Below are 54,974 nucleotides of genomic sequence, written 5' to 3'. Positions count from 1 at the left end.
TGCAGGCGCCCACCGCCGACATTGTGGAAATGCAGATGCAGCAGCAAGCCGGGCGCATGCGTTTCATGGTCGGACAGATCGCTGCTTTTGAGGCCGATGCCGACCGCTTGACCGCCCTGCAGATCAGCGACGTGGATGGTGTGCTACACCGCTTCTCGGCAGACGCCATCAGCGTGTTCCAGGGCTTATCGCCCAAGCTCGGCCCGGTCACCGATTGGGGTCTGGCCATGGAGCGCAAGCAATTGACCGTGGATACAGCGCGCTTTGAAACCAGCGAGCCGGGCATCTTCGCCGTGGGCGACATCAACACCTACCCCGGCAAACAAAAACTCATCGTCTGCGGCTTCCACGAAGCCACGCTGGCGGCCTACGCCGCTGCACCGCTGGTCTTCCCCGGCAAGAAAATCCCGTTCCAGTACACAACAACCTCGCCACGGCTACACCAGTTGTTGGGCGTAGCTACGCCAACAGCAGAATAAAGCGCCCGGGACTCAGAAGCACTCGCGTTAAAACTTCGCGCGGTAATACACCATGGGTTTGCCACGGCTGACGCGCAGCACCAGCTTCTCGTTGTTGTTGAGCTGCATGCCCAAGGCACCTCCCAACTCGAATTGGATGCCACGCGCGGTGGCCGAGCTGAATTGCATCTCCAGCCGCGTGTCGTAGCTGGGCTCTCCGTTCGCCCGCTGGATCAACTCCATCGCATCCGGCGCCGGCGCCGGCGCCACATGCTGCCAGATACCGATATTCACGCGGCCCCGGCTGTCCTCTGAAGAACGCCAGCGCAGGCCCAGATCCAACCCAGGAGAAACGCTGCGGCCATTCAGTGCCGGGCTAGCGGCAGGGGGGGTTACGGCAGCGCTCAGGCCTAGCGCCGATTGAGGGGAGGAGCCGGACCAGCCGGTCAAAGACATACGGGAATTTGCAGTGCGGTCCAGACTGGGAACGGGGGCCAACTCCAGCTGCAAACTGGGCTGGGGGACCACCACATCTTGCTGCGCATGGACCCAGGACACCACACACAATGCCACCAGCGGAGACAGCCCGCACGGCCGCACAGACGGTAAGAATGCGTACAGACCGGCAGATTGCATGGCGCACATCCTGGGGTAGTTAACCCCATTGTGGCGCAAAGAAAAAAGTCTGTGTGTGAGAAAAAGACCTGTTTTGTGACAGGACTTCACGCTGTCACCGGCTTCAGAACTCCTTGACCACCGAATACGTCAAGCCAGCCGTACCCAGCATGTCGATCTGCGCATGCCAGCCGGAATCAAACTTCCAGCCCACGGCCGGCACGATGGCGGGCGAAAAGCCGTTGTGATTCAGTGGCACCTTGTTTTCATATGGCGGCTTGTAGCCGTACAAGATGCCCGCCGACCATTTCAAGTAGATCTTGGGATAGCTGTCAAACACACCGTAATAGCTTTTGCCCAGGTACAGGTAGCCACTGTCCTGGCCAAAGGAGTTGCTGAACAGCGCCAGTCCGTAAAAGCTGTTGTCGGCGGTGGATTCACGCTCCAGGCCCAGCAAATGCACCGGGCGATGCTCGGGGTTGTAGCTGTAGTGGGTCGTGTGCGGGCTGAACTCGATACGCCAGCGGTAGGGCTGGTCAGCACTGTCGGTGGCGGTCTGGGCCATCGCGCTGCCGGTCAGACCGAGCAATGCGCAGAAAACAAACTGCCAGGGGCGGATGAAAGCGTCCATAGTATTCAGGGATGTGGGGGTAAGAATGCTCGGGCCGGCGCAGCGCGCACCGGCCCAAAAACAGCCGCCGATTGTATCGCTATAAAATTAATAGCACTTTAAACAGCTAACGCCTACGCCAGACGCCCTATGCACCACAAGGTGGCGCCACGATAAAATCTTGCGTCCCTGCGCCAGCACTGGCCCGCGAGCTACAGGCCCACTGATCGGCATCATTTGTATGGAGCGAACACATGGCTCAGCCATCCTTTTTCAATAACGAGGCCTTGACGCCGATACCGCAGGCGCAGCGCGTCTTCGGCTGGTCGGCCCATGCCGCACTCTGGTTCAGCCTGGGGGTGGGCCTGCTGGTGATGCAGATCGGCGCCTACCTGGTGCCCGCCGTAGGCACGCGCGATGCAGTGCTGGCGATTGTGCTGGGCTCTCTCGTTGGCTCCGGTCTGCTGGCCTGGACGGCGCGCATTGGCTGCGACAGCGGCCTGTCCAGCGCCGGCCTGATGCACGCCACCTATGGCAGCGGCTTTGCGCGCCTGCCGGTAGTGCTGAACATTGTGCAACTGCTGGGCTGGACCGCATTTGAGCTGGTAGTGATGCGCGACGGCACCCTGGCAATTGCCCAGGAACATTTCGGCTGGATACCGCAAGGCAGCCAAGGTACGCTGCTGGTGACCCTGCTATGGGGCGCACTGCTGACTGCGCTGATGGCCGGCTCCATGCTGACCCTGGTGCGCAAATTCATCAGCCGATACGGCCTGCCCCTGGTGGTGCTGTCGCTGCTGTGGCTGAGCTGGCAATTCGGCCACAAGCTGATGGAATCTGACCTGCACGCCTTTTGGACCCGGCCGGGCGACGGCAGCATGGGCTTGCTGTCGGCCATGGACCTGGTGATCGCCATGCCCGTGTCCTGGCTGCCGCTGGTGGCCGACTATGCGCGCCACGGCCGCCAAGGCCGCAGCGCCATGAGCGGCACCTGGCTGGGCTATGCGCTGGCAAATATGTGGTGCTATGCACTGGGCGTGATGGTGGTGACCGTGGCCGGCCCGGATACCGGCCTAGTCACCGCATTGCTGCTAGCCCAGGGAGGCCTGCTGGCGCTGGGGCTGATCCTGGTGGACGAGATCGACAACGCCTACGGCGACGTGTATTCGGGTGCGGTATCCGCCCACAGCCTCGCCCCCTGGTGGAGTGTGCGGCGTTGGGGCCTCCTGCTGGCCGTGGCCTGCACCGGCCTGGCGCTGATGCTGCCCATGCACAGCCTGGAGCCATTTCTGACACTGCTGAGCTCGGTGTTCGTGCCCCTGTACGGTGTGATCCTGGGCCGCCTGTCACAGGGCACGGCCACCGCATCACAACGCCTGGTGGAGCCCAGCGCTGCCCTGTTATGGGTGGCCGGCATTGTGGCCTACCACCTGCTGACCAACTACGTGCCACAGTTCGGCGCCGCCCTGCCGACGCTGGCCCTGGTGTTCTTCGTAGCTTGGTTGACGCGGCCTTTACGCATCACCTACGCGCTATAGAAAAAATAGCTGCTTGCGCAGGTAATACCTGCGCTACAGGCCTGTTTCTTATAAATCCTCAAGCACCCAGCACCTGCATGGGCAGGGGGGCGAATCCATGGTTCAACGGCCCATGGCCATGCCCTGTATGCACGCTGGCGCCGGCTTGTATGGCGCCACGGATATAAGCCCGGGCCTGACCCACCGCCTCCGTCAGCTCAAAGCCCTTTGCCAGGTACACCGCAATGGCAGACGACAGCGTGCAGCCCGTGCCGTGGCCGTTGTGCGTAGCAATGCGGGCCGAATGCCAGGGCTGGCGGCTGCCATCGCACTGGCCCAGCAGGTCTACCACCGCATCCCCCGGCAGGTGCCCACCCTTGAGTAGCACGGCCGGCGCACCTAGCGCCAGCAAATCCGCCACCGCAGGCTCCAGCGTTTCCACGCTATCCACGCTGCGCCCCAGCAGCAAAGCCGCTTCATCCAGATTGGGTGTGACCACGGTGGCGCGGGGAAACAGCTGGTCTACCAGTACCTGCACGGTTTCAACCGCCATCAAGCGGTCGCCGCTGGTGGCCACCATGACCGGGTCCAGCACCACGCGTTGTAGTTGGTACTGGTCAATGGCCCAGGCCACCACCTCCACCATCTCGGGCGAATGCAGCATGCCGATCTTCACCGCGTCGGCGCCAATATCATCCAGCACAGCCTGCAACTGGGCTTTCAGAAAGGACGCTGGCACGGGGTGGATGGCTGTCACGCCACGCGTGTTCTGCGCGGTCAACGCGGCCAGCGCCGTCATGCCGTAGCAGCCCAGCGCGGCAAAGGTTTTCAAGTCGGCCTGTATGCCCGCGCCGCCGCCGCTATCAGAGCCAGCAATCGACAACAGGCGCAGATAGCGGGGAGAAGAGTCAGAAATAGTCATGCTGAAATTATCGGGCCAGCGATGTGATGTAATCCGGGTTTGCGGATGAAACAGGGGTGTCTGGTACGCAAACCAGACTGAGAAAAACCCTCATACCCGATCCAGATCATGCTGGCGTGGGAAGTTTCTATCAACGACAGCGCCTCGTTTCGTCCCAATTGAGCTTTCGCAAATGGACGATACCTTGGCTACCCCACTCTCCACCACCATTCTTGGCGCAGGCCTGATGGGCCGCTTGCTGGCCCTGGCGCTGGCACGCTCGGGCCACACCGTGCAGGTCTTTGAGGCCGGCGGACCCGAGGCCGAGGGCGCCGCCGCCCGTGTAGCCGCCGCCATGCTGGCGCCACTGGCTGAATCGGCCATCACCGAGACCGGCGTGGTGCAGATGGGCCAGCATGGACTCACGCGCTGGCCGGAACTGATCGCCGAACTGGACACACCGGTGTTCTTCCAGCGCAACGGCACTTTGATTCTCTGGCACCGGCAAGACGCCCCCGAGGCCAGCCGCTTTGGCCAGCAGCTCACCGCCACCTGCCAGCAACTGCCCAACCTACCCATACCGCAGCACCTGGACTCCGCCGCCATCGCAGCGCTGGAGCCCGCCATCGGCAATCGCTTCAGCCAGGGCCTGCTGCTACCCGGCGAGGGACAACTGAACAACCGTGGCTTGCTCAACGCTCTGCTGGTGCAGTTGCAGCAGGTGGGCGTCACCATGCACTGGCACAGTCCGCGCCAGCCAGAAGATGTCCACAGCGACTGGGTGTTTGACTGCCGCGGCCTGGGCGCACGCGAACAATGGCCGGCCCTGCGCGCGGTGCGTGGTGAGGTGCTGCGCCTGCACGCGCCCGGCGTGGAGCTGCAACGCCCAGTGCGCCTGGTGCACCCCCGCTACCCGCTATACATTGCCCCCAAACCCGGCAACATCTTTGTCGTGGGTGCCACCGAGATCGAATCCGACGATATGTCGCCCATGAGCGTGCGCTCCAGTCTGGAGCTACTGAGCGCGGCTTACAGCGTGCACAGCGGCTTTGGCGAAGCGCGCATCCTGGAAAGCGCCACCCAGTGCCGCCCCACCCTGCCCAACAACCTACCCGCGATCCGGCGGATTACCCCCAATACGCTGCAAATCAACGGCCTGTACCGCCACGGCTTCATGATCGCCCCGGCCATGCTGGACGTGGTGCTGGAACTGGTGCAGCACGGTACGTCCGCGCTGGCCGCTCAATTCGACCTGACGGTAGAAGAAGCGTGAACGTCACCATCAACAACACCCCCCAGACCCTGCCTGACGGCGCCACGCTGGCCGACGCACTGGCGCAGATGCAGGCACAGCCGCCATTTGCCACCGCGGTGAACAAGACCTTTGTGCCACGCGCGCAGTACCCGCACACCGTGCTAGCCGAGGCCGACAGCATAGAAATCATCCACCCCGTGACCGGAGGCTGACACCATGTCCCACGACCCTCTCATCCTGTACGGCGAAAGCTTCACCAGCCGCCTGCTGCTGGGCACTTCCCGCTACCCCTCGCCCAGCACCATGGCCGACGCCATCACGCGCGCCCGTCCGGCCATGCTCACGGCCTCGCTGCGCCGACAGAACCTGAGCGGTCAAGACAAAAGCCCCAATGGTTTCTGGGAACTGCTGCGCCAAACCGGCGTGCCGGTGTTGCCCAACACCGCCGGCTGCCACGGCCTGCAGGAAGCCATCACCACCTCCCACATGGCGCGCGAGGTGTTTGACACGCCCTGGATCAAGCTGGAGCTCATAGGCGACGACTACACCTTGCAGCCCGATACCTTGAACCTGGTGGAGGCCGCCAGCCGCCTCATCAAGGACGGCTTCAAAGTGCTGCCCTATTGCACCGAGGACCTAGTCCTGTGCCAACGCCTGGTGGACGTGGGCTGCGAGGCCGTCATGCCCTGGGCTGCGCCCATCGGCACCGGCAAGGGCCCGATCAACCCCTATGCCATGCAGGTGCTGCGCGAACGCCTGAGCGTGCCGCTGCTGGTCGATGCCGGCCTGGGCCGCCCCTCGCATGCCTGCCAGGTGATGGAATGGGGCTATGACGGCGTGCTACTGAACACCGCCGTGGCACTAGCCCAAGACCCCGTCACCATGGCCGGTGCCTTTGCCGATGCGGTTGCCGCCGGGCGCAGCGCCTTCCTGGCCGGTGCCATGCTGGAACAGCAGGCCGCCCACCCCAGCACGCCAGTGCTGGGCACGCCGTTCTGGCACCACGCACAGGAGTAGTTCTGTATGCAATCTGCCCTGACCCAGGCCATCCTGGACCAACACAGCGCGATGGTGTTGCCCACCCGCGATGCGATATTCGACGCCAGTCTGAGTGCGGCTTTGCAGCTGGGCTTTATCCCCACCGACGCCCATTGCATCGCCCAAGCCTGGCAAGCCCAGGCTGCGCGCACCGACAACACCCGGGACTGGCCCACAGCACCAGAAGATTTCGGCTTGGCTCCCTGGCCGCGCGAACAGACTTTTGCGCCATGCCCACGCCAGCTGGGCCTGTACGCAGTCCTGCCCGACGCCGCCTGGGTTGGCCGCATGGCCCGCGCAGACGTACCCACGGTGCAGCTACGCTTCAAATCCGAAGATGCCGACGACATCCAACGCGAAGTCCAGGCCGCTGTAGATGCCGTACGGGGCACGCGCGCCCTGCTGTTCATCAACGATCACTGGCAGCAAGCCATCCAGGCCGGAGCCTATGGTGTACACCTGGGCCAGGAGGACCTGGACCTGCTGAGCGAAGACGATTTGCATGCCATTCGCAGCGCCGGCCTGCGCCTGGGCATCAGCACCCATGGCTATGCCGAAATGCTGCGCGCAGACCGCGTCAGCCCCAGCTACATCGCCCTGGGTGCGGTGTTCCCCACTACCTTGAAGAAGATGGCCACCGCCCCCCAGGGCACGGCCCGCCTGGCCGCCTATGCCAAACTGCTGCGCGACTACCCATTGGTCGCCATTGGTGGCATAGACAATGAGCGCCTGCCCGCCGTGCTGGCCAGCGGCGTCGGCTCAGTGGCCGTAGTGCGCGCAATCACCGCAGCCCCCGATCCGGAGAGTGCCGCCGCAGCCCTGCGCCAGGCCATACACGGCCCGCTGGGCCTAGAGTGAACTTTTTACGGTAAAAAATCGCTAACTTGCAAAATCCAAAAAACTGACGCTATAATTTAAGTCTGTCATATTTCCTCAATAGCTCAGTTGGTAGAGCGCCGGACTGTTAATCCGTAGGTCCCTGGTTCGAGCCCAGGTTGAGGAGCCAGAATTTTGAAAAAAAGGGCTTACGCCAACCCGTAAGCCCTTTTTATTTCAGCCACCAAGGCTGATGCACCCGATATTCCTCAATAGCTCAGTTGGTAGAGCGCCGGACTGTTAATCCGTAGGTCCCTGGTTCGAGCCCAGGTTGAGGAGCCAGCTAAAAGCCCCGCGCGCAAGTCCGGGGCTTTTTTACTTTAGCGCCTACATATGTAAACCATACACAGCGCTGATTGCCGCTATGCACAAGCATGCCAGAATGCCAAAGCTGAAAGCTCCAGATATCAATCCCCCCCCCGCGCCACCGATGAAAAATCTAACCTCCACCCTCTGGCTATCCCTGGCCCTGGCTTGCGCCTCGTTCGGCACTGCATCCGCGCAGGATACGCCGCAAACCGACCTGCCCCGCGTCAATCTAACCGCAGGCATTTACCAGATCGATACCCAGCTGGCACTGACCCCGCAGCAGCGCGAAATCGGCCTGATGTTTCGCAAGGAAATGCCACAGCAGGAAGGCATGCTGTTTGTATTCGAGCAGCCCGCCACGCAGTGTTTCTGGATGAAAAACACGATCCTGCCGCTGACTGCCGCATTCATCGACGACCACGGCACCATCGTGAACCTGGCCGATATGAAGCCGCAAACCACGGACTCCCACTGTTCCGAAAAACCGGTGCGCTATGTGCTGGAAATGAATGTGGGCTGGTTCGCCAAAAAAGGCATCAAGGCCGGCAGCAAACTGGGCGGCAAGCCCTTCGAGCTGGCCAAATAAAAAAGCCCGTCAGCGACGGGCTTTTTCTTGAGCGCTAGAAAGCTCAGGCGAAATTCTTTTCCGCGAATTCCCAGTTCACCAGCTTGTCGAGGAAGGTTTCGACAAACTTGGGACGCATATTGCGGTAGTCAATGTAGTACGCGTGTTCCCACACGTCCACGGTCAGCAGCGCCTTGTCGGCGGTGGTCAGGGGGGTGCCGGCTGCACCGGTATTGACGATGTCGACCGAGCCGTCAGGCTTCTTCACCAGCCAGGTCCAGCCGGAACCGAAGTTGCCGACGGCGGACTTGACGAAGGCTTCCTTGAAAGCTGCGTAGGAGCCGAACTTAGCGTTGATGGCCGCAGCCAGCGCGCCGCTGGGTTCGCCACCGCCTTGGGGCTTCATGCAGTTCCAGAAGAAGGTGTGGTTCCAGATTTGCGCGGAATTGTTGTAGATGCCGCCGCTGGACTTCTTGATGATTTCTTCCAGGGTCAACGATTCAAACTCGGTGCCCTTTTGCAGGTTGTTCAGGTTGACCACGTAGGCGTTGTGGTGCTTACCGTGGTGAAACTCCAGGGTTTCCTGGGAATAGGCAGGCGCCAGAGCGTCGATCGCGTAAGGCAATGGGGGCAGGGTATGTTCCATGTTTTTCCTCGTGGGTTGGTGGTTGACGGAATGATTGTAGAAACTAATTTGCGCGCGTCTGTAGGACTTGGAGAGCAACCTCACCGTCGGCCAGGGTTGCCACCAGCGACTCGCCGGCTATGGCCTGCACCGTGCTGGTGATGGGCATCCCTTGAGGCGTTCGCAGCAAAGCGTAACCGCGCTGCAGAACCAATAGAGGGTCCAGCAGAGCCAGGCTGCGATCGGCACGGTCCAGGCGCTCGCCACGCAGGCGCAGAGCGGTCTGCACACTGGCGGGAAAATCCATCTTTTGCGCCTGTAAATAGGTCTTTTCTTGCTGCAATCTTGATAGTGCGGCATAGCGCAGCCGCTGCGCCTGCTGGCCCAGCTTCCACTGCTGACGCGCAACCAGCCCCGAGGGCCGCCCCAGGCGCTGGGCCGCGCTATCCAGGCGCTGGCCCTGTGCATCCAATTGACGCAGCGCGGCATCCTGCAGGCGCTGGCCCGCCAAAGCCAAGGCCCCTAGCCAGACATCGCGCGGCTGGGCCACCAGCTCGGCCGCCGCCGTGGGTGTGGGCGCGCGCAAGTCAGCGACAAAGTCGGCAATGGTGAAGTCGGTTTCATGGCCCACACCACTGACCACCGGCACCGGGCTCTGGCAAATGGTGCGCGCCAGTTGCTCGTCGTTAAAGGCCCACAGGTCTTCCAGCGAGCCGCCACCACGCACCAGCAGGATGACATCGATATGTACAAAATCACCCGCTGACGCAGATTCCGCCTGCGCAAAGCGATATAAATTTGATAGTGCCTTGACCAGCTCAGCCGGTGCCGCCGCTCCTTGCACCAACGCCGGCACCAGCACCACGGGAATATGCGGCACCCGCCGCTGCAAGGCCGCCACCACATCGTGCAACGCAGCGGCACCTAAAGATGTGACCACACCAATGCCACGCGGCAGCAGTGGCAAGGAGCGCTTGCGTGCGGGGTCAAACAGCCCTTCGGACTCCAGCTGCGCCTTGAGCCGCAAAAACTGCTCGAACAAGGCACCCTGCCCAGCGCGGCCCATGCTCTCCACAATCAGCTGCAAATCACCACGCGGCTCGTACACGCCCAGGCGGCCGCGCACTTCCACCAGTTCACCATCGCGTGGCGCAAAGTCCAGCAGACTTGCCGCGCGCCGGAACATCGCACAGCGGATCTGCCCCTGCCCATCCTTGAGGTTGAAGTAACAATGCCCGCTGGATGCGCGCGAGAAGCCCGAAATCTCGCCGCGCACCGCGACAGGATTGAAGCGCGCCTCTAGCGCATCAGCAATGGCGCGGCATAGCGCGCCAACCGGCCAGATACGCGGCGCCAATGCTGGGTTTAGGGTGCCCACCATCAGATTTGGCGCGCTGCGGCACGGGGTTGGCTGGGCAAGTGCTCCACAGGCGCAGCAAGGGCCAAGCAAACCCATCGAATTTCAAAAAAACCCGCGGGAAACGCTGAATTTGTGTGGTAAGTGATTGATTTCACTGAATTTTTTTCTGCTTAAATTTTCATCGAAGTGTCACGGACCCGCATGGATGCTGGATTTCGGCGCGGTGACTACAAGTTCTTCACAAAGTTATCCACAGGAAATGTGGGTGGCTCGGGGGTTTAAACAGATACTGAACAAATCGCGGATGTCGCAAGCGGCTAAGCCATAATCGCAAAGAATCTATCAGCGCGGAGAGCCATATTGTTTTCGATCATACAAGCCGCAGGCTGGCCCATCTGGCCCCTCGTAGCCTGCTCCATCCTGGCGCTGGCCCTGGTTATTGAACGCTTTCTCAGCCTCAAGACCGCCAAAATCGTCCCTCCAAAACTTCTTGACGAGGTGCTGGCCGTATCCCAGGTCACGCTGCCTGCACCGGGCGTGGTGAACCAACTGGCGCAAAACTCGCTGCTGGGCGAAGTGCTGGCCAGCGGTATGCGCGTACTGCACACCCACCCACGCTGCAGCGATGAAGACATCCGCACAGCTATGGAAAGCTCTGGCCGCTCGGTCGCCCACAAGCTGGAGAAATACCTCAGCGCCCTGGCCACCATCGCTTCGGCAGCGCCGCTGCTGGGCCTGCTGGGCACGGTAATCGGCATGATCGACATCTTTGGTTCGCAAACCGGCGGCGGCAGCTCGGGCGGCAACCCGGCCCAGCTGGCGCACGGCATCTCGGTGGCGCTGTACAACACGGCATTCGGCCTGATGGTGGCGATCCCCTCGCTGATCTTCTGGCGCTATTTCCGCGCCCGCGTGGACGAGTACCTGCTGGCGCTGGAAATGGCCGCCGACCAGTTTGCCCGCCACCTGAGCTCGGTACGCAAGCGGAGCTGACAGGCTATGAACTTCCGCCACCGCCACCGGGAAGAGCCCGAAATCAACCTGATCCCGTTCATCGACGTTCTGCTGGTGGTGCTGATCTTCTTGATGCTGTCCACCACCTACAGCAAATTCACCGAGCTGCAGGTCAAGCTGCCGGTAGCCAATGCCGATGCGCAGCGCGACTACCCCAAGGAAATCATCGTCGCCGTCAGCAGCGACGGGCGTTACGCGGTGAACAAGAGCGCAGTGGAAGGCCGCAGCATCGACGTGATCTCGCAAGCCCTGGCCAATGCGGCCCGGGGCGGCAAAGACATGGTGGTCATCATCAGCGCCGATGCCAGCGCCACCCACCAGTCGGTCATCACCGTGATGGAGGCCGCGCGCCGCGCAGGCCTGAACCAGATCACGTTTGCCACCCAATCCACGCCCAAATAAGCCCATGGCCGAGGGCATGGAGGGCTGGCTGCTGCGCACCTGGCGCACGCGCGGGCCCCTGGCCTGGCTGCTCTGGCCGCTGTCACTGCTGTATGGCCTGCTGCACGCCTTGCGCAAGCTGCTGTACCGCACGGGCTGGCTTACCTCCGGCAGCCTGCAGGTACCGGTCGTCGTGGTCGGCAACGTGGTCGCTGGCGGCTCGGGCAAAACCCCGGTGGTAATGGCCCTGGCCCAGCATTGGACAGCGCGTGGCATTGCGGTCGGCGTGGTGTCCCGTGGCTATGGTCGCAACATCCAGGACGGCCAGGACTGCCGCGAGGTGCACGCCGACAGCCTGCCCAGCGAAGTGGGCGACGAGCCCGCCCTGGTGCGCCGCAGCTGCCAGGTGCCGGTGTTCGTGGCGCGCAAACGCCTGGATGCGGCCCAGGCCCTGCTGGCGGCCTATCCACACACCCAGTTGATACTCTGCGACGACGGCCTGCAGCATTACGCGCTGCGGCGCGATCTGGAAATCTGCATTTTTGACGACCGGGGCGTGGGCAATGGCTTTCTGCTGCCTGCGGGCCCGCTGCGCGAACCCTGGCCGCGCCCCGTGGACCTGGTACTGCACACCGGCCAGCACCCGGCATTCGCCGGCTTTCGGGCGCAACGCCGGCTGGCCGACTATGCGCTGCAGGCCGACGGCACGCGGCGCCCGCTGTCCAGCCTGCAGGCCACGCCCCTGCACGCCGTGGCAGCCATCGCCCAGCCAGACCATTTTTTCACCATGCTGCGGGCGGCCGGCCTGCAGCTCGCACAGACCCAGGCCTTGCCGGATCACTACAATTTTGATAGCTGGCGGCGCACGAATTACCTGCGCGAGACCGTGATTTGCACAGAGAAAGATGCCGTCAAGCTATGGCGGCACCAGCCGGATGCATGGGCCGTCCCCCTCGTGCTGGAGCTGGACGCCGGCTTTCTGGCCGCGCTCGACCAGCGCGTCGATCCCTGGCTATCATCGCCCCCTGGCCGCATTTCTGCGGCAACCTAATACCGACTGAGATTTCCCCATGGATAGCAAACTTCTGGAGCTGCTCGTCTGCCCCGTCACCAAGGGCCCGCTGCAATACGACCGCGAAAAGCAAGAGCTGGTCTCGCGCAGCGCCCGCCTGGCCTACCCGGTGCGCGACGGCATTCCTATCCTGCTGGAAAACGAAGCCCGCACCCTGAGCGACGAGGAGCTGGGCCTGTGAGCTTCACCGTATTGATCCCGGCCCGCATGGCCTCCACCCGCCTGCCCAACAAGCCCCTGGCGGCTCTGGGCGACGCACCCATGGTGGTGCGGGTTGCCCAGCGCGCCATGCAGTCCCAGGCCCAACGCACCGTGGTGGCCTGCGACAGCCCGGCCATCCTGGCCGCCTGCCAGGCCCATGGCGTGGAAGCCATCCTGACCCGCGACGACCACCCTTCCGGCAGCGACCGCCTGGCCGAAGCCTGCGAGCTGCTCGGCCTGGCTGACGACGCCATCGTGGTCAATGTGCAGGGCGACGAGCCGCTGATCGACCCGGCCCTGATCAACGAAGTCGGCGCCTTGTTGCAGCAACGCCCGCAGGCCAGCATGGGCACTGCCGCCCACGCCATCGCCAGCCTGGCCGACTTCTGCAACCCGAATGTAGTCAAGGTGGTGCTGGACGCCCAGCAGCACGCGCTGTACTTCAGCCGCGCACCCATCGCCTGGTGGCGCGACGGCACCACGGCAGAGCGCAGCTTCACAGCCCTGCCCGACCCGGCGCCGCTGCGCCACATCGGCATCTACGCCTACCGGGTCGGCTTCTTGCGGTTGTTTCCGACCCTGCCGCAGGCGCCGATCGAGGTCACTGAAGCCCTGGAACAGCTGCGCGCCATGTGGCACGGCCACCGTATTGCGGTCCATGTCACGGCCCATGCGCCCGGCGCAGGCGTGGACACGCCTGACGACCTGGAACGCGTAAGCAAACTGTACTGAAGCCTCTGGTATCCTCCAGCGCAATGAAGCGTTGCGGCCAACTCGTGTGGCCAGCAACGCCACGTGGTTTTAAATACTCCGAGGAACTTCCATGAGACTAATTTTGTTGGGTGCACCCGGTGCCGGCAAAGGCACGCAAGCAACTTTTATCTGCCAAAAATACGGCATCCCACAAATCTCTACCGGTGACATGCTGCGCGCTGCCGTCAAGGCAGGCACCCCCTTGGGCCAGCAAGCCGATGCAGTCATGAAGTCCGGCGGACTGGTCAGCGACGACCTCATCATCAACCTGGTGAAAGAACGCCTGACGCAGCCCGATTGCGCCAACGGCTGCCTGTTCGACGGCTTCCCCCGCACCCTGCCCCAGGCAGACGCCATGAAGGCCGCTGGCGTGAAGCTGGACTACGTGCTGGAAATCGATGTGCCGTTCGACGCCATCATCGAACGCATGAGCGGTCGCCGCTCGCACCCCGCATCAGGTCGCACCTACCACGTCAAGTTCAACCCGCCCAAGGTCGAAGGCCTGGACGACGTCACCGGCGAACCACTGATCCAGCGCGATGACGACAAGGAAGAAACCGTGCGCAAGCGCCTGGAGGTGTACAGCGCCCAAACGCGCCCGCTAGTGGACTACTACTCCAGCTGGGCCCGCAACGAACCCAGCCTGGCCCCCAAGTACCGCGCCATCAGCGGCACCGGCAGCGTGGACGAAATCACCGCACGGGCTTTTGCCGCATTGGCCAGTTAAGCCCTGATACAGCTTTGTTAAAGGCCGCCAGGCATGCCTGGCGGCCTTTTTTCATGCAGCGGCCAGCAGCGCCAGCATCAGCGCAATACGCGCCTTCACTGGCGACAGACCTTGCGCGTCGGCAATGGCATCGGCCGACGTGGCCAACACCCGGCCAAACACGCAGCGCGTGGCGCGCAGTACCGCCACACCCGCCGCCATGGCCCGCAGCAGGGCCGCTTGCAGATCCACATGCAAAGTACCGTTACCGGTACCAGCCACCACGACGCCGGAAACCCCCTGGGCCACCAGAGCATCCACCACCATGCCGCCGGCACCGGCATAGTTCAAGACGATTTCCACGCGCGGCCAATCCCCAGCAGCCGACTCCGTCAACACTCTATTTTTGATAGCTACTTGCGCAGATTCCGCCTGCGCTACAGGCCTGTTTTTCATATGGAATTCAGGTACCGTAGGCCAAGGCCGCAACAGGCGTACCCGCCCCTCTTCCACCAGACCGACCAGGCCCGCTTCGCCAGACGAAAACGCATCCACCTTGTAGCTGTGCACCTTCTGCACATCCAGCGCGCTGTGGATGTTGCCGGCGCACACGGCCACTACCCCCTGGGCTCCCGGCGTTGACGCCACCACGACGGCATCCAGCAGGTTCTGCGGCCCATCTGGCACCAGTGCTGTGGACGGGCGCATGGCGCAGGTCAGCACCACCGGCTTGGTGGGCTGCAGCACAGCCTGCAGGAAATACGCCGTCTCTTCCAGCGTATCGGTACCGTGGGTGATGATGATGCCAGCCACGTCGGCTTGCTCCAGCCAGTAGGCGCAGCGCCGTGCCAGCTGCTGCCACAGGACAAAGCCCATGTCCTTGCTGTCCACCTGCGCAACCTGTTCGGCCACGAACTCCACACCTGTACCCTGAAAGGCCGCCACCGGCCCCAGCAATTGCTCCACACCCACCTCGCCAGCGGTGTAGCCAATGTTGTCACCGGCGCTGGTAGCACGTCCGGCAATCGTACCGCCGGTGCCCAACACCACGATCTTGGCAGGGCTGGAGCCCGCCGCATTTGTATTTACCGCCATGGCTTGCAAACTTTCAAAAACTGGTTAAAAATACAGCTACTGGATATTAAAACAGCCATCTAAACCGCTATCCACACCGCCACGTACCGGAGTCACCCATGGATCTGCCCACGTTTTCCGCCAAACTCACCGCCCGCCAGCAGCAGATTCTGGACCTGATCCAGTCCGCCATCGCCCGCACCGGCGCCCCCCCCACCCGGGCCGAAATCGCCAGCACCCTGGGCTTCAAGTCGGCCAACGCCGCTGAAGAACATTTGCAGGCCCTGGCCCGCAAAGGCGCCATCGAATTGGTCAGCGGCACCTCGCGCGGCATCCGCCTCAAGACCGACACCCTGCGCTCCATCAATGAATCACGCTTCCAGCACACGCTCAGCCAGTTGGCCCTGCCCCTGATTGGCCGTGTTGCTGCCGGCTCCCCGATTTTGGCGCAGGAACACATCGACCAAACCTACCATGTGGAAAGCAGCATGTTCCGCTACAAGCCCGATTACCTGCTCAAGGTGCGCGGCATGTCTATGCGCGACATCGGCATCCTGGACGGTGACCTGCTCGCCGTCCAGTCGGCCAACGACGCCAAAAACGGCCAAATCGTCGTCGCCCGCATTGGCGATGAAGTCACCGTCAAGCGCTTCCGCCGCAACCAGGAACTGATTGAGCTGCTGCCCGAAAACCCCGACTACTCCACCATCGTGGTCGCGCCGGGTGAAAACTTCGCCATCGAAGGCCTGGCCGTGGGGCTGATACGCAATACCTTGCTGAACTGATACAGCCACATAGTCTGCTGAGTTGGCCCCGTGCCGCGCGCCAACCTGTTCCGTGTCCATCGCCAAACAAGCTGAGGGAGTTTCATATGGGAATCGCATCGTTTTCGTCTATTGACCTGCTGGGTTCTTTCCAGGGCTTGGTCGGCTGGCTCATTGCAGGCAGCAGCTCCCGGCGTATGCCGCGCGCCGGGGTGACATCACGCACCAATGTCTGCGCCCCTTACACCGCCACGGGCGCCTTGCGTCCTGCCGCCTACCCACAAGCCACACCACAGCGGCCGCTGCGCGTACTCCGCGTCATGGACGCGCAGCCGTCCGGTGTGGGCCGCATGCGCATCTCGGGCCGCATGGCCGATGTTTGCGCCGAGCTGGACCGCTTGGCCGCCCTGGAAGCGGCCCCTCGGGCGAACGCCTTGCTGCAGTAAAACCTCTGTATTTGGGGCCTCACCGGCCCGGCGCAGGCAGACAGCAAATGCTGGGTGGTCTTTGCGCCAAGGCACAATGCGGGGATGAACATCGTGATCCTCGACGACTACCAAGATGCGGTGCGCAAACTCGATTGCGCCACCAAGCTGGAACCCTATGCAGCCAAGGTCTACACCAACACCGTCAAAGGCTTGGGCCAGCTCTCCGTCCGGCTCAAAGACGCTGACATCATTGTGTTGATCCGCGAGCGCACGCAACTCAACCGCCAGCTGATCGAAAAGCTCCCCCGCCTGAAGATGATTGCCCAAACCGGGCGTATCGGCGCCCACGTGGATATAGCCGCCTGTACCGAACGCGGCATTGCTGTGGCCGAAGGCGTGGGCTCACCCACGGCGCCGGCCGAGTTGACCTGGGCGCTGATCATGGCTGCCACCCGCCGTCTGCCGCACTACATCAGCAACCTGAAGCATGGCGTCTGGCAGCAGTCGGGCCTGAAAACCGCCTCTATGCCACCTAATTTCGGCATGGGCACCCTGCTCAAGGGCAAGACCATGGGTATCTGGGGCTATGGCCGCATAGGCCAGATCGTCACCGGGTACGCACGCGCATTTGGCATGCGGGTTCTGGTCTGGGGTCGTGACACCTCGCGTGCACGGGCGCTGACCGATGGCGTGGAGGTAACGTCAAGTAAAGACGACCTGTTCATGCAATCAGACGTGCTGTCCCTGCACCTGCGTTTGAACGACGAAACCCGGGGCATCGTCACACTGGAAGACCTATCCCACATGAAGCCCACATCCCTGCTGGTAAATACCTCGCGCGCCGAACTGATCGAGCCCGACGCCCTGCTGGCCGGCCTGAACCGGGGCCACCCCGGCATGGCCGCCGTGGACGTATTTGAAAGCGAGCCGATTCTGCAAGGCCACGCGCTGCTGCGGCTGGAGAACTGCATCTGCACACCACATATCGGCTATGTGGAACAAAACAGCTACGAGATGTACTTCAATGCCGCGTTTGACAATGTGCTGAATTTCATCAAGGGCACGCCGACCAATATCGTCAACCCCGGGGCTTTGCAAGTGCGCCGCTAAGTCACAGCTTGCCAATCCATCAAAAAAGGCCTGCCGCTATTTGATTCATAGCGTCAGGCCTTTTTATATGCAAGAGCACTGCAACTCTTGCCTGCGAACCGATGGACTTACTTGTTCTTCGGCGCAATCTTGGCTTCTACCTGTGGATCAAAAAGATCAAACTCCAGTAAATGGCTGTTTGGTGCAGGAGTGGGTGCCGACGAAGGCGGTGGCACCGTGGGAGCGGGCTCGTCGTCAACTTCAAAGTCCAAGCTGGGCGGTACCGACTCTCGGGGTTCCTGCGTATCGGGGGCAACCGGCCGTTGCTCCATGGCCGCAAGTTCGGAATTGGAGAAATCCAGATCCAGGTCAAGATCCAGATCCACCGGGGTTTTCTCGACCGCAGCTTCTTCCACATCGTCCGGCACATCGTCCAGGGTCGCCACAGCCGACTCCGGCATCAACAACATGGGTTGGGTAAACGTGGTTTCACGCGGCCCAGCCTCCTCACCCATGGCCGAGGATTTCAGGCCTGACTCCAGCGGCTGGCGCCCGCTGATACGGCCACCACGCTCCGAAGAAACACCGTCCACCGCCGCCAGCGGTGCCACGCCCCTGCGAACCACGCTCTTGGCCATGGCATACAATAACAGCAACTCGCGGTAGGCCGCGAGATCGAAAGGCTTGATGGGAGCCGCAGCCGGGTCGCGAAACAGGCAGGACTCAATGAAATCCAAAACCTTGGGGCTTTCCCAAAGGGTTTCGATGCTGCTCAGGACTGCAGGGTAGGCCTCCAACGTGCGCCCCTCGTCCGCGTAGGATTCGAAAGCCGGTACATGGCCGTTGAAAATGCGGTTGAATGCATCACGCTGGTGGTTGAACTCGCTCTTGCGGCCCAGGGCGTGGAATATCTTCAGCAGCTCCAAGTAGGCCAGTGGGTTGACTTCGATGTTTTCATCAACGTTCTTGCGCAGAACCTCAATCGCCTGGTCGTACTGGCCCAGCGACACGAAGAACTCGGCATGCTGCTGCACATCCAGAAAATCGTCAGGATACTGGCCCCGCACGGGCTCGGACGTTACACGCGGGCGCAGCGTCGGCGCCTGCGCCGGGGGCACAGGCGATGCCGTCATGGCATTCAGCCGCTGCAAATCGGCTACCAAGGACTCATCCACCTCGGTGTCCTGGTTTGCGCCCGGCAAAGTATTGGGCGGCGGCTGTACCGTCAAGGGGGCAGCCCGGCTGGGGGTTGCCAGGTGCTCTTCCTCTTCGGCGCTGAGTTCGCCATGGTGGGCCCAATCAGTTCCGCCGCCTGCCGTGGTCGACTTGCGCCCGCGGTTCCAGAAAAAGCCTGCAGCAGCCACAGCGGCCGCCAGCAGGCCGGCCAGGGTGTAAATCAGCCCGTCGTCGGAACGGCTGTTTTCCAGCCGGTCCAGGCGCAGCTTGAAGTCCGCTTCATTCTTGGCCAACAAGGCCTTGAGTGCCTTGGATTCGGCCTCCAGGCTGAGCAGCCGTTGCTTTTCCTCCGGGTTTTCCGTCGGCAAATGGTTCAGCTCACGCCATGCGGCGGCGGCTTCTGCGCGTTTCTGCGCGTTTTCTTCGGGGGTCACCACCATATCGGTGGCCGGCTTCAGCTGAACTAGGCGCTCGTCGGGGGTCTCGGCGGCCTCCAGCTTCAAATGCGGCTTGTTGTCTGGTGTTTCTGCCTTGACCACCGGTTTGGACGCAGGCGGTGTTTCTTTGGCAATGACGGGCTTGGGGGCCACCGCTACTTTCGGGGCCGCCTTGGCCGGCGGCACGTTGACGGGGTTCTGTGTGGAGCGTACAGGCGCCGAGCGTGGCGCGGGTGCCGGCGAACGGGCCTGTGCGGGTGCAGGGGCCACGGGTGCCGGCGATGGGCTTGCAGCCGTTGGGCTGGCGACCGTTGCCGCAATGATGGTGGGCACAGCCGCCGAACGCGTCTCTACCGGGAAATCTGTCAAAAAATCGTAGCGACGGGAGGTCTTTTGGCTGCACAGCGAGCGCAACACCACGCCCACGACGGGCTCGTCCACCACCACGGATGAACGCACACGTACCACGGCGTCCTGCGCTTGGGAACCGGCAACCAAAATCACACGTACCCGGTTGGGGTCCACCCGGGTCTCGGCGTGGAACACCTCGGCCTCGAAGCAATTGCTGGCGCTGTCATCCGCAGAGTCCAAACGTACGTCTATCGCCAAATCCAGTGGCTGGCCCAATACGACGGCGCCTCTTGCACGTCCCAGCGACAAGGCGGAACTACCAAAAGCGGCGACGAGAAGGGTCGAACCTAGGAGGGTGTTACGTAATTTCACTGCGATTTGATGACGTTTTTTTAATACAGATAGACCATACCATTACAGGGCGCCACTGGTAACAATTTTAAGCATTGAAATTATGGCCTTAACAACCCCCATTTAAGCCCTATGCGGCGCCCTGCGGGGCCGCAAAACCGTGCCAGCCAGATTTTTCAAACCCCAGGTAACAACCCGTAAACGCGGCAGATAGGTGGGGCGCGACAATCCAGGGTTCAGCGCCAAGCCAATAAGAGACCATGGACGAACCCATACTAACCATTGAAGAACGTGCAGCGATCAATACCGGCCGCTGGTTTTCCACGCTCTCGCCCTCGTTACGACACGATATTCTTCGTTGCGCCTACGTCAAACGCTACCAGGACAATGGACTGATCGCGGCCCGTGGCGACCCGCCAGAAGAATGGATTGCCTGCGCCAAAGGCGCAGTGCGGGTCAGCTCGACCTCGATCTCGGGCAAGCAGATCACGCTAACCTATATGGAGCCAGGCACCTGGTTCGGTGACGTAGCCATCTTCGACGGCGACCGCCGCACCCATGACGCCTATGCACACGGCGACACCACCCTGCTGTGCGTGGCCAAGGCCGACTTCCAAAAAATACTCAGCCAGCACACCGAGCTGTATGAAGCGCTGCTGCGCCTGCACTCGCGGCGTATCCGCCAGCTGTTTGGCCTGGTGGAGGACCTCAACACCCTGCCCTTGCGCGCCCGACTGGCCAAACAGCTGCTGCACCTGGTGCGTAGCTACGGCATTCCCAATCTGGCCAATGCAAACGAGGTGCGCATCAGCCTGCAACTGGCGCAAGAGGAGCTGGCGCAACTGCTGGGTGCGTCGCGCCAGCGCGTGAACCAGGAACTCAAGGCCATGGAGCGCGACGAAGTGATACGCATCGAACCCTCGGGCCTGATGGTGCGGGACCGCGCGGCGCTGCTGCGCATCATCGAGTCCGACGCCTGAGTTAACCGCAGAACCGATTCAGCGGTACTACCTACGCCCCATCCGCCACCAGCATCTGCGCCGACGCGCAGGCTTGCTGGAACAGCTTGCAGACATGTTCCAGCGTAGCCAGGTCAGCGTGACCGTACTCCATGCGCAGCTCCACCCGTCCGTGATGCAAGCGCAGGACAAAGGGCGTCATCTGCTGCACGACCGCCGTGGGCCAGTCCATCAACAGAGGGAGCAAGGACCCCTCCAGCCACTGCTGGGCCTGGGACCGGGTTTCCGCCACGATGGCGTAACGGTCCCAGAAATCCATGGGGGCGCTGCTCCAGCCCACCTGGTCGTACAACGCCAGCCAGCGCGCCTCCTCGGGCAGATCGGTATCCAGCATGGTCTGCACACCATGCGTCACCTGCTCGAAGGCGCGCTGTTCCAGCGCTTCTTTCAAGGGCCGGTTGATCAGCATGATGGCGATCCCGGGGTCCACAGCAAGGTCTGCAAGTACACGCAACTCCGCACCAACGATAAAGTCTCGGTCAGTTTGCATGCGCTGCAAGCGCCAGTCATAGCCATCAACTTTGCCAGCCAGGGCAAAATCGTCGGCAATCTCCGAGCGCTCAAAAACAAAGCCCTGCGCAGCGGCCCAGGCCTCGATCTGGTCCAACTCGTCGCCGCCCTGTACGGCTTCCTGCGCCAGGGCGATCCATTTTTTTATGCGGCCAAACATGCGCTTGCGCCTTCGCCTAAAGTTGAACGCCCCATCGCTTCGCGCAGCGAAGCAATGTACGGATACGAGCCAGTGGGTGCACATCGCCAAAGGGCGAGGAAGAGCGCGACATCTTGTTCGACAAGATCCAATATCCCCAACAATGCACGAAGAAAGCTATGATTTATATAGCTACCAGCGCAAATATTACCTGCACCACAGGTAGTTTTTATCAGAATCTGGAAAATATGGGGATGCGGTGCGTAGTGGTCTACCCGACAGGGATCGAACCTGTGACCCTCAGCTTAGAAGGCTGATGCTCTATCCAACTGAGCTACGGGTAGGAGCTTAAGATTCTAACCTTACGCCTTTGCGACACTCCACCGGCCAGCCCCGTTTGAAAAGACTTCTATGCAATCCATCCACGGACATATCCTGACCCCTGAAGGTTTCGTCAGCGGCCACATCCACTTCGGCGCAGACGGCCGCATTGCCCAGCTGACAGGTACGCCGGTGGACGCGGCACAGGTACGCGATGCCAGCCTGCCGCTGGTGCTACCCGGCTTCATCGACCTGCATGTGCACGGCGGCGCGGGCCACGACATCATGGAAGGCGGCGACGCGGCGCTGCACGTGGCCACGCTGCATGCGCGCCACGGCACCACCAGCCTGCTGGCCACCACCATGACCGCACCGCAGAGCGATCTGGACATGGCGTTTGCCGCCATGGGCCCGCTGTGCGCCCAGCGCGCACCCAACGCCGCGCGGGTGCTGGGCGTGCACCTGGAAGGCCCGTACATCAGCGAGGCGCGCCTGGGCGCACAGCCCCCGTTTGCCCGCCCCGCCAGCTTTGAAGAAATACACCGCCTGCACGCGTTGGCGCCCATCCGCCTCATCACGCTAGCGCCCGAGGTGGGCGGCAACGCCGCACTCATCGAGCAGCTGGTGGCCGAAGGCTTCAAGGTGCAGCTGGGCCACACCACGGGCAGCTACGAGCAAGGCGTGGCTGCGCTACGCTGTGGCGCCACGGGCTTCACACACTTGTTCAACGCCATGTCGGCCCTGCACCACCGCGAGCCCGGCATGGTGGGCGCAGCGCTGGCCCATGCCGAGTTTGCCGAGGTAATTCCCGACCTGCTGCACGTACACCCTGGCGCCATCCACACCGCGCTGCGCGCCATTCCCAAGCTCTACTGTGTGACCGACTCCACGTCGGCCGCCGGCATGCCCGACGGCGACTACAAGCTGGGCCGCCACACGGTGACCAAATGCATGGGCGGTGTGCGCCTGCCCGACGGCACGCTGGCCGGCTCTGTACTCAGCATGGATCAGGCCCTGCGCAACCTGGTGGACAAGCTGGGGCTGGGCCTGGCGGATGCCTCGCACCGCGTCTCCACCTATGCAGCCGACCACATGGGCTGGACCGACCGGGGCCGCTTGCAGCCTGGCGCCTGGGCCGACGTGGTGGTGCTGGACCAGGACTTGGCGCTGCAGGCGGTGTACGTCGAAGGTGGGTTGATCAGCCCGGGCTGACATCGCTACTGTTTTTATAGCTACTTGCGCAGGCGCTATCTGCGCTAGAGCCCAATTTCCTAGAAATCCACGCTACGGTCGTTCCGCTACTCCGTCTGCACGGCGGGCAGCAGCACGGTTACCACCAAGCCGCACTCCGCGTGGTTGTGCAGGCGGATTTCGCCGCCATGCGCCTGGATGATGTTGCGGGCAATGCCCAGACCCAGGCCGGTGCCAGTGCGGTTGTTCTGCTGACCATGGCCCAGGCGCACATGCGGCTCGAAGGCTGCGGACATAGAAGCCTGCGCAATGCCCGGGCCAAAGTCACGCACCTCCACCACCGCCAACGCGCCCCGGTCGCTCAGCCGCAGCTGCACCCGTTCACCATACAGCACGGCGTTGTCCAGCAGGTTGCTGAAAGCGCGCTCCAGCGCCAATGGTTTGCCTTGCACGCTGACGGCGTCGGCCGCGAACTCGATACTGGCGTTGGGGTGGATGGGCCGCTTGGCCAGGCGCGCCAGCAAGGTGTCCAGCCGCACCGGGGTCAGGTTTTCATGGATGTCGGTGTCTTTCACGCTTTGCAGGGCGGCCTTGACCATCACGTCCAGGTCGTCAAGGTCTTCATGGAAGTCGGCCTGCAGGGCCTCGTCGTCCAGTAGCTCGGTACGCAGCTTGAGCCGCATGATGGGGGTTTTCAGGCCATGGGAAATGCCCAGGAACAGCCGCTCGCGGTCCACCAGGTAGCGCTGGATGCGGGCCTGCATTTCGTTGAAGGCGCGGGCGGTGCGGCGCAACTCGGCGGTGCCGGTTTCGGGCACGGGCTCGGGCACGCTGTCGCTGCCAAAGGCATTGGCGGCGGAGGCGATGCGGTTCAAAGGGCGGATCAGGCCGCGCACCAGCAAAACGGCCAGAAGCAGCACCGTCAGCAGGGTCACCAGCTGCAGCGCCACTCGGTCGGCGGTGAGCGGATTGGCGTTGTCGAGAAAGTACGGGTCGGGCATGGGCGCCGCCAGGTACAGCCAGCGCCCCGGCTCGAACTCGGCCTGTATCACCAGCACCGGCGCCGGGCGCGGGCGTATGAGCAAGGTGGCTTCGACCCAGGACTCGGGCAGGTCGCGCACCATGCGGCCGTCGTCAGACACCTGCAGGCCATCCGGCCAGGCGAAGGCCACATCAGGCGCCTGGGCGGTGTGCAGGTTGCGCACCAGGTCGTCGCGCACCACGTCCACCACCGCGTCCACCAGGGTGTTGCCGCTAATCGGCGTCAAGGGCACGCGGGCCCGGTTCACATTGACGAAGAAGCGTGTGCCGCCCATGGTGCGCAGCTGCTCGATCAGGATGGGCCGGTACTTCGGCGGCAGGTCGCGGAAGAAGCGCAGCGCGCCGGCCGCATTCAGCGCCAGGTGCCGGCCCGCCACCAGCGCCTCGGAGCGCGCACTTTCGCGCAGCTGGCGCGCCCACAGCAGCGTGCCCACTAGCTGCGCGCTGCCCACACCCAGGGCCAGCACCAGCACGATGCGGCCCAGCAGGCTGTCGGGCAGCCACCAGTGCAGGCGTTTAGCCATCGCTGGCCGGTACCACGTCGGCAGAGAACACATAGCCGCTGCCGCGCACCGTCTTGATCAGCAGCGGCTGCTTGCCATCGTCGTGCAGGCGCTGGCGCAGGCGGCTGATCTGCACGTCCAGTGATCGGTCCAGCGGGCCCAGGTCGCGGCCCCGGGTTTGCTCCATCAGCCGGCCACGGTCCAGGGTTTCGCCCGCATGCTCGGCAAAAAAGCGCAGCAGGTTGAAGTCCATGCTGGTCAGCACCACCAGGGCGCCCGCCGGGTCGGTCAGCTGGCGCTCCAGCAGGTCCATGGTGAAGCCGGCAAAACGCAAATAGCGCAGTGCCGCCCCGCCCCCGCCCAGCTGCATACGCCGGTGGATGGCCTTGATGCGGGCCAGCAATTCGCGCGGGTTGTAGGGCTTGGCGATGTAGTCGTCGGCGCCCAGCTCTAGGCCGACGATGCGGTCGGTGTCGTCGGCACTGGCGGTCAGCATGATGATGGGCACGGGCGACTGCTTGCGCACCGTCTGGCACAGGGTGAAGCCGTCGGTATCGGGCAGCATCACGTCCAGTATCACCAGACTCAGCTCGTCCTTGAAGCGTTCGAACTCGGCCAGAAAGCTGGCGCCGTCGTGCGCCACGCGTACCTCGTACTGGTGTTTCTCCAGGTAGGTCTTGAGCAGGTTGCGGGTTTTTTGGTCGTCGTCCACGACCAGGATGGTTCTGTTCATACGCTAGGTTTTAACGTTCTGCGGTAGGGGCGCGGATCACGGCGGCCAGCCGGCGCTGGGCCTCGGCGGACTCCATGCGCGGGTCGGCCAGGAAACGCCACAGGGTTTGGGCGACCGCGTCCTTGATGGATTCGTCGGCCGCCATGCGGTGCGCCAGGCTGGGCACGCGCGCACTGCGCGGGTCGGCAAAAGTGTCCCAAGAGTCGCGCGCACAGCTGTCCAGGCTGCTGATGTCAATGTCGCGGTGCGTGGGCACCGAGCCCTTGATGCGGTTGTAGGCCAATTGCGCCGGCACGCTGGAGACCAGCTCGGCCACCCTCTCCTGCGTAGCCTCGCGGTGCCGCGCGTTCACCAGCATGGCCAGGGTGTCGATACTGTAGAGGTGCATGTTCTCGGTGCCGGGCACGACCACGCAGCCAAAGTCTTTGCTCGGGCTGGCGCCCCAGGCCATCAGCTCACCCTTGGCCCAGTCGCCCATGATCATCATGCCCACATTACCCAGAAGCAACTCACGGGCGGCGTCGGTCCAGGTTTGTTCACGCGGGGTGTCGCCATTCACAGTGCGCAGCCAGCGCAGGCGGTTCAGCGCACGCTCCACGCGCGGGTCCAGCCAGGCACTGCTTTTGCGTTGCACGATCAGGTCGCGGTACAGGGCCGGGCCGACCTCACCCAACAGCACGGACTCGAACACGGTGGCGATCTGCCAGGGCTCGTCGCTCCAGGCCAGCGGCTTGGTGCCGGCGGCCAGCAGCTTGCGCGACAGCAGTTCAAACTCGGCCCAACTGCGCGGCGGCGTCAAGCCCAGGCGGGTGAAGATGCGGCGGTTGTACAGCAGGGTGTTGATGCGGTGTATGCCCAGCGGCGCGGCGATCACATCGCCCTGGTAGCTCACCAGTTCCATCACCGTGGGAAACAGGCTTTGCGCCCAGCGCTGGCGCGCAGCCACGCTGTTCAGCGGCAACACCAGACCCACGTCGGCCCAATCGGTCAGTGTAGTGCCTATCAGTTGTGCCACGTCCGGCGGGTCACCCAGCAGCACCCGGCTCTTCAACACCTTGACCGCCGCCATGCCGCCACCACCGGGAATGGCTGCATCGCGCCACTGCACGCCGTTGGCCGCCAGGTACTGGCTGAGCTGATTGGCAGCCCGGCGCTCGCTGGTCGATGTCCACCAGTGCAGCACGTCCACCGGCTGGGCCTGCGCCTGTACTGCCGGCAGCATGCCCAGCCAACCGGCCAGACCCAAGACGAACAAGGCGAATACTTTCATTTCCTGTCGAAATGTAATGTTATGTGAGCCCGGCGCCCGGCAGGCCGCCCCAGCCGCCCAGGCACGGCGTACCGCAACGTAATAAAGCGTAATGCTGCAAAGCAGGAGGCGAAATAAACATAAACAAAATCAACAACTTAAACAGTAAGTTACGCGCAGGCTGGTGGTTTGATGTTACGCACATCACAGCATAACCTCCGGGCCACTGTGCACCCAGACATCCCGTCCGTAGTGGCAGTCAGGTTCAACCAACGACCAGGAGAACACACCCCATGCGCTACCAACTCCGCCTTGCCGCCACCGCCGTGGCTCTTGTTTGCAGCGGCCTTGCCAGTGCCGGCAGCCTCACCATCGAGAGCTGGCGTGTCGACGACAAAGCCCTGTGGGAAGAAGTTTTGTTGCCCGCCTTCAACAAGACAAACCCCAACATCACCATCAAGTTCTCGCCCACTTCGCCACCCGAATACGACTCGGCGCTGAACACCCGCCTGACCGCAGGCACCGCCGGCGACCTGATCACCTGCCGCCCATTTGACGTATCGCTGGACCTGGCCAAGAAAGGCTTTCTGGAAAAGCTCAACGGCATCCCGGGCCTGAAGAACTTCCCCGAATCCGCCCAGGTGGCCTGGCAGTCGGACGATGGCAAGAGCACCCACTGCATGCCTATGGCGTCGGTGATCCACGGCTTTTTCTACAACAAAAAGGTGTTTGCCGACCTGGGCCTGAGCGTGCCAGTGACCGAAGCCGACTTCTTCGCCGCGCTGGACAAGATCAAGGCTGCCGGCAAGGTCACACCGCTGGCCCTGGGCACCGCCGACCAGTGGGAAACCAACCAGATCGTCTTCACCGGCATTGGCCCGAACCATTGGAAGGGTGAAGAAGGCCGCAAGGGCATCATCAGCGGCAAGAAGAAGTTCACCGACCCCGAGTTCGTCAGCACCTGGGAAACCATGGCTAAGTGGGCACCCTATATGTCCAAGGGCTACCAGGCGCAGACCTATGGCGATTCGCAAAACCTGTTCGGCTCCGGCCGCGCCGCCATCTACCCCACCGGCTCGTGGGACATCTCGTACTTTGAGCAAAACAGCAAGGTTGATTTTGGCGCCTTCAAACCACCGGTGCAAAAGGCCGGTGACCCTTGCTACATCTCGGACCACACCGACATCGGCATGGGCATCAATAGCAAGAGCAAGAACAAGGCCGACGCCCAGGTATTCCTGAACTGGCTGGCGAGCAAGGAGTTTGCCGACCTGTACACCAACAAGGCCACCGGCTTCTTCTCGCTGTCCAGCCATGCCATCGAGGTGAAGAACCCGGTCGCCAAGGAAATGATCGGCTGGCGCAACCAGTGCAAAAGCACCATCCGCCTGAACGCACAAATCATGAACCGCGGCACGCCGAGCATGGAAAACGAGCTGTGGAACGTGAGCTCGCAGGTCATGAACCTGAAGATGGCACCCAAGGATGCGGCCCAGCAGATCCAAGCCGGGTTTGCCAAGTGGTACACGCCTAGCAAGTAAAGCGCCCAATCCCCCGTTCGCGTTGAGCCTGTCGAAACGCCCCTCCGAGAGGGCTTCGACAAGCTCAGCCCGAACGGGACTTTATGACCCTTCCGCTTCTTTCTCCGACCAACAAGGTCTCCCATGAAACAAGGATTCTCCTGGCGAGTGCTGGTGTTCATCGCACCCGCCCTGCTGATCTACGCCGTGTTCAGCGCCTGGCCGCTGCTGGACACGCTGCGGCTGGGCCTGTACAGCACCAATGACACCGGTGTGCGCAGCTTCTCCGGCCTGGCCAACTACAGCACCATCTTGCAAGACCCGCAGTGGTCGGCCAGCTTCTGGAACGCCATGCGCAACAACCTGAAGTTCTTCGGCATCCACATGCTGCTGCAGAACCCGATCGGCCTGCTGCTGGCGGCCCTGCTGTCGCTGCGCAATGTGCGCTTTGCGGCCTTCTACCGCACGGTGTTCTTTCTGCCGACGCTGTTGTCGGTGGTGATCGTGGGCTTTGTCTGGCAGCTGATTTTGTCGCCGCTGTGGGGCGTATCCGAGCACCTGCTGTCGCTGGTCGGGCTGCAGGACTGGTTCGCGCCCTGGCTGGGGCTGGAATCGTCTGCCCTGGTCACGCTGTCGCTGATGTCGGTGTGGCAGTACGTGGGCATTCCCATGATGCTGATCTACGCCGCGATGATCGCCATCCCCGAGGACGTGATCGAAGCCGCCGTGGTGGAAGGTGCCTCGCCCTGGCGCATCTTCTGGCAGATTCGTCTGCCGCTGATTTTGCCGACGCTGGGCCTGGTGACCATCCTGACCTTCGTGGCCAACTTCAATGCGTTTGACCTGATCTACACCGTCAAAGGCGGGCTGGCCGGGCCCAACTACAGCAGCGACATTCTGGGCACGCTGTTCTACCGCACCTTTTTTGGCTACCAGTCGCAGGTGGCCAGCGCCACCATGGGCGCGGCCGTGGCCACGCTGATGTTCCTGGTGATTCTGCTGGGCGTGGCGGCTTACTTTCTGCTGGTGCAGCGCCGCCTGCAGCGCTTCGCCCTGTGAGGACATGATGGCTAAACCTATGATGAAAGTTGCCCCCAGCCGGGTGTTCGTGCACGCCGCCCTGCTGGGCTACCTGGCATTGGCCTTGGCGCCCATCCTGCTGGTGTTCATGAACTCCTTCAAGGAGCGCGGTGCGATATTTGACGACCCGCTGGCCTGGCCCACGCCCGAGACCTTTTCACTGATCGGCTACCACAAGGTACTGGCCCGCTCGGACGTGTGGCTCTACTTTGGCAACAGCTTCATCGTCACCGTGGCCTCGCTGTTTTTCATCCTGCTGCTGGGCTCCATGGCGGCCTGGGGCCTGACCGAATACCGCTTCAAAGGCAGCCGCTGGCTGCGCCTGTTCTTTGCCTTCGGCATCATGGTGCCGATACGCCTGGGCACGGTGTCCATCTTGCAAACCATGGTCAGCCTGGGCCTGGTGAACACCCTCACCGCCCTGGTGCTGGTGTACATCGCCCAAGGCCTGCCGCTGGCCATCATGATCCTGTCGGAATTCATGGGCCAGGTGCCGGGCGAGCTGAAGGACGCAGCGCGCTGCGACGGCATAGATGAATTCCGCATCTTCTTCCAGGTGGTGGTTCCGCTGATACGCCCCGCCATTGCCACGGTAGCAGTGTTCACCATGGTGCCGATCTGGAACGACCTGTGGTTCCCGCTGATCCTAGCGCCCTCGGAGAAGACCCAGACCATCACCCTCGGCATCCAGCAGTTCGTGGGCCAATACGCCACCGACTGGAATGCCGTGCTGGCCGCGCTGGCCCTGGCCATCGTGCCGGTAGTCGTGCTCTACGCCCTGTTTTCCCGTCAACTGATACGCGGCATCACCGCCGGCGCAGTCAAGTAACCCGTTAAAAAAACCATGGCAAAAGTTTCCATCCAAAACGTCTCCAAGTCCTTTGGCAGCACGCCCGTTTTACAAGACATCAGCCTAGACATAGAACATGGCGAGTTGGTGGTGCTGGTCGGCCCCAGCGGCTGCGGCAAGTCCACCCTGCTGCGCGTACTCTGCGGCCTGGAAGCCATCGACAGCGGCACGCTGCGCATAGGCGACGACGACGTCACCCACCTGCCCCCGGCCGAGCGTGGCATCGCCATGGTGTTCCAAAGCTATGCGCTGTACCCGCACATGACCGTGTACCGCAATATGGCTTTCGGCCTGAAGATCCATGGCGCCGACAAGGCCGAAATTGAACGCCGGGTGGTGGAGGCCGCCAAGGTGCTGCACATAGACCACCTGCTGCAGCGCCTGCCGCGCGAACTGTCTGGCGGCCAGCGCCAGCGCGTAGCGATTGGCCGCGCCATCGTGCGCGAGCCGCGTCTGTTCCTATTCGACGAACCGCTCTCCAACCTGGACGCCGCGCTGCGCGCCAAGACCCGCATCGAGCTGGCCCGCCTGCACCGCGATCTGGCCGCCACCATGGTCTACGTAACGCACGACCAAATCGAGGCCATGACCTTGGGTGACAAGATCGTGGTGCTGCACGAGGGCCGGGTGCAGCAGGCCGGCACGCCGCTGTCGCTGTACCAGCAGCCCGCGAACCGCTTTGTGGCCACCTTCATAGGCTCACCCACCATCAACCTGCTGCCTGCGCGCGTCATCGAGCTGGCGGAGAACGGCGTGCGCGTGCAACTGGGCAATGGCTGCAAATTCCTGGCCACGGTGGACAACACCGGGCTGCAAGTGGGCGAATCGGTAGAGATTGGCATGCGGCCCGAACACTGTGAAATCCTCTCCGGCGACCGTGCGCCGGGTGTGGACGATGCCGCGCTGGACGCAGAGATCAGCCTTGTGGAACACCTGGGTGAATCCAATCTGCTGTACCTGAAGACCGACGACGGCCAGGAGCTGGTGGTGCGCGGCGATGGCAATGCCCTGGTGCGCCTGGGCGACTCGGTCATCGTGCGTGCCGCGCCCGAAGCCATGTACCTGTTCCGCGCCGATGGCAGCGCCTGCCCGCGCCTGCGCCCCGGCAATATGCGATCGGCCCACACGGTATGACGCAGCCAACCAACTTACCCGCACACATCCACTACCTGGTGGGGGTGGATGGCGGCGGCAGCAGCACCCGCGCCCGCCTGACCCTGCGCGACGGCACGCTGCTGGGCGAAGGCAAGGCCGGTGCATCCGGCCTGATGCAAGGCATTACCCAGGCCTGGAAAAACATCTCGCTGGCCATTGAACGTGCGACGCAGGCCAGCACGCTGGGCGACCAACCCGCGCCCGACCTGCACAACTGCGCGCTGGGCATAGGCATTGCAGGCTACAACCACACCGGCTGGCGCTCTGCCTTTCTGGCGGCCAACCCGGGCTACACCCACCTGGTCGCGGATTCCGATGTATTTACCGCTCTGCTGGGGGCGTACCAGGGCCGGCCTGGTGCCTTGGTCATCGCGGGCACCGGCACCGTGGCCCAGGCCCAGCATACGGACGGCCGGCGCTCTGGCGCCGGTGGCTGGGGCTTTCCGTCGGGTGATGAAGGTGGTGGCGCCGTGCTGGGGCTGCGCGCTGTCAACCGGACACAGCAGGCGCTGGACGGCCGCTGCCCGCCCAGCCCGCTGACGCACGCTGTACTGGAGGCCGCAGGTCCGTCTGCCGATGCCTTGCTGACCTGGTGCTGCGCCGCCGGCCAAGCCGAATTTGCCACGCTCGCCCCGCTGGTGTTCGACTGCGCAGCGCAAGATCCGTTCGCCGCCCAATTGCTGGACGAAGCCGTCCACACGCTGGAGCGCCTGGCGCTGTCGGTAGACCCGATGGGCCAGCTACCCCTGGCCATCTGGGGCAGCATAGGCCAGCGTTTGGCGCCGCGCCTGCCCGCCTACCTGCACGCACGGCTGGTACAACCCCAGGCCGATGCATTGCAAGGTGCCCTGCAGCTACTTGTCATGCACTTTGCCTAGAGTGCCCAGCTTTGACACTCTTTTTGCAACACACCATGAAACCACGCATACATACCACCCTGTGCATCGGCCTGCTGGCCGCTCTATGGACACCGGCCTGGGCCGAACCCATAGACGCGCCGGCCCAGGAGCGCGCCGCCAAGATCATCCAGACTGGCATCTACTACTACTGGAACGGTGGCGACCTGAAACAGGCCGAGAAGGACTACTTCAAGGGCATCACCCTCAAAGGCAAGTACGACATCGTAGAAAACAGCTTCCGCGAAGCCTCCAAGTTGCAGCCCGAGCGGCTGGACCTGCTGTTCGGCGTGGCCTCTGCCCAGGTGCTGCAAAAGAATACTGCGGGTGCACTGCAAACCTGGTCCGACATCTGGGCCAAGGACAAGCAGGGCTTTGAAGCCCCCATGCTGCAAGCCGCCTATCTGCGCGCCCTGGGCCAGACCGAGGCATCCGACGCCATTCTGGCCACGCTGGCGCAAACCCAGCCGGAGCGTACTCGCGCCTACCAGGACAAATTTGCCCGCGCCACCCGCATGATGGCCCTGCCCATCCGCACCACGGCCAGCCCCGGCATGCCGCAGGACAAACACGCCATCGTGGTACTGGGCTATGCGTTAGGCAAAGGCGGCGTCATGCAGCCCACCTTGCTCAAACGCCTGGACAAAGCCCTGGAGCTGACCCTGCTGTATCCCAAGGCGCCGTTGGTGCTGTCTGGCGGTGTGCAGCAAGGCGGCATCACCGAGTCCTATGCCATGGCCGAATGGCTTGCCGCCAAGGGCATAGACCGTTCACGCCTGGTACTGGAAGACATGGCCAAGGACACGGTAGGCAATGCCGTCAACTGCGCCGCCATCCTCAAAGACCTGGGCGTCAGCCACGCCACCCTGGTGTCCAGCGCCAGCCACATCCGCCGCGGCCTGACCCTGCTGGACGAAGCCAGTCGCAACCAGGGGCTGGACCTGCAATGGGACAGCCTGGTCGAGCTGGACTACCCCAGCGTGGAAGAAGCCCAGAAGGTCACTGAACAAGAGCGCGTGGTGATCTACCGCGACCTGATGCGCACCAGCGGCATCTGGGCCTTCCCCGGCATACAACAGTAAACCCAACTATGAACAGTTCCACACCTACCCATATGTACGCCGAGGCGGTCGCATCCGCCCAGCAAGTCCAGCTACAACTGGCTGCCGACGCCGACCGCTATGCAGCCCTGGGCGCCGCCCTGCGCGCCCGCCCGCCCCACGGCACCGTGACCATTGCGCGCGGCAGCTCGGACCATGCAGCCGCCTACATGGCCTACCTGATCATGGCGCGCAACGGCCAGTTGGTTACCTCCCTGCCCATGTCGCTGCTGACCCTGTACCAGGCACCACTGGCCATAGAACACATGCTGGCCATATCCATCTCGCAATCCGGCCGCAGCCCGGACCTGGTGGAGCCCATGCAGCTGTTCCAACGCGCGGGTGCCAGCACCGTAGCCCTGGTGAACGACGTGGCCTCACCGCTGGCCGCCGCCGTGGACTGGGCCATGCCCTTGCACGCCGGCCCCGAGCTGAGCGTGGCCGCCACCAAGAGCTTCATCTGCGCCCTGGTTGCCGGCGCCCGCCTGGCCGCCTGCTGGAGCGAGCAAAACGACTTCATCGCCCACATGGCCGGCCTACCCGAGGCGCTGCACCAGGCCTGCCAGCAAGACTGGTCCGCCGCCATCGCCCCGCTGCTGAACGCCGAGCGGCTGATGGTCATAGGCCGCGGCCCTGGCCTGGCCATTGCCAATGAGGCCGCGCTGAAGTTCAAGGAAACCTGCGGCATCCAGGCCGAAGCCTTCAGCGCCGCCGAAGTCAAACACGGCCCCATGGCCCTGGTCAGCGACGCCTACCCCATGCTGGTGTTCGCCCCGCGCGGCCCGGCCCAGGCCAGCCTGGTGGCGCTGGCCGCCGAGATGCGCGAGCGCGGCGCCCGCGTGCTGCTGGCCGCACCGGCCGACGTCACCAGCCGCGACCTGACCCTGGCCACCGCGCCGCACGAAGACCTGGACCCGATCACCGCCATCCAGAGCTTCTACCTGCTGGTCGAAGCCGTAGCCCGCGCGCGTGGTCAGGACCCGGACCGGCCACGGCATTTGTCCAAGGTGACCAGCACGCGCTGAGCTTGCGCCCGGGGGTTTCTCAGAAATCAGTATCAAATTGATAGCTGCTACCGCAGAGAATACTTGCGCTAGAGGCTATTTTCATTACTAAAAATTAGTCACTTTTTTGTAGTGACTCGGTTGCTTGGGCTGCTGGGAGTCGTCGATCTACGGATAGACTTTGTTGCGTTCAGCACGGTGCTGGCAGTCTCTTGCCGAGCCGCATACATCATGAAATATCTTCGCCAGCTTCTTGTTCTTTTCGCAGCTGTTGCGTGCCCCCTCGTTGACGCGCAGACGGCGAGCGCTTTGCCGCGCAGGCTCAACGACTCCCCGATTCCCGCTGCATCAAATGCATCCATTTCGGCATCCAATGCGGCTGTGTTCAAAGCTTGTGCGGCCGCTCCGACAGCCAATGGAGCATGTCCGCTTGATGCGGTCTTCGGGCTCTTCAAACTCGCCCCGAACAACGACGTGCTGGACTTCAAGGTTTCAGACACAGTCCCTCGGGTGCTCAACCAAAGCTACGGGTGGATCTTGAAACTCAACCAGATGACTGGCAAGGTCCGTGTTCTCGAACGCATGACATTGCCCGAAGCCCCGAAGACGTGGGGCGCCGGCGGCCAGCCTTACGGCACCTCAGCGGATCGCAAGACGATTTCGCTGGATGTGACCCTGACTATTTACAACGGCACCATCTCAAAGTCTTGGGACGTGGCCAATGGCGATCCTCCCGGCCACTACCTGATCAGCGCGTTCATCGAAAATTCCGCGCCGGTGCAGTTCGAGTTCGATGTCATTGATCCGCGATGACCAACCGCCCCAAACCGATATAAGTCCTCCCCGCAAATCCCCCCGCTCAACAGCAAATTGCGGCGCACCGGACTGCAAAAGCCGTCGCTACCGTGAGCCTGCATGGCTCGGGCAGGTTGAACGTGGTCCTCCAGCGGTGACTACGAATGCGCCAGTTGCATTGTGGCGACACATTGGACAAAGGCAGAATAAGGCCGAGGCTGCGTGGAAATGTTGGCTACTCGATAACTCCTGAAAACCACCCCCTCAGATCGACGCTGGTTGCGTCTTCTCTGGTTCGTTAAGGGGTCAACGCCCCTCTAAAACATGGACGTCTGGCGTTTTCACACAGCCTCGACTAGAAGCCGACGTTCACTGATGACCGTCAAAGGATTGCTTCAGGCTGGTTGCGGCCGTTGGCAGGTGTTCGGCGAATAGGTACTATCGGCCAGAACCAGTCATTGGCTTGCGCGGAAGAATCTAGCCGTCCAGCGACGAACAGATCGCGAAAACTTCAGTTGACCACAAAGTGAAAGAGGATGCCTCTATACCCAATTTATGGAGCCCGTCGTTTCAAAGCCGTAAGCTAGCGTTGCCTTCGAAGCCATGTAGCAAGCGTTACAAAGTTGCGGATGGAGAGATCGCAATGCGCGGCTGATTCGGCTTACACCAGGGTAAGAGTCACAGTAAAGAGCAGAGGTGTTGTCATGGGGACTTCGGTGCCATTAAGCAGGCTGCAGCCAGCAACTTGATGCAGCCGCCAATCCAATAGGCCAGGCGTTGTCTGTGCATGAACGGTTTTGGTGCCCTACGCTAGTTGGACGCCGTTTTTCCGGGAATAAGCGACTGTTTCTGTACCCACGCTACGAAGCGATCCACCCAGCTTTACAAGAATTCTTTGCTTTCCGTGCCGATATTGCCGTCGGTGTCAAACAGGCCTTCTTTGCCATGGAGAAAGACTTCAGGTTGGCCCATGACGGGAACGTCCAAGTATGCGAGAACGTTGCGCAAATGCTGTTGCGCCATCGCAGTACCGATTACGTCTACCGATACGCACAATATCCTCGCATGTCGCATTTGATCCACGTAAAGCAGCCCAGTTAGGTCACAGTCAACAAAACAACACAACCTCGGTCACCATAGATCGACGCTACCGGGTTCCGCTACCCAGTGGATGCACTTTTTGCACATTGGTCAGCGTGTTTTCAGCACGGAAGGTAGCGCCGTTCACATTTCTGTTTATCCCATTGGGAGGAGTCTTCGGAACGGGCTGTGGATTTCTACCCGGGTGAGGCAAGGCATGCAGCGTCGGTTCAATATTCGGAAAGAGCCACATCAGCATCTAGGACAACGGCAAAGATAACTGACCAGGACATACGGCGGTTTGAAGTTCAAAATGCGAGGCGTTGCTGGTCATCTGCGTCGACGAGCGCGCCCCCGTCTTGACGTTGTCCAGGCCGGTGTCCATTTTTCCGTAGATCGTCACCGACGACTGCAACGCGACGGTCAGTCGAATTGCAAAGGCGTCCAACAGGTCCGCTGACGCTAGTCCACCATGGTCACGGCACGCATGGTGGCCCTGGCAACCAGCGAGTCTTGAGAGATGGCCAACGGCGCAAGAGGAGTGAAGGCGATCTTGTCTGCCTCCTTCTGCGATATGCCGAGAGCTCTGAGCAGCATCGCGACGACCAGTTCTGGATAGTCCTGAGCTGCTTCTCCGGTCACTAACCTGGCAATGGCCATTAGGGCCTGGCCACCGATCAGGTCAAGCACCACTTCCGTTGACACGCGATGGAATCGCCCTGACGCGTAGCCAGCCTCGAGGTGTTGAGGTACGTACTCATAAATGAGGTTGTTTGGGCTGGCCAAGTGAAGGCCGGTACTCACGATGAAGCGCGCAAAAAGGGGGAACGCCCGAGCCTTGTAGAGGTACAGGCGCACACCGGTGGCAATGCGAACCGCGGGGTCTTTGTATTTGTTGACCTCGCTCTCGATCGCGTTGACCAGTTCGTTGCTCAGCTCTTCGGCCACCGCAAGGAGCAACTCTTCGTTGGTGCGGAAGTAATTGTAGAAGGTGCCTTGCGAGACGCCGGCGGCGGCGATCACCTCCTGGATCGCGCTGGCTCCGACTCCCTTATCGGCAAATACCGCTAACGCGCATTCGACAAGCCGCGCGCGCATTCGCTCGCGCCGTTCGGCCGCCACTCTGCTGCGATGGTCGGGCTTGTTTTGGTTGGTCATCGATGCTGAAGGAAATGAAGAAGATACGGATATTAGAAGTCTAAGGGAAAACGAGAGACTTGTCATAATGACATATACCTCAGTATGATGATGGCAAATGACTGGAGTCTTTTCAATGAACCTAGCTGACCTGCAGCTTCCCTTAATCACCAGGACCGTTCGCGTCGACGGCAGGGATATTCACTTTTCCGAGGCGGGTTCGGGCTACCCGCTATTGCTTCTACATGGTGGCGGGCCGGGCGCTTCGGGTGTGCCCAACTACGAGCGCAACATCGCGGAGTTGGCGCGCCAGTTCCGCGTCATCGTGCCGGACATGCCAGGCTACGGCAGCTCGACCAAGGGCTTGAGCCGCATCGATCCATTCGGTGACTGCGCCCGCGCGATGCTGGCGCTGCTGGACGAGCTCCAGATCTCTCGTGCCTGCGCGGTAGGCAATTCCCTTGGAGGAGCCTGCGCGTTGCGCATGGCGCTGGATCACCCGCAGCGCATCGCAGGTCTCGTGCTGATGGGGCCGGGTGGCGTCGACACTACGCGCAGTCTTCCGACGGCGGGCCTCAAGCAACTGCTGGACTACTACAGCGGCGAAGGCCCGACCAAGGACAAGCTGCGCACGTTTATAAGGCAATACCTGGTATACGACGGCAGCCGGATTCCGGATTCGGTGATCGACGCGCGATACCAGGCGAGTCTGGATCCGGAGGTTGTCGCGCAGCCGCCGCTGGTCAGGCCTAAGGGCCTGCCGAAGTTCTCGCTGGTGGACTTCACGCGCGACCCCCGGCTGCAGACGCTGCAGACGACCACGCTTGTGCTCTGGGGAACCGAGGATCGCGTCAACCGCCCCAGCGGCGCGCACTCGCTGCAACGGCGCATGCCCAACTGCGACGCTTACCTTTTCAGCCGCACGGGGCACTGGGTGCAATGGGAGCGGTCCGAGGAGTTCAATGCTGCCGTGATTGCGTTTGTGCGGAAGCAGGAGGAGGCGCAATGAACTCGCGAGCATCCATCGTCATTGCCGGCGGCGGGCCGGTGGGTATGTGTGCCGCCATCGAGGCGGCTCGACGGGGTATTGACATCATGGTCATTGAGGCGAGATCGGCCGATGCGCCTGCCGATGCCAAATGCAACACCGTGGCATCCCGCACGCTGGAGACTTTGCGGCGTTTCGGCATCGCGGATGAAGTGCGGGCCGCCGGCCTACCTGATGACTACACCACCGACGTCATCTACGCCACTAGCCTGGCGGGGCCGGAGCTCACTCGCATCAAGCTTCCGTCCCGCGATGAACGTGCCCTGGAGCCGCTTCGCGCAGACTTTCCGGATGCCCACTGGCGCACGCCCGAACCTTTCGTTCGGGTGAGCCAGCTTTACTCCAATCCGATCATCGCCCGATGCATGCATGCCACGCCTGGCATCACCGCGCGTTATGAAACTGAGGTGCTCTCCTACTCCCAGTCCGAGCAAGGCTTGTCCGTCCGGATCAGGGACAAGACTGGCTCGGAGTCCACCGTTTCATGCCAATACCTGATTGGAGCGGACGGAGGACGCAGCGTGATCCGACAGGCAATGGGCGTACGGTTGGCGGGCGATGCTGAACTCGCTCACATGCGCTCGACTTTGATCCATGCGCCTGGCTTGCGGCGCCTGTTCGGATCGCGCCGGCCGGCCTGGATGAGCTGGATCGTGAATCACCGGGTGCGGGGCGTAGTCGTCGCGATCGACGGATGCGACACCTGGCTAGTGCACCGTCAACTGCCGGCTGACGTGCGTGATTTCGAGGCACTGGACCTGCACGGTTCCATCCGTGACCTGCTTGGCGTCGATGAGAGCTTCGCTTACAACGTGCTTCACCACGAGGATTGGGTGGGACGTCGCCTGGTGGCCACCCAGTTCCGCGACGGCCGCGTCTTCCTCGCCGGCGACGCAGCCCATCTGTGGGTGCCGTTCGCGGGCTATGGTATGAACGCCGGTATCGCCGATGGCGTGAGCATTGCGTGGCTGTTGGCTAACGTACTGCAGGGCTGGGCCGATCCGGCGATGCTGGATGCCTACGAGGCCGAACGACAGCCTATCACCGAGCAGGTGTCGCGCCACGCGATGCAGAGCATGCTTGACACGTTGGAGACGCTAGGCAGCGGCACGGCGCCCGCGGCGCTTTCGTCGCGTTTTAACCCCGCGGGCATTGCCATGCGTAAGCTGATGGGCGCCAAGCTGTACAAGCTCAACGTTCCACAATTTTCGCCAGAAGGTCTGAACTTCGGCTACTACTACGAGCGCTCGCCCATCATCTCGTATGACGACGAGCAGCCGCCAGAGTATGGTATGGGCCAGATCACGCCATCGACCGTCCCTGGTTGCCGCATGCCTCATTTCTGGATTGCGTCCGACGTGTCTGTATATGACAAGCTCGGGCCGGTCTACACGCTGATCCGATTCGACGCTAAGGTTGCCGTCGATAGCTTGCTCGGTGCCGCGGCGGAGGCTGCCGTGCCAATCACATTGCTGGACGTGCCGGCGCGGCCCGGCGACCTCGCCTTCCGCCATGCGTTGCTCATCGTGCGGGAGGACCAGCACGTGGCCTGGCGCAGCGACCGGGCACCCGCCGATCCAGCAGCGCTGATCGATCTACTGCGAGCAAAGCCGACAACCAGCGCAACCGCAAGACAATGTGACACGGCTCGGTGGACCGCATGATCGATAGCTTGTTCGGCCGAGTCCACCTTGGCTATGTTCTTATCGAGTCGGCCAGGGCCGCCGCCTGGAAGCGTTTCGCGGCCGACGGAATCGGTCTGCATGTCGACGACCATGCGGCTGGCGAACTGGCCCTGCGCGTCGATGGCTGCGCGCGGCGTCTGATTGTGCAGCCGGGCCCTGCAGAGGATGTCGTGGCCCTCGGTTGGCAACTCGATGGCGAAGACGCACTGGGTCTCGCGTTGGACCGTCTGCGTGACTACGGCGCCACCGTGCAGTGGCATCCGGGTACCGATGCGGCGCTGCGCGGGGTGCAAGAATTCTGGTCCTGTGTCGGACCGAAGCGAACCGCTATCGAGCTGTTCACTCAGCCGCTGATGACACAGGAGCCGCTGCGCATGAGGGCGAGCGGTTTCTTGACGGGGAGTGCAGGACTCGGCCACACCGCCATCACCACGCGCGAGCCGGAGGCGATGCAGCGCTTCTGGCAGAAGGTGTTCGATGCTCGGGTGTCCGACTGCATCGAGGACCGCATGAGCGGCATTGATCTCGAGTTCACGTTCCTGCGCCTGAACGAACGGCATCACTCGGTCGCGATCGCGTCCACGCGCGGACTGCGCATGAACCCGCTGCGCACGAGCATCCACCACTTGAACCTACAGGTGGCGAGTCTCGATGACGTGGTGGAGGGTTATCGTCGTTGTCGTGAACTCGGTTATCCGATCGCCAACGCGATCGGTCAGCACCCGAATGACAAGGAGCTGTCGTTTTACGTACAGACGCCTTCGGGCTTCGAAATGGAGCTGGGATGGAACCCCATCGTCGTGACCGAGAAGGCGGAGCGCCACTGGACGCCTCAAGCTTACCGTGGTATCAGTCTGTGGGGCCACTATCCGGAGAACCTGAGCGTCAGCGGGAATGCGCGAAGGATCGGGCGCGGCTTGCTGTCTCTGCTGCGTCGCGAATACACTGCGGGTTCGGTGCCATGAAGAACGCAGGCATTGAATTCGACGTCGTCATCGTTGGCCTCGGGCCGTCAGGGCTGGTGCTGGCGCACACGCTCGGAATGCGTGGCGTGACGGTGCTGGTGCTGGAACGCGAGCCGGCGTTCTACGGCAACGCGCGAGCGGTCTATACCGACGGCGAGTGCATGAGGATCTTCCAGTCGATCGGCATGGCGGATCGGCTGCTGAGCGACATGATCGAAGACGTCCCCGTTCAGCTGATGCTACCGGACGGAACATGCCTGGGCACGCTGATGAATGGGGACAGACCTTACGGATGGGCCGTGAGTCAGTTCTTCTATCAGCCTTTCCTTGAGACAGCGCTTGCCGACGAATTGGCGAAGTATCCCAACGTCCACGTTCTTCGCGGGCGTGAGGTTGTGAGTTTTGAGCAGGACGATGAGGGCGTGAACGTCTCTCACGTCGTCTCGTCGAATACCGGAGCGGTACGAACAGTGCGCGCCCGCTATCTCGTGGGCGCCGATGGTGGGCGCAGTATCGTGCGCACCCGACTCGGCATCAAGATGATCGGGCAATCCTTCCCCAACCCATGGCTGGTGGTGGACATCAAGGCCAAGAAAGGGCGGGACGGACTGCGCCACGTTCCGTACTTTGCGTTCGTCTGCGATCCCGACTGTCCGACGGTCAACTGCGTGCAGCCGCAGGGTCACCACCGTTTCGAATTCATGCTCGCCCCGGGCCAGACGAAGGAGTACATGGAAGATCCGGCGACGGTGCGCCGCTACCTTTCCAGGTATGTTGACGTGGATTGTTTCGAAATCCTGCGGAAACTGGTCTACACGTTCAACGCACTGGTTGCCGACCGCTGGCGCGTTGGAAGGGTGCTGCTGGCCGGCGATGCCGCGCACATGACGCCGCAATTTATCGGCCAAGGCATGAACGCCGGCGTACGGGATGCCTACAACCTCGGCTGGAAGCTGTCCGCCGTGCTCGACGGGCTGGCCTCCGAGCGCCTGCTCGACACCTATGAAACCGAGCGCCGGCCCCACGCCGAGGCCATGATCCGCGAGGGCGTGCGTATGAAGAGCTTCGTCTCCGTCTCGCATCCCTGGATGGCGGCGCTGCGCAACGGCATCGCCCGTGCCGCGCTGCACCTTCCTGCCATCGGTCCGTTCATCCGGAAGGGCGATCATATTCCGAAGCCGGTCTATCACAGGGGCTGCTACTTCGGATTGGCTCGACGCCGGTTTGGGGGCCCCGAGGGTCGTCTCATGCCGCAACCGATGGTGCGCGCCTCGGACGGGCGCCGTCATCGGCTGGACGATGCGCTCGGCGGCGGGTTCTTGCTCCTGGGGGTGGGCGTCGATCCGCGAGCGTCGCTGCAGACGGAAGATCGGTCATGGTGCCAAGCGGCTGGCATGCGTTACGCGGCGATGTATCCCTGGGGTGGCCGCCCGTATGGCGACAAGGTCGAACGACTCTGGCCCGAGGACCTCGTCGAGCTGGAAGACATCTCTGGCGAGTGGTTTCACTGGTTGCGACAAGGCGGCGTGAGAGTGGGCAGCGTAGTACTACTGCGGCCCGACCGATTCGTATTCGGCGCCGTGCCGGCTGCGCAGCTGTCGAAATTGATCAGCCAGCTGAGCAGCCAGCTCGGAGCGCCCACCGCAGCCCCGGCACAAGCGCGGGAAAGAGGTGCCCACGAAATCCCGTCTCCGCTGCTGCACCCGAGGGGACACGCTTGATCGCATCTTCATTCGACGGCGACAGATTCGAACTGCGCTTCCAACCGCTCGCCGGAGCGCAGGACGTCTATTCCTTTCCCTGCGACGCCACCGGCAACGTGTACCTGGATGCGCTGAGCGAACGCCAGCGCATCCAATATTTCTACGCGAGGGTTGCGATGGGGCGCGAGTTTTCGATCCCCCAAAAGCATCGTTCGTCGCAGACGGAATCAGTAAATCATAAACAACTCAATATCAAGGAGGCCGCTTGAACGCGACTGAAGACATCGAACGCGCAGCACTGACGCTGCGTGAAGCCCGGGCCAATCGGACTCCTGTGGCGCCCGTCTCGGGTACGCATCCGGTCTCCGGGCTCGAAGCGGCCTACCAGGTCGCGGAGCTCAATACATACGCACGGCTCCAATCAGGACGGCGCATCGTTGGCAAAAAGGTCGGCTTGACTTCGAAGGTGGTTCAGCAGCAGTTGGGCGTTGACCAGCCGGACTTCGGCGTCCTGTTCGACGACATGGAATTCCTAGACGGTTCGGCAATCCCCTCGGGTCTACTGATCCAGCCGAGGATCGAAGCCGAGGTGGCATTCATCGTCGGCCGGGACCTGTCGGTGTCGGCGCCGACCTACGGGGAGTTTCTGAACGCGCTCGCGTATGCCTTGCCGGCGCTGGAGATCGTCGATAGCGCGATTGCCGACTGGAAAATCAGCCTGTTTGACACTGTGGCCGACAACGCTTCCTCCGCGCTGTACGTGCTCGGAGACCAGCCCGTTGCGATCGGTGCGCTGTCGCTGTCCGAACTCGGCATGACGATGACGCGCGACGGCGCGGCGGTGTCCGTCGGCACGGGATCAGCTTGCCTGGGGCATCCGTTGCGGGCAGCTTATTGGCTGGCGCAAACCATGGCACTGCGCGGGCAGGGCCTCAAGGCCGGGGAGGTCATTCTTTCCGGCGCGCTCGGTCCCATGGTTCCCGTCAAGGCCGGCGACGTCATCCAAGCCCGGATTGCGGCGTTGGGTACGGTCGGCTGCCGTATGGAGCGAGCATGACAGTGCCCAAACTGAAGGCCGCAATCATCGGCAGCGGCAACATCGGCACGGACCTGATGATCAAGATCCTGCGACACGGCCGCCATGTCGAGATGGTGGCGATGGTGGGCATTGACGCCACGTCCGACGGATTGGCTCGCGCGGCCAGGCTCGGCTTCGCGACCACCCACGAAGGTGTCGAGGGCCTTGTGAAGCTGCCGGTGTTCGACGATCTCGACCTCGTCTTTGACGCCACCTCGGCCGCCGCGCACGTGCGCAACGCGACATTCCTGCATTCGCTGCGGCCGGGTCTTCGCCTGATCGACTTGACGCCCGCCGCCATCGGCCCGTACTGCGTGCCGGTGGTTAACGGCAGCGACCACCTGGACGCGGTCAACGTCAACATGGTCACTTGCGGCGGACAGGCGACGATTCCGATGGTAGCCGCGGTCTCTCGCGTGGTCCGGGTGCACTACGCGGAGATTGTCGCCAGCATCGCGAGCAGGAGCGCCGGCCCGGGCACCCGCGCCAACATCGACGAGTTCACGGAAACCACGTCCAAGGCCGTCGAGCAAGTGGGCGGAGCGGCTAGGGGCAAGGCTATCATCGTGCTCAATCCGTCGGAGCCGCCGCTGATCATGCGCGACACAGTCTACACGCTGAGCGATCCTGCCGACGAAGCTGCCATCGAGGAGTCGATCCAGCGCATGGCGAGCGCGGTGCAGGAGTACGTGCCCGGCTATCGCCTGAAGCAGCACGTGCAGTTTGATCACATCACGTCCGACAAGCCGCTGCGCATCCCCGGCGTTGGCGTGTGCATGACGGGCTTGAAGACTTCGATCTTCCTCGAGGTCGAAGGCGCCGCGCATTATCTTCCGGCCTACGCCGGCAACCTCGACATCATGACCAGCGCAGCACTGCGCACGGCCGAGAACATGGCAGCCCGATGAACCGCAAACTCTACATCTCCGACGTCACGCTGCGTGATGGCAGCCATGCCATTCGCCATCAATACACGGTTCATCAAGTCATGACCATCGCGAAGGTGCTGGACGAGGCTCGCGTCGATTCGATCGAAGTCGCTCATGGCGATGGCCTGCAGGGCGGCAGCTTCAATTACGGCTTCGGTGCGCACACCGACATCGAATGGATCGAAGCAGTGGCCAGCGTTGTTAAGCACGCGAAGATCGCCACGCTGCTGTTGCCCGGCATCGGCACGGTTCATGACCTGAAGTCGGCCTACGATGCAGGCGTGCGCATCGTGCGCGTCGCCACTCACTGCACAGAAGCGGACATCTCGCGGCAGCACATCGAGTACGCGCGTCATCTTGGGATGGAAGCGGTAGGTTTTCTCATGATGAGTCACATGACCACGCCTAGGGAACTTGCACGTCAGGCGAAGCTGATGGAAAGCTACGGCGCAACTTGCTGCTACGTTGTTGACTCCGGCGGCGCGCTGACGATGGGCGACGTGAGAGAGCGATTTCGCGCCTTCAAGGATGTGCTCAAAGCGCAAACCGAGACTGGAATGCACGCGCACCACAACTTGAGCCTCGGTGTAGCAAATAGCATCGCCGCCGTTGAAGAGGGGTGTGATCGCGTCGACGCGAGCCTCGCCGGCATGGGGGCGGGCGCAGGCAATGCGCCACTCGAGGTTTTTATTGCTGCAGCCGAACGAATGGGTTGGACCCACGGTTGTGACCTGTCTCGACTGATGGACGCCGCTGACGACATCGTGCGGCCATTGCAGGACCGGCCGGTGCGTGTCGATCGCGAGACTCTGGCGCTGGGTTATGCCGGCGTATATAGCAGCTTCCTGCGCCACAGTGAGGCTGCGGCAGAAAAGTACGGATTGAAAACGGTGGACATTCTCATTGAGTTGGGTCGCCGACGCATGGTCGGCGGGCAAGAAGACATGATTGTCGACGTGGCATTGGATCTAGTGCAGTCGTATACGCGTTGAGTGCAATTGGAGGTAGTATGGATAGTTCATCTTTATCGATCCCCGGACGCATCGACGTCCATCACCACATCTTCCCGCCGGCATATCAGGCTGAGAACATGCGCCGCGGCATCACGCATGAGGCTGGGGCACCGATCCCAGAGTGGACGCCGCAAAAGTCCCTGGCCGTCATGGACGCGAATGGCATCCAGACGGCCATCTTGTCGCTTTCTGCGCCAGGCGTGTATTTTGGTGGCAAGGATGAAGCGGTTGCCTTGGCCCGGTCCTGCAATGAGTACGCGGCCGGTTTGCCTGCCCAGCATGGGAACCGCTTCGGATTCTTCGCCGTGCTGCCGATGCCGTTTACGCAGGAGGCTTGCCGGGAGGCGATTTTTGCGCTAGATGAGCTTGGTGCGGACGGCATTGTCCTACTCGGTAGTACCGATGGACACTTTCTGGGCGACCCTCGGTATGACGAACTGATGGTCGAACTCAATCGGCGTGAGGCTATCGTCTTCGTGCATCCGAACATGCACGCATCGAGCACGGCACTGGAGCTGGTGGCACCTGGGTTTGTGCTGGAGTTCCTGTGCGACACGACCCGCGCTGCGCTGAACCTCATTCTGCGCGGTGTTACCGAGCGTTATCCACGCATCCGCTGGATCCTAGCGCACGCCGGCGGCTTTCTGCCTTATGTCGCTTGGCGCGCGTCGCTCGTAGATGCAATACCGCACGTCCAAGAAACAGCCCCGCAGGGTGTTCTTACGTACCTACGCCGATTCTATTTCGACACCGCGTTGTCGCCGTCGGCTATGTCTATGGCGACCTTGCGAGAGCTGGTTGAGCACGATCACGTCCTCTTCGGCAGTGACTTCCCCTATGCACCAGCGCCGCTAACAGCGCTGCAAGTGCAGACGCTGGAATCGGGAACAGTTTGGGCCGAGGCTACGCGGCACGGCATTAACAGGACGCACGCACTGCAGCTGTTCCCCAAATACGCCGTATCACCTGGCTGACCGGAACAACCGCAGGTCGAATCCCTTTTTAAGGCAGGTTTTGTGAGCCCTAGCACGTGGCTCGTGGGCTGCCCTGCGCCTCGCACTTTTCAATATATCAATAACTACAGAAGGAGACGTTCATGCCACGCCACATTTCAAAAATATTTGCAATCACAATGCTCGGCCTCTTCAATCAAGCCACATATGCCGCAGAAGACTTTCAGATCCGCTACAACCTTGCAGGAAGTCTCGGTGGTGAGGTTTTTGCCCCACCTGATTCGACCGGTTTTGCCGCTGGCTTGGCCATGACTCACATCGACGTGCATAAGGTGACTGGCAATGACGGAAATTTACTCTCGAAGTCAGTGCCCGGCGGCACTGTGGCATTGCCGGCACCAACGCCTGCGGCTCTCTATCCGAACTACGGAGCGCAAGTGGCGGTAGTCAACGGAACTGGAAAGGTCAAACTATGGAATCTTGCGCTGGGTTACATCACCACGGACCAGTATGGTGGAGGGCGCATCGCCTTCGGTGCGATAGTTCCCTACGGCTTTAAGCAACAGAATTTCCGTGTAACGGCATCCACGCCGGCGCTGCGATGGAGTTCGTTGGTGCCTCCAACGACACAAACGGCGGTTGCATCGCGGTTTGATGGCGTCTATCAAGCAAACTTGGCCGGGCAGGCTGCCGCCGAGACGGGTGAGATTTCCGGCATGGGAGATATAGAGCTGCAGGCCGGTTGGCTGCATGTAGCCCGGCAGTGGCGCGTGCTTGCTGGCGCATCGTTGGTACTGCCAACCGGCCGTTATGATGCCAGCTCCGGCCCTGACATCGGCTACGGCAACTTCTATACGTTCAGGCCAGCAGTTCAACTGGGTTACCTGCCGACCCCTGACATAGCATTCGCGGGCAAGTTGACCTTTGGCTCCAATACGAAGAACCAGGACAGTAATGTCCGCAGCGGCAATTGGGCCAGCCTGGAGGGGGCCGCAGCCTATAAGACTGATTTGGGTGTCTTCGGCCTGCACACGATCTATGTGCAGCAACTCCAGGACGACTCGAACAATCCCTGGGGAGCGAGCCGCTACAGGACAGTCAATGCCGGCGGCTTCTTCACGACCAAGATTCCTGGCATTGATGCAGTGGTGACCCTGCAGTACATGAGGGCAGCCGCTTCGCGCAATGCAAAGACCGGTAACTACAATCAAATTCGGATTATCAAAGTGTTCTAACAGAAATCACTTGGCAATATCTGCATTGGCTCTCATGACAATAACTAGTGACTAGATTGAGTAGTCCACGCGCATTAGATGACCACTGTAGCGTAGCTACACCATGTTGGCATTAAAGGTCCAGCGGTCAATCTCCAGTCTCTTCGTACACCTCGAGGAGCGCGTCGCGCGTATCCGGACCTTGAAAATGAGCTGCATGATTCCGGCTTCTGGAAGCTGTCCATTTGGCGAATACGATGTGACGCTATACATCCAACTCATTTGACAAAGCTCACGATATTTAAAAGGTTGGGCTCTTCATCGCAGTTTTGCCCTTAACAGATTGCTATCTATAAAAGCGAAGTTCAACTTCTTGCTACTCACGATGCGGATATCAATGGATTGGATTTTAGATAATGGATCATGTATTCGTAAAAGGCACGCACTCGGCGTGGCAAGCGTTTTGTTGGTGGATGCAGGAAAAGAAGTTCGCCGCTACCGTAAATGAGGTTGGGCAGCACGGTAACAAGACGACCAGCGGCTACTTCGGGTTGGGCTAAGAACGTCGGCAATGCCACCAATCCTAGCCCGGTAAGTGCTGCGCGGTGTAAGAACTGGATGTCATCTGCCACTATCGAAGGTTTTTCTGTCGGCATCGGGATACCAGGAATATAGCCAGCCCTGAACGTTAACCATTGCATTCGAGCTGCTTCCTCAATTGTGTTGGGGATGCCGAATCGCAAAAGATGCCCAGGTGATGCATAGGCACGGAACTCCAACTTGGAAAGCCGTATTGCAATCAGCGATGAATCCGGTAGCGGTGAGAGAACAACACGCAAGGCCGCATCAATGTCGCCTTCAACTATATCAATTTTGCGATTCTCTATTCTTACGTCTAGACGCACGGCGGGGTAGCGGGCATGAAATCCGACGATCACATCGGGTAGAAAGTTGATTGCCATGTCAACAGCCACCGACAACCTTAGTAGTCCCGAAGGTTGCTCATCCTTTTCGGATGCACCTGCCACCGCGCCGCGAAGCCCCTGCATATGTGGTTCGATCTCGCGGTAGAACGCAACACCAGAGCTGGTCAGTGCGATCTTGCGTGTCGTACGGCTGAACAACTGAGTTCCTAACAAACGCTCCAGCGTTGCGATGCCTCGGCTAACGGACGAGCGCTCTAGGCCAAGTGTTTCACTTGCTGTCGAGAAGTTCTTCGATTTCGCGACTTCGTAAAAAAGGGAAATTAGATTTAAGTTCATTGGTGCAATTTGTGCAACACAGATGTCGCATTATCTGCCTTGATCACGCCTCATCGTATTTATAAAATTTATGTGCAGTTTGCTGAAAGTGTTTTCAGTTCTGATTACAACGAAAGAATAAAAATGGAAAAATTTCCTGCAATTGGTCATGTATGGCGAGCAGACTTTGGGGCGATGGCGTTCGATTTGGATTTTCAGTCAGAAACGTCCATGACGTTTTATGCATCTAACGGGGCCCCGGACGGGGAGAAGGAAACCGTAACTTACACCATTACGCCTCTGCGCGATGGTCAGTTTGCCGTTCGCTGGTCTGATAAAACCGGTTTCGTTGTTCACATTGAAGATTTTCAACAGAAGACAGTTCATTCATTTGTTACCTTACCCGACGGTAAGCCGCTGCTCCTTCAAGGATCTCTGACAAAGATACGTTGATTGACAACTCGCACCGCAAAAGGTGTTGGAGTACTAAGCTAGATACAACCACTTGTGCTAGCTGACTCTCAAGACAGCGTTCTGCACACATCCCATTCGTTGCAATTTTCTATATCACGAGCCTTCTCGGACAAGAGGCGTTCTTTATATCTTGGAGTATTCATGCCCAACCGCTATGCATTGATCATTTCCATGACACTTGCCTCATTGGCTTTGTCGTCTCAGGCTGATACGCCTCCGGTACCGGGTGAGGCCATCAAACCAATGGCTGAACCCTTCGAGATGAAAGTGGTTGCCACCGGCCTTGCCAATCCGCACAACATGATGCTGGGGCCTGATGGTCAACTATGGGTTACTGAACAGGTTTCACGACGCGTAGTGCGCGTTGACCCAGCAAGCGGAAAGGTGGATGTGTTGATTGAAGTGACGGACGCCGTGCATAGCAAGGATGCACAGGGTTCCGATACCCAGGATGGTTTGCTCGGACTGGCGCTGCACCCTGATTTACTCAAAGGCAAGGGACATGACTATGTCTACGTGTCGCTCACCTATGCCAGCGGGGAGGGTGGCGAGTTCCCTAATCGAACCATGATTCGCCGTTACACCTATGACGCCAAGAGCGGAAAGCTGGTATCGCCCGTGGACGTACTGAAGGGGCTTGTGTCGGCTCACGATCATCAGTCGGCGCGCCTGCTGTTCGGGCCGGACAAGAAGCTTTACTATTCTATCGGCGATCAAGGCGCCAATCAGATTTCCTATCTGTGTCGGCCGAACGAGGCGCAGGTCTTGCCCACTGCCGACGAAGTAAAAGCCGGCAACTGGGCGCACTACAAAGGCAAGATCCTTCGCCTTAATCTCGATGGCAGCATCCCGACTGACAACCCCGTGATTCATGGCGTGAAGAGCCACATTTTTGCCTGGGGAATCCGGAACACCCAGGGGATGGTCTTCAATCCGCAGGGCAAGCTCTTTGCCACTGATCATGGGCCGAACAGCGATGACGAGCTGAACCTGATACTGCCGGGGCGCAATTATGGTTGGCCAAATGTGGCCGGGCGCAAGGACAATGCGGGCTATGCGTACGCCAATTTTTCTGAGGCTAAGGGTGGCTGTGACGGACTCAAGGACCCGGCTCAAAATGGTCTTGAGGTTCCATCGAATGTGCCGATACAGCAGGAGTCCGATTGGTCCGATCCGGATTTTGTCGAACCACTGAAAACTTTCTTTACCCCAGACAGTAAATACAACTACAGCAATCCCGCTTGTTCAGAGAATGCCCTGTACTTCATCTGCTGGCCCACTATTGCACCGTCGTCTATTGCTTATTACAAAGGTGGTAAAGCTGGCGTCCCGGGCTGGGAACATTCCTTATTGATTAGTAGCCTGAAACGAGGTGTTCTCTACCGCGTGCAGCTTGATCCTACCGACAGCCTGCCGGTAGGGGACGCACAACCTATTTTCCGAACTTTGAACCGCTACCGCGAAATCGTGATTAGTCAGGATGGCGGCACCATTTACGTCGCAACTGACGTGGGTGGCCTGGGCACTGGCGGCAAGGGCAGCGCAGCATTCAAGTTGGACAACCCCGGCTCAATTCTCTCTTTTAAGTATTCGGCAGCGAAATAGTCATCTGCCGATGTTTCCTGGCAATTTCGCCACAATCTGAAGAAAGAAAACACTATGCGTACTTGGACCACCCCGCAAATCATTGAAATATGCCTCGGTTGTGAAATCAACTGCTATATGAGCGCCGAAAGCTGAGCCGGGGCCTATGTTGCACGTTATCGTACTCGGTGCGGCAGCCGGAGGAGGTTTGCCGCAATGGAACTGCGCCTGCATCGTGTGCCAGGCCGCCCGTCAAGGTAGCGGGGTGGTGCAGCAGACGCAATCGTCGATTGCCGTATCGGCCGATGGCGTGCGCTGGGTTCTGGTAAATGCTTCTCCGGACATCCGCCAGCAGTTTGCCGCCACCACTGCAATGCAGCCTAAGCGCGCGTCACGTTCGAGCCCGTTGTGTGCAGTCCTGCTGACCAATGCTGATGTTGATCATGTGGCCGGCCTACTTTCGCTGCGCGAGAGCCAAGCGTTTTCAATGTACGCGACCAACCGCGTGCAGAGTGCACTTGCCGCCAACGTTATATTTAATGTGTTGAATCGGGAATACGTCGCCCGCCGGACATACACGTTAGGCCAGCGTCAATCCGTGCTTGATGCCGAGGGCGATGATACGGGCGTGCGCGTCGAGGCCTTTCCTATTCCTGGCAAAACAGCGCTGTGGCTCGAAGATCCGAGCGCCCCCCATCTTGGCAACGTGCCAGAAGACACAGTCGGTTTGGCGCTGAGTGCAGTCGGCTCCAGTAGCCGGCTGTTCTACCTGCCTGGCTGCGCCGCTTTACCTGACTCCATCAAGGTGCATATTCAACCTGAAGACAGCCTGCTCTTTGATGGCACCACCTTTACCGAAGATGAGATGATCGTTAGCGGCACGGGCCATAAGACCGCATCCCGCATGGGCCACTTGCCAATGAGCGGCGACGGTGGTGCCATCGCGTTATGGCAAGACGTTCCTCTCAGACGTAAGCTGTTCATTCACATCAACAACACCAACCCCGTCTGGCGACCCGACAGCCCGGAACGGAGCGCGGTCCACGAGGCGGGCTGGCAACTAGCGCGCGACGGCCTGGAGTTCCACCTTGAGTGAGCTGATTACCGCCGCACTTTCCCCGGCCGAGCTTGAAGAGGCTTTGCGCGCCATCGGCAACACGCGTTACCACGACCGACATGCCTTTCATCACCTGCTGCATGGCGGCAAGCTGAATGTTGGGCAGGTTCAAGCCTGGGCGCTTAACCGGTATTGCTACCAAGCGGCTATTCCGCGCAAGGACGCCGCACTGATCAGCCGCCTACACGAGCGCGAACTGCGCCGCAAATGGGTACAACGCATCCTCGATCATGACGGCTATGGTGACGAGGAGGGAGGTATAGAGCGCTGGCTAGTCCTCACCGACGGTCTTGGTCTGGCGCGCGATTATGTCGTTTCGCAACGCGGTGCGCTGCCGGCGACCGTGTTCGCCGTGGGGGCCTACGTCGATTTTGTGGCACGTCAGCCGGCCGTCATCGCCGTGGCTTCCTGTTTGACGGAGCTATTTGCTCCGGCGATCCATCAACAGCGCATTGTCGGTATGCTTGAGAGCTACGACTTCGTCGACGAGTCGGTTCTGGCCTACTTCCGACGTCGGTTGAGTCAGGCGCCTGATGACGCCGCATTCGCGCTCGACTACGTCAAGCGTCACGCGCTGACTTTGCCCGAGCAGCAGGGGGTGTTGGGCGCGCTGACCTTCAAGTGCAACGTGCTATGGGCTCAACTCGATGCACTCTATGCTGCCTATGTTGTGCCGGGTATGATCCCGCCCGGCGCCTTCAACCCGAACCGGCCGCCATGCTGACGCTTGATAGCATGGTACAGCTCGCAGCCGGCACTCGCCTCAAGCACGACACGGTGCGTCAGCAGTGGGTTTTGCTTGGACCAGAGCGGATGCTGGTGCTTGACGACATAGCACGACTGATTTTGGAACGCAACCACAATCAAACTATCGGTGCGCTTTGCGACACGCTGGCCATCGAGTTCACTGCGCCGCTGGTCAGGGTCCGGGCCGACGTGCTAGCACTGCTCACTGCCATGAATGAGATGGGTTTTTTGCGCGATGCCTGATTTACACCCAAGCCCTCCGCTGGCCATCCTGCTGGAGTTGACCCATCGCTGCCCGCTGCGCTGTGCTTACTGCTCCAACCCGCTGGCGCTGACGCCCGCTTCGAGCGAAATGTCCACTGCGGACTGGTGTGCAGTTCTTAGTCAGGCCGCAGAACTCGGTGTGTTGCAGGTGCACTTTTCAGGCGGTGAACCGATGGCGCGGGCCGATCTGCCGGAACTGATAGCACACGCAACTGGCGTAGGCCTATACAGCAATCTGATTACTTCCGGCGTGCTGCTGGACGATGCCAGACTGGCGCAGCTGGTCGAGGCCGGGTTGTCCCATGTGCAGCTTAGCTTCCAAAGCCTCTATGAACCTGTGGCCGAAGCGTTGTCCGGCTTTAGAGGTGGTGTGATCAGAAAGCAGGCGGCGCTTGCCAGCGTCCAGGCCGCTGGTCTGGCACTGACGTTGAATTTTGTCGTGACCAGACAAAATGCCGGCGAACTCGACGCCGTGCTGTGCTATGCCGCCAAGCAGCGCATCGCTCGTGTTGAAGTCGCGAATACCCAATACTACGGTTGGGGCCTGCAGAACCGTGCGGCGCTGATGCCGAGCGAGGCCCAGCTAGAGGAGATGAGCGCATTGGTGGCCGAATGGCGGGAACGGCTGAAGGGCAGCATGGTGATCGACTATGTCATGCCCGACTACTACGCGCGTCGTCCCAAAGCTTGCATGGGCGGCTGGGCCCAGCGCTTTCTTAACGTGATGCCCGACGGCATGTTGCTGCCATGCCATGCGGCGCTGACACTTACGCATCTTGACTTCCCGCAATTTCCCGCAAGTACGCTGGCAGCGGCTTGGTTTAAGTCTCCCGCCTTTGCCGCCTATCGCGGCACTGAATGGATGCCCGAGCCTTGCAGCAGCTGCGAAGACAAGCAGAAAGACTGGGGCGGCTGCCGCTGTCAGGCCTTGGCGCTAGCTGGCAACGCTGGCACACTGGACCCTGTGTGCGAACGTTCGCCAAAACACCAGCATGTCATCAGATGGGCGCACCACGAATCCCAACTTGGCGATGTACCGCTGCAGTTGAGGCACTTTTCACCTTTAATCGATGCAACATCGCGTACCGAAATACGCATACCGTCGTTTTGAAAGTTGAACCCCTGGGTGCTTTGATCGACGTCATGCGCCTGGGAGTTGGCCTAGGGGGTGATCACAGATGCGCTTGCTGCAAGCGATAGCACCTTGCGGCGACTAGACAAGTGCGACGGAATACCTCCCAAAACACTTAGGCTTGTAATGAACCGAAGTGTTATAAGGCTGAGTGTGTTCGGAAATTTGCACGACACATCACGGGCAGTTGCGACGTGCCATAAAACCACCTTGAAGTTTTTCCAATGATGTTACATAAGGTCAGATAAAGCAGTTCGGCCAACACGTCATCGATGGCAGCTCGAAAAAGTGGCGAGTCGAGATCTAGAAATTTTGTTTACGACTTTAACTATGACCGTTGTTAAATCGTAACGCCGCAAACCCGCATGAATGTTAGGCCCTTGTTTAATAAAGTCGTAAACAGCGCCCTAGCATTCATGCGGGTTTGAGGGGCGTTGGATTTTAGAGACGTTTTTTAAAGTCGTAAACACTCGGGTAAATCGTTGTTGCGACAGGCCGCTATGGGCCGAGGCTGTGTGAAAACAGCTAAACAATCCTCTCGCGATTCGGCCCAGACATCGTAAACCCGTTTTCTTTCT

Annotated in this window: 57 protein-coding genes, 3 tRNA genes, 1 pseudogene and 1 riboswitch (1 of these 62 running past the window's edge); of the genes and pseudogenes, 45 read left to right on the top strand and 16 right to left on the bottom strand. The window is 61.3% G+C overall.

What is annotated here, in order from left to right; all coding sequences use genetic code 11:
- On the top strand, window positions 1-479 hold the 3' end of the coding sequence (locus tag AC07R0_RS24110) for an NAD(P)/FAD-dependent oxidoreductase (RefSeq protein WP_495106783.1). Its footprint begins 565 nt before the window's first position; the window shows 479 of its 1,044 coding nt (coding positions 566-1,044); the start codon falls outside the window, past its left edge; it ends in the stop codon at window positions 477-479.
- Window positions 480-506: 27 nt separating this feature from the next.
- Here AC07R0_RS24110 and AC07R0_RS24105 read toward each other — a convergent pair whose 3' ends face one another.
- Together AC07R0_RS24105 and AC07R0_RS24100 are read right to left on the bottom strand one after the other, a co-directional pair.
- Window positions 507-1,094, bottom strand: a complete 588-nt coding sequence (locus AC07R0_RS24105) for a hypothetical protein (protein ID WP_495106782.1) — start codon at window positions 1,092-1,094, stop codon at window positions 507-509.
- A gap of 103 nt (window positions 1,095-1,197) precedes the next feature.
- Window positions 1,198-1,704 (bottom strand): hypothetical protein, encoded by a 507-nt coding sequence (locus tag AC07R0_RS24100; protein ID WP_495096617.1) that lies wholly within the window; start codon window positions 1,702-1,704, stop codon window positions 1,198-1,200.
- Window positions 1,705-1,937: 233 nt separating this feature from the next.
- Between AC07R0_RS24100 and AC07R0_RS24095 the strand changes: the two genes are divergently transcribed.
- Window positions 1,938-3,221: a purine-cytosine permease family protein gene (locus tag AC07R0_RS24095; protein ID WP_495106781.1), complete on the top strand. Its 1,284-nt coding sequence runs from the start codon at window positions 1,938-1,940 to the stop codon at window positions 3,219-3,221.
- Window positions 3,222-3,279: 58 nt separating this feature from the next.
- On the opposite strand, the gene thiD is transcribed toward AC07R0_RS24095, so the two are convergent.
- Window positions 3,280-4,122: a bifunctional hydroxymethylpyrimidine kinase/phosphomethylpyrimidine kinase gene (gene thiD, locus AC07R0_RS24090; RefSeq protein WP_495106780.1), complete on the bottom strand. Its 843-nt coding sequence runs from the start codon at window positions 4,120-4,122 to the stop codon at window positions 3,280-3,282.
- A gap of 42 nt (window positions 4,123-4,164) precedes the next feature.
- A riboswitch (TPP riboswitch) is annotated at window positions 4,165-4,262 on the top strand.
- A 32-nt stretch (window positions 4,263-4,294) separates the two neighbouring features.
- Between thiD and AC07R0_RS24085 the strand changes: the two genes are divergently transcribed.
- The 7 genes from AC07R0_RS24085 (at window position 4,295) to AC07R0_RS24055 (ending at window position 8,165) form a co-directional block, all read left to right on the top strand.
- Window positions 4,295-5,374: an FAD-dependent oxidoreductase gene (locus AC07R0_RS24085; RefSeq protein WP_495106779.1), complete on the top strand. Its 1,080-nt coding sequence runs from the start codon at window positions 4,295-4,297 to the stop codon at window positions 5,372-5,374.
- A complete protein-coding gene (thiS, locus tag AC07R0_RS24080; protein ID WP_495096621.1) occupies window positions 5,371-5,568 on the top strand; it encodes a sulfur carrier protein ThiS in 198 nt (65 codons plus the stop codon). Before AC07R0_RS24085 ends, thiS begins: the two co-directional genes overlap by 4 nt.
- 4 nt (window positions 5,569-5,572) lie before the next feature.
- Window positions 5,573-6,373 (top strand): thiazole synthase, encoded by an 801-nt coding sequence (locus AC07R0_RS24075; protein ID WP_495106778.1) that lies wholly within the window; start codon window positions 5,573-5,575, stop codon window positions 6,371-6,373.
- A 51-nt stretch (window positions 6,374-6,424) separates the two neighbouring features.
- Complete coding sequence (thiE, locus tag AC07R0_RS24070; RefSeq protein WP_495106800.1) at window positions 6,425-7,252, top strand: thiamine phosphate synthase; 828 nt, start codon at window positions 6,425-6,427, stop codon at window positions 7,250-7,252.
- A 72-nt stretch (window positions 7,253-7,324) separates the two neighbouring features.
- Window positions 7,325-7,400, top strand: a tRNA-Asn gene (locus AC07R0_RS24065).
- A gap of 76 nt (window positions 7,401-7,476) precedes the next feature.
- Window positions 7,477-7,552 (top strand) — tRNA-Asn (locus tag AC07R0_RS24060).
- A gap of 148 nt (window positions 7,553-7,700) precedes the next feature.
- Complete coding sequence (locus tag AC07R0_RS24055; protein ID WP_495096624.1) at window positions 7,701-8,165, top strand: DUF192 domain-containing protein; 465 nt, start codon at window positions 7,701-7,703, stop codon at window positions 8,163-8,165.
- Between the two features lie 43 nt (window positions 8,166-8,208).
- On the opposite strand, the gene AC07R0_RS24050 is transcribed toward AC07R0_RS24055, so the two are convergent.
- Together AC07R0_RS24050 and xseA are read right to left on the bottom strand one after the other, a co-directional pair.
- On the bottom strand, window positions 8,209-8,790 hold the full coding sequence (locus tag AC07R0_RS24050) for a superoxide dismutase (protein WP_495106777.1): 582 nt from the start codon (window positions 8,788-8,790) through the stop codon (window positions 8,209-8,211).
- A gap of 43 nt (window positions 8,791-8,833) precedes the next feature.
- Complete coding sequence (gene xseA, locus AC07R0_RS24045; RefSeq protein ID WP_495106776.1) at window positions 8,834-10,150, bottom strand: exodeoxyribonuclease VII large subunit; 1,317 nt, start codon at window positions 10,148-10,150, stop codon at window positions 8,834-8,836.
- 339 nt (window positions 10,151-10,489) lie between these two features.
- On the opposite strand from xseA, the gene AC07R0_RS24040 reads away from it, so the two are divergent.
- From AC07R0_RS24040 to adk, 6 genes are all read left to right on the top strand, one after another.
- Window positions 10,490-11,122, top strand: a complete 633-nt coding sequence (locus AC07R0_RS24040) for a MotA/TolQ/ExbB proton channel family protein (RefSeq protein WP_495106775.1) — start codon at window positions 10,490-10,492, stop codon at window positions 11,120-11,122.
- Window positions 11,123-11,128: 6 nt separating this feature from the next.
- Window positions 11,129-11,545 carry an ExbD/TolR family protein gene (locus AC07R0_RS24035; protein ID WP_495096628.1) on the top strand — a complete coding sequence of 139 codons (417 nt, stop codon included), beginning with the start codon at window positions 11,129-11,131 and terminating at the stop codon, window positions 11,543-11,545.
- Between the two features lie 4 nt (window positions 11,546-11,549).
- Entirely contained in the window at window positions 11,550-12,575 is a 1,026-nt protein-coding gene (lpxK, locus tag AC07R0_RS24030; RefSeq protein WP_495106774.1) for a tetraacyldisaccharide 4'-kinase, read from the top strand.
- Window positions 12,576-12,594: 19 nt separating this feature from the next.
- Complete coding sequence (locus AC07R0_RS24025) at window positions 12,595-12,777, top strand: Trm112 family protein (protein ID WP_495096630.1); 183 nt, start codon at window positions 12,595-12,597, stop codon at window positions 12,775-12,777.
- Window positions 12,774-13,529 (top strand): 3-deoxy-manno-octulosonate cytidylyltransferase, encoded by a 756-nt coding sequence (gene kdsB, locus AC07R0_RS24020; protein ID WP_495106773.1) that lies wholly within the window; start codon window positions 12,774-12,776, stop codon window positions 13,527-13,529. Before AC07R0_RS24025 ends, kdsB begins: the two co-directional genes overlap by 4 nt.
- A 91-nt stretch (window positions 13,530-13,620) precedes the next feature.
- Window positions 13,621-14,277: an adenylate kinase gene (adk, locus tag AC07R0_RS24015; RefSeq protein ID WP_495096632.1), complete on the top strand. Its 657-nt coding sequence runs from the start codon at window positions 13,621-13,623 to the stop codon at window positions 14,275-14,277.
- Window positions 14,278-14,328: 51 nt separating this feature from the next.
- On the opposite strand, the gene AC07R0_RS24010 is transcribed toward adk, so the two are convergent.
- Window positions 14,329-15,351, bottom strand: a complete 1,023-nt coding sequence (locus AC07R0_RS24010) for an asparaginase (RefSeq protein ID WP_495106772.1) — start codon at window positions 15,349-15,351, stop codon at window positions 14,329-14,331.
- Between the two features lie 98 nt (window positions 15,352-15,449).
- Here AC07R0_RS24010 and lexA point away from each other — a divergent pair, with 98 nt between their 5' ends.
- The 3 genes from lexA to AC07R0_RS23995 all read left to right on the top strand — a co-directional run bounded on the left by lexA (window position 15,450) and on the right by AC07R0_RS23995 (window position 17,632).
- Window positions 15,450-16,115: a transcriptional repressor LexA gene (gene lexA, locus AC07R0_RS24005; RefSeq protein ID WP_495096634.1), complete on the top strand. Its 666-nt coding sequence runs from the start codon at window positions 15,450-15,452 to the stop codon at window positions 16,113-16,115.
- Between the two features lie 86 nt (window positions 16,116-16,201).
- Complete coding sequence (locus AC07R0_RS24000) at window positions 16,202-16,540, top strand: hypothetical protein (RefSeq protein WP_495096635.1); 339 nt, start codon at window positions 16,202-16,204, stop codon at window positions 16,538-16,540.
- 84 nt (window positions 16,541-16,624) lie between these two features.
- Window positions 16,625-17,632, top strand: a complete 1,008-nt coding sequence (locus tag AC07R0_RS23995; RefSeq protein WP_495106771.1) for a D-2-hydroxyacid dehydrogenase family protein — start codon at window positions 16,625-16,627, stop codon at window positions 17,630-17,632.
- A gap of 107 nt (window positions 17,633-17,739) precedes the next feature.
- On the opposite strand, the gene AC07R0_RS23990 is transcribed toward AC07R0_RS23995, so the two are convergent.
- Complete coding sequence (locus AC07R0_RS23990; protein ID WP_495106770.1) at window positions 17,740-19,815, bottom strand: tetratricopeptide repeat protein; 2,076 nt, start codon at window positions 19,813-19,815, stop codon at window positions 17,740-17,742.
- 371 nt (window positions 19,816-20,186) lie between these two features.
- Here AC07R0_RS23990 and AC07R0_RS23985 point away from each other — a divergent pair, with 371 nt between their 5' ends.
- Entirely contained in the window at window positions 20,187-20,906 is a 720-nt protein-coding gene (locus tag AC07R0_RS23985) for a Crp/Fnr family transcriptional regulator (RefSeq protein ID WP_495096638.1), read from the top strand.
- A 31-nt stretch (window positions 20,907-20,937) separates the two neighbouring features.
- Here the strand turns inward: AC07R0_RS23985 and AC07R0_RS23980 are convergent, their stop codons facing one another.
- Complete coding sequence (locus AC07R0_RS23980) at window positions 20,938-21,615, bottom strand: hypothetical protein (protein WP_495106769.1); 678 nt, start codon at window positions 21,613-21,615, stop codon at window positions 20,938-20,940.
- 246 nt (window positions 21,616-21,861) lie between these two features.
- Window positions 21,862-21,938, bottom strand: a tRNA-Arg gene (locus tag AC07R0_RS23975).
- A 67-nt stretch (window positions 21,939-22,005) separates the two neighbouring features.
- Between AC07R0_RS23975 and nagA the strand changes: the two genes are divergently transcribed.
- The gene (gene nagA / locus AC07R0_RS23970) at window positions 22,006-23,127 is read left to right on the top strand and encodes an N-acetylglucosamine-6-phosphate deacetylase (RefSeq protein ID WP_495106768.1); all 1,122 of its coding nucleotides are present in this window, start codon (window positions 22,006-22,008) and stop codon (window positions 23,125-23,127) included.
- Between the two features lie 86 nt (window positions 23,128-23,213).
- On the opposite strand, the gene AC07R0_RS23965 is transcribed toward nagA, so the two are convergent.
- The 3 genes from AC07R0_RS23965 to AC07R0_RS23955 are packed head-to-tail and all read right to left on the bottom strand — an operon-like array spanning window position 23,214 to window position 26,653.
- On the bottom strand, window positions 23,214-24,671 hold the full coding sequence (locus AC07R0_RS23965; RefSeq protein ID WP_495106767.1) for an ATP-binding protein: 1,458 nt from the start codon (window positions 24,669-24,671) through the stop codon (window positions 23,214-23,216).
- Complete coding sequence (locus AC07R0_RS23960) at window positions 24,664-25,383, bottom strand: response regulator (protein ID WP_490593221.1); 720 nt, start codon at window positions 25,381-25,383, stop codon at window positions 24,664-24,666. The genes AC07R0_RS23965 and AC07R0_RS23960 overlap by 8 nt, the downstream gene beginning before the upstream one ends.
- Before the next feature lie 10 nt (window positions 25,384-25,393).
- Window positions 25,394-26,653, bottom strand: coding sequence for an ABC transporter substrate-binding protein (locus AC07R0_RS23955; RefSeq protein ID WP_495106766.1), 1,260 nt, complete (start codon window positions 26,651-26,653; stop codon window positions 25,394-25,396).
- Between the two features lie 272 nt (window positions 26,654-26,925).
- Between AC07R0_RS23955 and AC07R0_RS23950 the strand changes: the two genes are divergently transcribed.
- From AC07R0_RS23950 to AC07R0_RS23915, 8 genes are all read left to right on the top strand, one after another.
- Complete coding sequence (locus AC07R0_RS23950) at window positions 26,926-28,173, top strand: ABC transporter substrate-binding protein (protein WP_495106765.1); 1,248 nt, start codon at window positions 26,926-26,928, stop codon at window positions 28,171-28,173.
- Between the two features lie 123 nt (window positions 28,174-28,296).
- On the top strand, window positions 28,297-29,211 hold the full coding sequence (locus AC07R0_RS23945) for a carbohydrate ABC transporter permease (protein WP_495096645.1): 915 nt from the start codon (window positions 28,297-28,299) through the stop codon (window positions 29,209-29,211).
- 19 nt (window positions 29,212-29,230) lie between these two features.
- The gene (locus AC07R0_RS23940) at window positions 29,231-30,061 is read left to right on the top strand and encodes a carbohydrate ABC transporter permease (RefSeq protein ID WP_495106764.1); all 831 of its coding nucleotides are present in this window, start codon (window positions 29,231-29,233) and stop codon (window positions 30,059-30,061) included.
- Between the two features lie 15 nt (window positions 30,062-30,076).
- The gene (locus AC07R0_RS23935; protein WP_495106763.1) at window positions 30,077-31,216 is read left to right on the top strand and encodes an ABC transporter ATP-binding protein; all 1,140 of its coding nucleotides are present in this window, start codon (window positions 30,077-30,079) and stop codon (window positions 31,214-31,216) included.
- Window positions 31,213-32,115 carry a glucosamine kinase nucleotide-binding domain-containing protein gene (locus tag AC07R0_RS23930; protein ID WP_495106762.1) on the top strand — a complete coding sequence of 301 codons (903 nt, stop codon included), beginning with the start codon at window positions 31,213-31,215 and terminating at the stop codon, window positions 32,113-32,115. The genes AC07R0_RS23935 and AC07R0_RS23930 overlap by 4 nt, the downstream gene beginning before the upstream one ends.
- Window positions 32,116-32,150: 35 nt before the next feature.
- Complete coding sequence (locus tag AC07R0_RS23925; RefSeq protein ID WP_495106761.1) at window positions 32,151-33,215, top strand: YdcF family protein; 1,065 nt, start codon at window positions 32,151-32,153, stop codon at window positions 33,213-33,215.
- Window positions 33,216-33,223: 8 nt separating this feature from the next.
- Window positions 33,224-34,258, top strand: coding sequence for an SIS domain-containing protein (locus tag AC07R0_RS23920; RefSeq protein ID WP_495106760.1), 1,035 nt, complete (start codon window positions 33,224-33,226; stop codon window positions 34,256-34,258).
- Window positions 34,259-34,468: 210 nt separating this feature from the next.
- On the top strand, window positions 34,469-35,050 hold the full coding sequence (locus AC07R0_RS23915) for a PM0630 family protein (protein ID WP_495106759.1): 582 nt from the start codon (window positions 34,469-34,471) through the stop codon (window positions 35,048-35,050).
- A gap of 864 nt (window positions 35,051-35,914) precedes the next feature.
- Here the strand turns inward: AC07R0_RS23915 and AC07R0_RS23910 are convergent.
- The 3 genes and pseudogenes from AC07R0_RS23910 to AC07R0_RS23900 form a co-directional block, all read right to left on the bottom strand.
- Window positions 35,915-36,097: pseudogene (locus AC07R0_RS23910) on the bottom strand (NADPH-dependent FMN reductase); the annotation flags it as partial.
- Window positions 36,098-36,371: 274 nt separating this feature from the next.
- Window positions 36,372-36,560 (bottom strand): hypothetical protein, encoded by a 189-nt coding sequence (locus AC07R0_RS23905; RefSeq protein WP_495106758.1) that lies wholly within the window; start codon window positions 36,558-36,560, stop codon window positions 36,372-36,374.
- A 14-nt stretch (window positions 36,561-36,574) separates the two neighbouring features.
- Complete coding sequence (locus AC07R0_RS23900; protein ID WP_495106757.1) at window positions 36,575-37,270, bottom strand: TetR/AcrR family transcriptional regulator; 696 nt, start codon at window positions 37,268-37,270, stop codon at window positions 36,575-36,577.
- Between the two features lie 115 nt (window positions 37,271-37,385).
- Between AC07R0_RS23900 and AC07R0_RS23895 the strand changes: the two genes are divergently transcribed.
- The 10 genes from AC07R0_RS23895 (at window position 37,386) to AC07R0_RS23850 (ending at window position 47,858) form a co-directional block, all read left to right on the top strand.
- Window positions 37,386-38,258 carry an alpha/beta fold hydrolase gene (locus AC07R0_RS23895; RefSeq protein WP_495106756.1) on the top strand — a complete coding sequence of 291 codons (873 nt, stop codon included), beginning with the start codon at window positions 37,386-37,388 and terminating at the stop codon, window positions 38,256-38,258.
- Complete coding sequence (locus AC07R0_RS23890) at window positions 38,255-39,961, top strand: FAD-dependent monooxygenase (RefSeq protein ID WP_495106755.1); 1,707 nt, start codon at window positions 38,255-38,257, stop codon at window positions 39,959-39,961. Before AC07R0_RS23895 ends, AC07R0_RS23890 begins: the two co-directional genes overlap by 4 nt.
- A complete protein-coding gene (locus AC07R0_RS23885; protein WP_495106754.1) occupies window positions 39,958-40,947 on the top strand; it encodes a VOC family protein in 990 nt (329 codons plus the stop codon). The genes AC07R0_RS23890 and AC07R0_RS23885 overlap by 4 nt, the downstream gene beginning before the upstream one ends.
- The gene (mhpA, locus tag AC07R0_RS23880; protein WP_495106753.1) at window positions 40,944-42,668 is read left to right on the top strand and encodes a bifunctional 3-(3-hydroxy-phenyl)propionate/3-hydroxycinnamic acid hydroxylase MhpA; all 1,725 of its coding nucleotides are present in this window, start codon (window positions 40,944-40,946) and stop codon (window positions 42,666-42,668) included. Before AC07R0_RS23885 ends, mhpA begins: the two co-directional genes overlap by 4 nt.
- The gene (locus tag AC07R0_RS23875; RefSeq protein ID WP_495106752.1) at window positions 42,665-42,919 is read left to right on the top strand and encodes a hypothetical protein; all 255 of its coding nucleotides are present in this window, start codon (window positions 42,665-42,667) and stop codon (window positions 42,917-42,919) included. The genes mhpA and AC07R0_RS23875 overlap by 4 nt, the downstream gene beginning before the upstream one ends.
- Window positions 42,916-43,707, top strand: a complete 792-nt coding sequence (locus AC07R0_RS23870) for a 2-keto-4-pentenoate hydratase (RefSeq protein WP_495106751.1) — start codon at window positions 42,916-42,918, stop codon at window positions 43,705-43,707. Before AC07R0_RS23875 ends, AC07R0_RS23870 begins: the two co-directional genes overlap by 4 nt.
- Window positions 43,704-44,636, top strand: a complete 933-nt coding sequence (locus tag AC07R0_RS23865; RefSeq protein ID WP_495106750.1) for an acetaldehyde dehydrogenase (acetylating) — start codon at window positions 43,704-43,706, stop codon at window positions 44,634-44,636. The genes AC07R0_RS23870 and AC07R0_RS23865 overlap by 4 nt, the downstream gene beginning before the upstream one ends.
- On the top strand, window positions 44,633-45,649 hold the full coding sequence (dmpG, locus tag AC07R0_RS23860) for a 4-hydroxy-2-oxovalerate aldolase (protein ID WP_495106749.1): 1,017 nt from the start codon (window positions 44,633-44,635) through the stop codon (window positions 45,647-45,649). The genes AC07R0_RS23865 and dmpG overlap by 4 nt, the downstream gene beginning before the upstream one ends.
- Window positions 45,650-45,666: 17 nt before the next feature.
- Window positions 45,667-46,644, top strand: a complete 978-nt coding sequence (locus AC07R0_RS23855) for an amidohydrolase family protein (protein ID WP_495106748.1) — start codon at window positions 45,667-45,669, stop codon at window positions 46,642-46,644.
- Between the two features lie 122 nt (window positions 46,645-46,766).
- On the top strand, window positions 46,767-47,858 hold the full coding sequence (locus AC07R0_RS23850) for a transporter (protein WP_495106747.1): 1,092 nt from the start codon (window positions 46,767-46,769) through the stop codon (window positions 47,856-47,858).
- A 359-nt stretch (window positions 47,859-48,217) separates the two neighbouring features.
- Here AC07R0_RS23850 and AC07R0_RS23845 read toward each other — a convergent pair whose 3' ends face one another.
- On the bottom strand, window positions 48,218-49,099 hold the full coding sequence (locus tag AC07R0_RS23845) for a LysR family transcriptional regulator (RefSeq protein WP_495106746.1): 882 nt from the start codon (window positions 49,097-49,099) through the stop codon (window positions 48,218-48,220).
- 39 nt (window positions 49,100-49,138) lie between these two features.
- Between AC07R0_RS23845 and AC07R0_RS23840 the strand changes: the two genes are divergently transcribed.
- The 7 genes from AC07R0_RS23840 to pqqE all read left to right on the top strand — a co-directional run bounded on the left by AC07R0_RS23840 (window position 49,139) and on the right by pqqE (window position 54,375).
- The gene (locus AC07R0_RS23840) at window positions 49,139-49,531 is read left to right on the top strand and encodes a MoaF-related domain-containing protein (RefSeq protein ID WP_495106745.1); all 393 of its coding nucleotides are present in this window, start codon (window positions 49,139-49,141) and stop codon (window positions 49,529-49,531) included.
- A gap of 162 nt (window positions 49,532-49,693) precedes the next feature.
- Window positions 49,694-51,157 carry a glucose/sorbosone family PQQ-dependent dehydrogenase gene (locus AC07R0_RS23835; protein ID WP_495106744.1) on the top strand — a complete coding sequence of 488 codons (1,464 nt, stop codon included), beginning with the start codon at window positions 49,694-49,696 and terminating at the stop codon, window positions 51,155-51,157.
- Window positions 51,158-51,211: 54 nt separating this feature from the next.
- Window positions 51,212-51,292, top strand: coding sequence for a pyrroloquinoline quinone precursor peptide PqqA (gene pqqA / locus AC07R0_RS23830; RefSeq protein WP_495106799.1), 81 nt, complete (start codon window positions 51,212-51,214; stop codon window positions 51,290-51,292).
- Between the two features lie 10 nt (window positions 51,293-51,302).
- On the top strand, window positions 51,303-52,232 hold the full coding sequence (gene pqqB / locus AC07R0_RS23825; RefSeq protein ID WP_495106743.1) for a pyrroloquinoline quinone biosynthesis protein PqqB: 930 nt from the start codon (window positions 51,303-51,305) through the stop codon (window positions 52,230-52,232).
- On the top strand, window positions 52,225-52,977 hold the full coding sequence (pqqC, locus tag AC07R0_RS23820; RefSeq protein ID WP_495106742.1) for a pyrroloquinoline-quinone synthase PqqC: 753 nt from the start codon (window positions 52,225-52,227) through the stop codon (window positions 52,975-52,977). Before pqqB ends, pqqC begins: the two co-directional genes overlap by 8 nt.
- Window positions 52,971-53,243: a pyrroloquinoline quinone biosynthesis peptide chaperone PqqD gene (pqqD, locus tag AC07R0_RS23815; protein ID WP_495106741.1), complete on the top strand. Its 273-nt coding sequence runs from the start codon at window positions 52,971-52,973 to the stop codon at window positions 53,241-53,243. The genes pqqC and pqqD overlap by 7 nt, the downstream gene beginning before the upstream one ends.
- Window positions 53,236-54,375, top strand: coding sequence for a pyrroloquinoline quinone biosynthesis protein PqqE (gene pqqE / locus AC07R0_RS23810; protein WP_495106740.1), 1,140 nt, complete (start codon window positions 53,236-53,238; stop codon window positions 54,373-54,375). Before pqqD ends, pqqE begins: the two co-directional genes overlap by 8 nt.
- The last annotated feature ends 599 nt before the right edge of the window (window positions 54,376-54,974 follow it).

The organism is Rhodoferax sp. GW821-FHT07F03, assembly GCF_059418745.1.
Note: the sequence above shows the minus strand (reverse complement) of the source record. Positions and strands in the feature narration are given on the sequence as shown.

What these genes read in the sequence shown, in the direction of transcription:
- AC07R0_RS24105 (WP_495106782.1), bottom strand. Translation starts at nt 1,094, where the DNA reads ATGCAATCTGCCGGTCTGTACGCATTCTTACCGTCTGTGCGGCCGTGC.
- AC07R0_RS24100 (WP_495096617.1), bottom strand. Translation starts at nt 1,704, where the DNA reads ATGGACGCTTTCATCCGCCCCTGGCAGTTTGTTTTCTGCGCATTGCTC.
- AC07R0_RS24095 (WP_495106781.1), top strand. Translation starts at nt 1,938, where the DNA reads ATGGCTCAGCCATCCTTTTTCAATAACGAGGCCTTGACGCCGATACCG.
- thiD (WP_495106780.1), bottom strand. Translation starts at nt 4,122, where the DNA reads ATGACTATTTCTGACTCTTCTCCCCGCTATCTGCGCCTGTTGTCGATT.
- AC07R0_RS24085 (WP_495106779.1), top strand. Translation starts at nt 4,295, where the DNA reads ATGGACGATACCTTGGCTACCCCACTCTCCACCACCATTCTTGGCGCA.
- AC07R0_RS24075 (WP_495106778.1), top strand. Translation starts at nt 5,573, where the DNA reads ATGTCCCACGACCCTCTCATCCTGTACGGCGAAAGCTTCACCAGCCGC.
- thiE (WP_495106800.1), top strand. Translation starts at nt 6,425, where the DNA reads ATGGTGTTGCCCACCCGCGATGCGATATTCGACGCCAGTCTGAGTGCG.
- AC07R0_RS24055 (WP_495096624.1), top strand. Translation starts at nt 7,701, where the DNA reads ATGAAAAATCTAACCTCCACCCTCTGGCTATCCCTGGCCCTGGCTTGC.
- AC07R0_RS24050 (WP_495106777.1), bottom strand. Translation starts at nt 8,790, where the DNA reads ATGGAACATACCCTGCCCCCATTGCCTTACGCGATCGACGCTCTGGCG.
- xseA (WP_495106776.1), bottom strand. Translation starts at nt 10,150, where the DNA reads ATGGTGGGCACCCTAAACCCAGCATTGGCGCCGCGTATCTGGCCGGTT.
- AC07R0_RS24035 (WP_495096628.1), top strand. Translation starts at nt 11,129, where the DNA reads ATGAACTTCCGCCACCGCCACCGGGAAGAGCCCGAAATCAACCTGATC.
- lpxK (WP_495106774.1), top strand. Translation starts at nt 11,550, where the DNA reads ATGGCCGAGGGCATGGAGGGCTGGCTGCTGCGCACCTGGCGCACGCGC.
- AC07R0_RS24025 (WP_495096630.1), top strand. Translation starts at nt 12,595, where the DNA reads ATGGATAGCAAACTTCTGGAGCTGCTCGTCTGCCCCGTCACCAAGGGC.
- adk (WP_495096632.1), top strand. Translation starts at nt 13,621, where the DNA reads ATGAGACTAATTTTGTTGGGTGCACCCGGTGCCGGCAAAGGCACGCAA.
- AC07R0_RS24010 (WP_495106772.1), bottom strand. Translation starts at nt 15,351, where the DNA reads ATGGCGGTAAATACAAATGCGGCGGGCTCCAGCCCTGCCAAGATCGTG.
- lexA (WP_495096634.1), top strand. Translation starts at nt 15,450, where the DNA reads ATGGATCTGCCCACGTTTTCCGCCAAACTCACCGCCCGCCAGCAGCAG.
- AC07R0_RS24000 (WP_495096635.1), top strand. Translation starts at nt 16,202, where the DNA reads ATGGGAATCGCATCGTTTTCGTCTATTGACCTGCTGGGTTCTTTCCAG.
- AC07R0_RS23995 (WP_495106771.1), top strand. Translation starts at nt 16,625, where the DNA reads ATGAACATCGTGATCCTCGACGACTACCAAGATGCGGTGCGCAAACTC.
- AC07R0_RS23985 (WP_495096638.1), top strand. Translation starts at nt 20,187, where the DNA reads ATGGACGAACCCATACTAACCATTGAAGAACGTGCAGCGATCAATACC.
- AC07R0_RS23980 (WP_495106769.1), bottom strand. Translation starts at nt 21,615, where the DNA reads ATGTTTGGCCGCATAAAAAAATGGATCGCCCTGGCGCAGGAAGCCGTA.
- nagA (WP_495106768.1), top strand. Translation starts at nt 22,006, where the DNA reads ATGCAATCCATCCACGGACATATCCTGACCCCTGAAGGTTTCGTCAGC.
- AC07R0_RS23965 (WP_495106767.1), bottom strand. Translation starts at nt 24,671, where the DNA reads ATGGCTAAACGCCTGCACTGGTGGCTGCCCGACAGCCTGCTGGGCCGC.
- AC07R0_RS23960 (WP_490593221.1), bottom strand. Translation starts at nt 25,383, where the DNA reads ATGAACAGAACCATCCTGGTCGTGGACGACGACCAAAAAACCCGCAAC.
- AC07R0_RS23955 (WP_495106766.1), bottom strand. Translation starts at nt 26,653, where the DNA reads ATGAAAGTATTCGCCTTGTTCGTCTTGGGTCTGGCCGGTTGGCTGGGC.
- AC07R0_RS23950 (WP_495106765.1), top strand. Translation starts at nt 26,926, where the DNA reads ATGCGCTACCAACTCCGCCTTGCCGCCACCGCCGTGGCTCTTGTTTGC.
- AC07R0_RS23945 (WP_495096645.1), top strand. Translation starts at nt 28,297, where the DNA reads ATGAAACAAGGATTCTCCTGGCGAGTGCTGGTGTTCATCGCACCCGCC.
- AC07R0_RS23940 (WP_495106764.1), top strand. Translation starts at nt 29,231, where the DNA reads ATGATGAAAGTTGCCCCCAGCCGGGTGTTCGTGCACGCCGCCCTGCTG.
- AC07R0_RS23935 (WP_495106763.1), top strand. Translation starts at nt 30,077, where the DNA reads ATGGCAAAAGTTTCCATCCAAAACGTCTCCAAGTCCTTTGGCAGCACG.
- AC07R0_RS23930 (WP_495106762.1), top strand. Translation starts at nt 31,213, where the DNA reads ATGACGCAGCCAACCAACTTACCCGCACACATCCACTACCTGGTGGGG.
- AC07R0_RS23925 (WP_495106761.1), top strand. Translation starts at nt 32,151, where the DNA reads ATGAAACCACGCATACATACCACCCTGTGCATCGGCCTGCTGGCCGCT.
- AC07R0_RS23920 (WP_495106760.1), top strand. Translation starts at nt 33,224, where the DNA reads ATGAACAGTTCCACACCTACCCATATGTACGCCGAGGCGGTCGCATCC.
- AC07R0_RS23915 (WP_495106759.1), top strand. Translation starts at nt 34,469, where the DNA reads ATGAAATATCTTCGCCAGCTTCTTGTTCTTTTCGCAGCTGTTGCGTGC.
- AC07R0_RS23900 (WP_495106757.1), bottom strand. Translation starts at nt 37,270, where the DNA reads ATGACCAACCAAAACAAGCCCGACCATCGCAGCAGAGTGGCGGCCGAA.
- AC07R0_RS23895 (WP_495106756.1), top strand. Translation starts at nt 37,386, where the DNA reads ATGAACCTAGCTGACCTGCAGCTTCCCTTAATCACCAGGACCGTTCGC.
- AC07R0_RS23890 (WP_495106755.1), top strand. Translation starts at nt 38,255, where the DNA reads ATGAACTCGCGAGCATCCATCGTCATTGCCGGCGGCGGGCCGGTGGGT.
- AC07R0_RS23885 (WP_495106754.1), top strand. Translation starts at nt 39,958, where the DNA reads ATGATCGATAGCTTGTTCGGCCGAGTCCACCTTGGCTATGTTCTTATC.
- mhpA (WP_495106753.1), top strand. Translation starts at nt 40,944, where the DNA reads ATGAAGAACGCAGGCATTGAATTCGACGTCGTCATCGTTGGCCTCGGG.
- AC07R0_RS23865 (WP_495106750.1), top strand. Translation starts at nt 43,704, where the DNA reads ATGACAGTGCCCAAACTGAAGGCCGCAATCATCGGCAGCGGCAACATC.
- dmpG (WP_495106749.1), top strand. Translation starts at nt 44,633, where the DNA reads ATGAACCGCAAACTCTACATCTCCGACGTCACGCTGCGTGATGGCAGC.
- AC07R0_RS23855 (WP_495106748.1), top strand. Translation starts at nt 45,667, where the DNA reads ATGGATAGTTCATCTTTATCGATCCCCGGACGCATCGACGTCCATCAC.
- AC07R0_RS23850 (WP_495106747.1), top strand. Translation starts at nt 46,767, where the DNA reads ATGCCACGCCACATTTCAAAAATATTTGCAATCACAATGCTCGGCCTC.
- AC07R0_RS23845 (WP_495106746.1), bottom strand. Translation starts at nt 49,099, where the DNA reads ATGAACTTAAATCTAATTTCCCTTTTTTACGAAGTCGCGAAATCGAAG.
- AC07R0_RS23835 (WP_495106744.1), top strand. Translation starts at nt 49,694, where the DNA reads ATGCCCAACCGCTATGCATTGATCATTTCCATGACACTTGCCTCATTG.
- pqqA (WP_495106799.1), top strand. Translation starts at nt 51,212, where the DNA reads ATGCGTACTTGGACCACCCCGCAAATCATTGAAATATGCCTCGGTTGT.
- pqqB (WP_495106743.1), top strand. Translation starts at nt 51,303, where the DNA reads ATGTTGCACGTTATCGTACTCGGTGCGGCAGCCGGAGGAGGTTTGCCG.
- pqqD (WP_495106741.1), top strand. Translation starts at nt 52,971, where the DNA reads ATGCTGACGCTTGATAGCATGGTACAGCTCGCAGCCGGCACTCGCCTC.
- pqqE (WP_495106740.1), top strand. Translation starts at nt 53,236, where the DNA reads ATGCCTGATTTACACCCAAGCCCTCCGCTGGCCATCCTGCTGGAGTTG.